Annotated in this window: 60 protein-coding genes, 6 tRNA genes and 2 rRNA genes (1 of these 68 cut by a window edge); 5 read left to right on the top strand and 63 right to left on the bottom strand. The window is 51.1% G+C overall.

The genetic code is table 11. The features are described 5' to 3' along the window. The 4 genes from proB to rplU all read right to left on the bottom strand — a co-directional run. On the bottom strand, nt 1-1,033 hold the 5' portion of the coding sequence (gene proB / locus AZF00_RS02345) for a glutamate 5-kinase (protein WP_062382949.1). The gene continues 95 nt to the left of window position 1, outside the view; only the first 1,033 of its 1,128 coding nucleotides appear in the window; it begins with the start codon at nt 1,031-1,033; its stop codon lies beyond the left edge, outside the window. Between the two features lie 11 nt (nt 1,034-1,044). Then, nucleotides 1,045-2,247, bottom strand: coding sequence for an Obg family GTPase CgtA (gene cgtA, locus AZF00_RS02340; RefSeq protein WP_062382946.1), 1,203 nt, complete (start codon nt 2,245-2,247; stop codon nt 1,045-1,047). A gap of 98 nt (nt 2,248-2,345) precedes the next feature. Further along, complete coding sequence (gene rpmA / locus AZF00_RS02335; protein WP_008248239.1) at nt 2,346-2,603, bottom strand: 50S ribosomal protein L27; 258 nt, start codon at nt 2,601-2,603, stop codon at nt 2,346-2,348. A gap of 17 nt (nt 2,604-2,620) precedes the next feature. Then, a complete protein-coding gene (rplU, locus tag AZF00_RS02330; RefSeq protein WP_008248242.1) occupies nt 2,621-2,932 on the bottom strand; it encodes a 50S ribosomal protein L21 in 312 nt (103 codons plus the stop codon). Nucleotides 2,933-3,218: 286 nt separating this feature from the next. On the opposite strand from rplU, the gene AZF00_RS02325 reads away from it, so the two are divergent. Continuing rightward, the gene (locus AZF00_RS02325; protein ID WP_062384810.1) at nt 3,219-4,178 is read left to right on the top strand and encodes a polyprenyl synthetase family protein; all 960 of its coding nucleotides are present in this window, start codon (nt 3,219-3,221) and stop codon (nt 4,176-4,178) included. Nucleotides 4,179-4,300: 122 nt separating this feature from the next. Next, nucleotides 4,301-5,956, top strand: coding sequence for a glucose-6-phosphate isomerase (gene pgi, locus AZF00_RS02320; RefSeq protein ID WP_197465706.1), 1,656 nt, complete (start codon nt 4,301-4,303; stop codon nt 5,954-5,956). A 75-nt stretch (nt 5,957-6,031) separates the two neighbouring features. On the opposite strand, the gene AZF00_RS02315 is transcribed toward pgi, so the two are convergent. Both AZF00_RS02315 and galU read right to left on the bottom strand, forming a co-directional pair. Next, nucleotides 6,032-7,381: a phosphohexomutase domain-containing protein gene (locus AZF00_RS02315; RefSeq protein ID WP_062382942.1), complete on the bottom strand. Its 1,350-nt coding sequence runs from the start codon at nt 7,379-7,381 to the stop codon at nt 6,032-6,034. Beyond that, a complete protein-coding gene (galU, locus tag AZF00_RS02310; RefSeq protein ID WP_062382940.1) occupies nt 7,378-8,214 on the bottom strand; it encodes a UTP--glucose-1-phosphate uridylyltransferase GalU in 837 nt (278 codons plus the stop codon). Before galU ends, AZF00_RS02315 begins: the two co-directional genes overlap by 4 nt. Nucleotides 8,215-8,441: 227 nt before the next feature. On the opposite strand from galU, the gene fabA reads away from it, so the two are divergent. Then, the gene (fabA, locus tag AZF00_RS02305) at nt 8,442-8,963 is read left to right on the top strand and encodes a bifunctional 3-hydroxydecanoyl-ACP dehydratase/trans-2-decenoyl-ACP isomerase (protein WP_008248255.1); all 522 of its coding nucleotides are present in this window, start codon (nt 8,442-8,444) and stop codon (nt 8,961-8,963) included. Between the two features lie 50 nt (nt 8,964-9,013). Continuing rightward, nucleotides 9,014-10,237, top strand: a complete 1,224-nt coding sequence (gene fabB, locus AZF00_RS02300) for a beta-ketoacyl-ACP synthase I (protein ID WP_008248257.1) — start codon at nt 9,014-9,016, stop codon at nt 10,235-10,237. 72 nt (nt 10,238-10,309) lie between these two features. On the opposite strand, the gene AZF00_RS02295 is transcribed toward fabB, so the two are convergent. From AZF00_RS02295 to AZF00_RS02275, 5 genes are all read right to left on the bottom strand, one after another. Continuing rightward, entirely contained in the window at nt 10,310-11,509 is a 1,200-nt protein-coding gene (locus AZF00_RS02295; RefSeq protein WP_062382938.1) for a molybdopterin molybdotransferase MoeA, read from the bottom strand. A 2-nt stretch (nt 11,510-11,511) separates the two neighbouring features. After that, nucleotides 11,512-12,039: a molybdenum cofactor biosynthesis protein B gene (gene moaB, locus AZF00_RS02290; protein ID WP_062382935.1), complete on the bottom strand. Its 528-nt coding sequence runs from the start codon at nt 12,037-12,039 to the stop codon at nt 11,512-11,514. Then, nucleotides 12,036-12,893 carry a sugar nucleotide-binding protein gene (locus tag AZF00_RS02285; protein WP_062382932.1) on the bottom strand — a complete coding sequence of 286 codons (858 nt, stop codon included), beginning with the start codon at nt 12,891-12,893 and terminating at the stop codon, nt 12,036-12,038. The genes moaB and AZF00_RS02285 overlap by 4 nt, the downstream gene beginning before the upstream one ends. A gap of 229 nt (nt 12,894-13,122) precedes the next feature. Then, a complete protein-coding gene (ssb, locus tag AZF00_RS02280; RefSeq protein ID WP_062382930.1) occupies nt 13,123-13,662 on the bottom strand; it encodes a single-stranded DNA-binding protein in 540 nt (179 codons plus the stop codon). Between the two features lie 83 nt (nt 13,663-13,745). Next, entirely contained in the window at nt 13,746-15,110 is a 1,365-nt protein-coding gene (locus AZF00_RS02275; RefSeq protein WP_231856181.1) for an MFS transporter, read from the bottom strand. 151 nt (nt 15,111-15,261) lie between these two features. Here AZF00_RS02275 and uvrA point away from each other — a divergent pair, with 151 nt between their 5' ends. Further along, a complete protein-coding gene (uvrA, locus tag AZF00_RS02270; RefSeq protein ID WP_062382923.1) occupies nt 15,262-18,108 on the top strand; it encodes an excinuclease ABC subunit UvrA in 2,847 nt (948 codons plus the stop codon). A 101-nt stretch (nt 18,109-18,209) separates the two neighbouring features. On the opposite strand, the gene rplQ is transcribed toward uvrA, so the two are convergent. From rplQ to AZF00_RS02020, 52 genes are all read right to left on the bottom strand, one after another. After that, a complete protein-coding gene (rplQ, locus tag AZF00_RS02265) occupies nt 18,210-18,593 on the bottom strand; it encodes a 50S ribosomal protein L17 (RefSeq protein ID WP_008248288.1) in 384 nt (127 codons plus the stop codon). 64 nt (nt 18,594-18,657) lie between these two features. Continuing rightward, nucleotides 18,658-19,659, bottom strand: coding sequence for a DNA-directed RNA polymerase subunit alpha (locus AZF00_RS02260; protein WP_008248297.1), 1,002 nt, complete (start codon nt 19,657-19,659; stop codon nt 18,658-18,660). Nucleotides 19,660-19,692: 33 nt separating this feature from the next. Next, nucleotides 19,693-20,313 (bottom strand): 30S ribosomal protein S4, encoded by a 621-nt coding sequence (rpsD, locus tag AZF00_RS02255; protein ID WP_008248299.1) that lies wholly within the window; start codon nt 20,311-20,313, stop codon nt 19,693-19,695. Nucleotides 20,314-20,336: 23 nt separating this feature from the next. Beyond that, nucleotides 20,337-20,732, bottom strand: coding sequence for a 30S ribosomal protein S11 (rpsK, locus tag AZF00_RS02250; RefSeq protein ID WP_008248301.1), 396 nt, complete (start codon nt 20,730-20,732; stop codon nt 20,337-20,339). 72 nt (nt 20,733-20,804) lie between these two features. Next, on the bottom strand, nt 20,805-21,161 hold the full coding sequence (gene rpsM / locus AZF00_RS02245) for a 30S ribosomal protein S13 (protein ID WP_008248303.1): 357 nt from the start codon (nt 21,159-21,161) through the stop codon (nt 20,805-20,807). A 125-nt stretch (nt 21,162-21,286) separates the two neighbouring features. Then, a complete protein-coding gene (gene rpmJ, locus AZF00_RS19045; RefSeq protein ID WP_008248307.1) occupies nt 21,287-21,403 on the bottom strand; it encodes a 50S ribosomal protein L36 in 117 nt (38 codons plus the stop codon). Between the two features lie 36 nt (nt 21,404-21,439). After that, on the bottom strand, nt 21,440-22,768 hold the full coding sequence (gene secY, locus AZF00_RS02240; RefSeq protein WP_008248313.1) for a preprotein translocase subunit SecY: 1,329 nt from the start codon (nt 22,766-22,768) through the stop codon (nt 21,440-21,442). Nucleotides 22,769-22,780: 12 nt separating this feature from the next. Further along, entirely contained in the window at nt 22,781-23,215 is a 435-nt protein-coding gene (gene rplO / locus AZF00_RS02235) for a 50S ribosomal protein L15 (RefSeq protein WP_008248315.1), read from the bottom strand. Between the two features lie 12 nt (nt 23,216-23,227). Continuing rightward, entirely contained in the window at nt 23,228-23,404 is a 177-nt protein-coding gene (gene rpmD / locus AZF00_RS19040) for a 50S ribosomal protein L30 (RefSeq protein WP_008248318.1), read from the bottom strand. Between the two features lie 19 nt (nt 23,405-23,423). After that, nucleotides 23,424-23,936 carry a 30S ribosomal protein S5 gene (gene rpsE / locus AZF00_RS02230; protein WP_008248319.1) on the bottom strand — a complete coding sequence of 171 codons (513 nt, stop codon included), beginning with the start codon at nt 23,934-23,936 and terminating at the stop codon, nt 23,424-23,426. 11 nt (nt 23,937-23,947) lie between these two features. Then, complete coding sequence (gene rplR, locus AZF00_RS02225; protein WP_008248320.1) at nt 23,948-24,298, bottom strand: 50S ribosomal protein L18; 351 nt, start codon at nt 24,296-24,298, stop codon at nt 23,948-23,950. A 10-nt stretch (nt 24,299-24,308) separates the two neighbouring features. Further along, on the bottom strand, nt 24,309-24,842 hold the full coding sequence (gene rplF / locus AZF00_RS02220; RefSeq protein ID WP_008248321.1) for a 50S ribosomal protein L6: 534 nt from the start codon (nt 24,840-24,842) through the stop codon (nt 24,309-24,311). Between the two features lie 25 nt (nt 24,843-24,867). Continuing rightward, the gene (gene rpsH, locus AZF00_RS02215; RefSeq protein WP_008248322.1) at nt 24,868-25,263 is read right to left on the bottom strand and encodes a 30S ribosomal protein S8; all 396 of its coding nucleotides are present in this window, start codon (nt 25,261-25,263) and stop codon (nt 24,868-24,870) included. Nucleotides 25,264-25,318: 55 nt separating this feature from the next. Beyond that, nucleotides 25,319-25,624 carry a 30S ribosomal protein S14 gene (gene rpsN, locus AZF00_RS02210; protein WP_008248324.1) on the bottom strand — a complete coding sequence of 102 codons (306 nt, stop codon included), beginning with the start codon at nt 25,622-25,624 and terminating at the stop codon, nt 25,319-25,321. A gap of 14 nt (nt 25,625-25,638) precedes the next feature. After that, the gene (gene rplE, locus AZF00_RS02205) at nt 25,639-26,178 is read right to left on the bottom strand and encodes a 50S ribosomal protein L5 (RefSeq protein ID WP_008248334.1); all 540 of its coding nucleotides are present in this window, start codon (nt 26,176-26,178) and stop codon (nt 25,639-25,641) included. A 13-nt stretch (nt 26,179-26,191) separates the two neighbouring features. After that, on the bottom strand, nt 26,192-26,509 hold the full coding sequence (rplX, locus tag AZF00_RS02200) for a 50S ribosomal protein L24 (RefSeq protein WP_008248337.1): 318 nt from the start codon (nt 26,507-26,509) through the stop codon (nt 26,192-26,194). Between the two features lie 33 nt (nt 26,510-26,542). Next, a complete protein-coding gene (gene rplN, locus AZF00_RS02195; RefSeq protein ID WP_008248339.1) occupies nt 26,543-26,911 on the bottom strand; it encodes a 50S ribosomal protein L14 in 369 nt (122 codons plus the stop codon). 59 nt (nt 26,912-26,970) lie between these two features. Further along, nucleotides 26,971-27,237: a 30S ribosomal protein S17 gene (gene rpsQ / locus AZF00_RS02190; RefSeq protein WP_008248341.1), complete on the bottom strand. Its 267-nt coding sequence runs from the start codon at nt 27,235-27,237 to the stop codon at nt 26,971-26,973. 2 nt (nt 27,238-27,239) lie between these two features. After that, complete coding sequence (gene rpmC, locus AZF00_RS02185) at nt 27,240-27,431, bottom strand: 50S ribosomal protein L29 (protein ID WP_008248343.1); 192 nt, start codon at nt 27,429-27,431, stop codon at nt 27,240-27,242. Further along, nucleotides 27,431-27,844 carry a 50S ribosomal protein L16 gene (gene rplP / locus AZF00_RS02180; RefSeq protein WP_008248345.1) on the bottom strand — a complete coding sequence of 138 codons (414 nt, stop codon included), beginning with the start codon at nt 27,842-27,844 and terminating at the stop codon, nt 27,431-27,433. The genes rpmC and rplP overlap by 1 nt, the downstream gene beginning before the upstream one ends. Before the next feature lie 11 nt (nt 27,845-27,855). Then, nucleotides 27,856-28,530, bottom strand: coding sequence for a 30S ribosomal protein S3 (gene rpsC / locus AZF00_RS02175; RefSeq protein WP_008248346.1), 675 nt, complete (start codon nt 28,528-28,530; stop codon nt 27,856-27,858). A gap of 14 nt (nt 28,531-28,544) precedes the next feature. Continuing rightward, nucleotides 28,545-28,883, bottom strand: coding sequence for a 50S ribosomal protein L22 (rplV, locus tag AZF00_RS02170; RefSeq protein WP_008248347.1), 339 nt, complete (start codon nt 28,881-28,883; stop codon nt 28,545-28,547). Nucleotides 28,884-28,908: 25 nt separating this feature from the next. Beyond that, a complete protein-coding gene (gene rpsS, locus AZF00_RS02165) occupies nt 28,909-29,184 on the bottom strand; it encodes a 30S ribosomal protein S19 (protein ID WP_008248348.1) in 276 nt (91 codons plus the stop codon). Between the two features lie 37 nt (nt 29,185-29,221). Then, nucleotides 29,222-30,046: a 50S ribosomal protein L2 gene (gene rplB, locus AZF00_RS02160; protein ID WP_008248355.1), complete on the bottom strand. Its 825-nt coding sequence runs from the start codon at nt 30,044-30,046 to the stop codon at nt 29,222-29,224. A 17-nt stretch (nt 30,047-30,063) separates the two neighbouring features. After that, nucleotides 30,064-30,360 carry a 50S ribosomal protein L23 gene (rplW, locus tag AZF00_RS02155; protein ID WP_008248356.1) on the bottom strand — a complete coding sequence of 99 codons (297 nt, stop codon included), beginning with the start codon at nt 30,358-30,360 and terminating at the stop codon, nt 30,064-30,066. Beyond that, the gene (gene rplD / locus AZF00_RS02150) at nt 30,357-30,974 is read right to left on the bottom strand and encodes a 50S ribosomal protein L4 (protein WP_008248357.1); all 618 of its coding nucleotides are present in this window, start codon (nt 30,972-30,974) and stop codon (nt 30,357-30,359) included. The genes rplW and rplD overlap by 4 nt, the downstream gene beginning before the upstream one ends. A gap of 11 nt (nt 30,975-30,985) precedes the next feature. Further along, nucleotides 30,986-31,630, bottom strand: a complete 645-nt coding sequence (gene rplC / locus AZF00_RS02145; protein WP_008248360.1) for a 50S ribosomal protein L3 — start codon at nt 31,628-31,630, stop codon at nt 30,986-30,988. Nucleotides 31,631-31,750: 120 nt separating this feature from the next. Next, on the bottom strand, nt 31,751-32,062 hold the full coding sequence (gene rpsJ, locus AZF00_RS02140) for a 30S ribosomal protein S10 (RefSeq protein ID WP_008248372.1): 312 nt from the start codon (nt 32,060-32,062) through the stop codon (nt 31,751-31,753). A 233-nt stretch (nt 32,063-32,295) separates the two neighbouring features. Next, on the bottom strand, nt 32,296-33,519 hold the full coding sequence (gene tuf / locus AZF00_RS02135; RefSeq protein ID WP_008248373.1) for an elongation factor Tu: 1,224 nt from the start codon (nt 33,517-33,519) through the stop codon (nt 32,296-32,298). 30 nt (nt 33,520-33,549) lie between these two features. Continuing rightward, the gene (gene fusA / locus AZF00_RS02130) at nt 33,550-35,658 is read right to left on the bottom strand and encodes an elongation factor G (RefSeq protein ID WP_062382920.1); all 2,109 of its coding nucleotides are present in this window, start codon (nt 35,656-35,658) and stop codon (nt 33,550-33,552) included. 33 nt (nt 35,659-35,691) lie between these two features. Further along, nucleotides 35,692-36,162, bottom strand: a complete 471-nt coding sequence (gene rpsG, locus AZF00_RS02125) for a 30S ribosomal protein S7 (RefSeq protein ID WP_008248375.1) — start codon at nt 36,160-36,162, stop codon at nt 35,692-35,694. Nucleotides 36,163-36,272: 110 nt separating this feature from the next. Next, nucleotides 36,273-36,647 (bottom strand): 30S ribosomal protein S12, encoded by a 375-nt coding sequence (rpsL, locus tag AZF00_RS02120; protein ID WP_008248376.1) that lies wholly within the window; start codon nt 36,645-36,647, stop codon nt 36,273-36,275. A 137-nt stretch (nt 36,648-36,784) separates the two neighbouring features. After that, entirely contained in the window at nt 36,785-40,996 is a 4,212-nt protein-coding gene (rpoC, locus tag AZF00_RS02115) for a DNA-directed RNA polymerase subunit beta' (RefSeq protein ID WP_008248377.1), read from the bottom strand. Between the two features lie 80 nt (nt 40,997-41,076). Next, entirely contained in the window at nt 41,077-45,153 is a 4,077-nt protein-coding gene (gene rpoB, locus AZF00_RS02110; RefSeq protein WP_008248380.1) for a DNA-directed RNA polymerase subunit beta, read from the bottom strand. Nucleotides 45,154-45,345: 192 nt separating this feature from the next. Next, nucleotides 45,346-45,723 (bottom strand): 50S ribosomal protein L7/L12, encoded by a 378-nt coding sequence (rplL, locus tag AZF00_RS02105; protein WP_008248383.1) that lies wholly within the window; start codon nt 45,721-45,723, stop codon nt 45,346-45,348. Nucleotides 45,724-45,777: 54 nt separating this feature from the next. Continuing rightward, nucleotides 45,778-46,305, bottom strand: coding sequence for a 50S ribosomal protein L10 (rplJ, locus tag AZF00_RS02100; RefSeq protein ID WP_008248385.1), 528 nt, complete (start codon nt 46,303-46,305; stop codon nt 45,778-45,780). Between the two features lie 286 nt (nt 46,306-46,591). Then, nucleotides 46,592-47,290 (bottom strand): 50S ribosomal protein L1, encoded by a 699-nt coding sequence (rplA, locus tag AZF00_RS02095; protein ID WP_062382918.1) that lies wholly within the window; start codon nt 47,288-47,290, stop codon nt 46,592-46,594. A gap of 2 nt (nt 47,291-47,292) precedes the next feature. Beyond that, nucleotides 47,293-47,724: a 50S ribosomal protein L11 gene (gene rplK, locus AZF00_RS02090; protein WP_008248388.1), complete on the bottom strand. Its 432-nt coding sequence runs from the start codon at nt 47,722-47,724 to the stop codon at nt 47,293-47,295. 134 nt (nt 47,725-47,858) lie between these two features. Beyond that, the gene (gene nusG / locus AZF00_RS02085; RefSeq protein ID WP_008248390.1) at nt 47,859-48,389 is read right to left on the bottom strand and encodes a transcription termination/antitermination protein NusG; all 531 of its coding nucleotides are present in this window, start codon (nt 48,387-48,389) and stop codon (nt 47,859-47,861) included. A gap of 9 nt (nt 48,390-48,398) precedes the next feature. Next, nucleotides 48,399-48,764, bottom strand: coding sequence for a preprotein translocase subunit SecE (gene secE, locus AZF00_RS02080; protein ID WP_008248393.1), 366 nt, complete (start codon nt 48,762-48,764; stop codon nt 48,399-48,401). 71 nt (nt 48,765-48,835) lie between these two features. After that, nucleotides 48,836-48,911, bottom strand: a tRNA-Trp gene (locus tag AZF00_RS02075). 49 nt (nt 48,912-48,960) lie between these two features. Next, complete coding sequence (gene tuf / locus AZF00_RS02070) at nt 48,961-50,184, bottom strand: elongation factor Tu (RefSeq protein ID WP_008248373.1); 1,224 nt, start codon at nt 50,182-50,184, stop codon at nt 48,961-48,963. An 82-nt stretch (nt 50,185-50,266) separates the two neighbouring features. Next, nucleotides 50,267-50,342: transfer RNA gene (locus tag AZF00_RS02065), tRNA-Thr, on the bottom strand. Between the two features lie 32 nt (nt 50,343-50,374). Then, nucleotides 50,375-50,448: transfer RNA gene (locus tag AZF00_RS02060), tRNA-Gly, on the bottom strand. Nucleotides 50,449-50,483: 35 nt separating this feature from the next. Beyond that, a tRNA-Tyr gene (locus AZF00_RS02055) sits at nt 50,484-50,567 on the bottom strand. A gap of 93 nt (nt 50,568-50,660) precedes the next feature. Continuing rightward, nucleotides 50,661-50,736, bottom strand: a tRNA-Thr gene (locus tag AZF00_RS02050). Nucleotides 50,737-50,771: 35 nt separating this feature from the next. Beyond that, nucleotides 50,772-51,452: an SPOR domain-containing protein gene (locus tag AZF00_RS02045; RefSeq protein ID WP_062382916.1), complete on the bottom strand. Its 681-nt coding sequence runs from the start codon at nt 51,450-51,452 to the stop codon at nt 50,772-50,774. Between the two features lie 11 nt (nt 51,453-51,463). Next, nucleotides 51,464-52,213 (bottom strand): type III pantothenate kinase, encoded by a 750-nt coding sequence (locus AZF00_RS02040; protein WP_062382913.1) that lies wholly within the window; start codon nt 52,211-52,213, stop codon nt 51,464-51,466. Nucleotides 52,214-52,215: 2 nt separating this feature from the next. After that, nucleotides 52,216-53,184 carry a bifunctional biotin--[acetyl-CoA-carboxylase] ligase/biotin operon repressor BirA gene (gene birA, locus AZF00_RS02035; protein ID WP_062382911.1) on the bottom strand — a complete coding sequence of 323 codons (969 nt, stop codon included), beginning with the start codon at nt 53,182-53,184 and terminating at the stop codon, nt 52,216-52,218. A gap of 816 nt (nt 53,185-54,000) precedes the next feature. Then, nucleotides 54,001-54,116 (bottom strand): 5S ribosomal RNA (rrf, locus tag AZF00_RS02030). A gap of 171 nt (nt 54,117-54,287) precedes the next feature. After that, nucleotides 54,288-57,187 (bottom strand): 23S ribosomal RNA (locus AZF00_RS02025). Between the two features lie 282 nt (nt 57,188-57,469). Beyond that, nucleotides 57,470-57,545 (bottom strand) — tRNA-Ala (locus tag AZF00_RS02020). Nucleotides 57,546-57,671: the final 126 nt, after the last annotated feature.

Genomic DNA, 57,671 nt, shown 5'->3' with positions numbered 1-57,671 from the left:
TGCGGGCGTCCTCAGTATTGTAATTAACCAAACCCCGCGCAACCTCATTACCCTCAGCATCAACACACATAACAAGGTCGCCACGGGCAAACTGACCGCTCACCGCCACCACCCCCACGGGCAATAAGCTACGACCCTGCTGACGCAATACACGCACCGCGCCATCATCGAGCTGAAGCTTGCCGCGCAACTGCAATTGCCCCGCCAACCACTTCTTCCGCGCCGCAATAGGCCGCTGACCAGACAAGAGCAGCGTACCCAAGTCTTCTCCAGCAAATACTCGATCCAAGACTCGGCCTTCGCGACCACCAACAATCACTGTATTCGCACCCGAGCGCGAAGCAAGGCGCGCCGCCCGCAACTTGGTCAGCATACCGCCGCGACCCAAAACGCCGGCACTACCACCCACCATCACGTCGAGCTTGCCATCAGCCACATCGGCTACTGAAATCAACTCTGCCGCGGGGTTCTTACGAGGATCCTCAGCAAACAAGCCGCGCTGATCCGTTAAGATCACCAAGGTGTCGGCGTCAATTAAATTAGCCACTAACGCAGCAAGGGTATCGTTATCACCAAAGCGAATTTCGTCAGTAACCACGGTATCGTTTTCATTAACCACCGGCACCACACCCAACTCAAGCAGAGTTAGCAGCGTGCCACGGGCATTGAGATAGCGGTCCCGAGCCGAGATATCGTCGTGACCCAACAGGATTTGCGCAGTTTGCAGATTATGGGTGCGAAAGCGCTGCTCATAGGCTTGAACCAAACCCATTTGCCCAACAGCAGCCGCAGCCTGTAATTTATGGAGATCGTCAGGCCGCTCTTTCCAACCTAGACGAGTCATACCCTCAGCCACTGCACCCGAGGACACCAATACCACCTCGCGGCCGTCAGCACGCAGGGCGGCGATCTGCGCCACCCAAGCATCCAAGCCCTCTACACAGAGACCACGACCATCATTGGTGAGCAGGGCCGAGCCGATCTTAACCACGACGCGCTTACAAGCGCGTAAACTTTGCCGCTTATCAGACAAGCTTCTTCACCTCAGGGCCGGTAAACCACTTCAACATCGTGATCGTCATCTTCATCGTCGTCGTAATCATCGGTATCGCCAGCGGCGCGACGCTCCGAGCGGCGCTTATCTGCCAGCGCCTGAATACGCTCCCGCGCTTCAGACTGCATGGCATCCTGAATATCGCGCTCACGCTCAGCAGCCTCACTGTCGGTCGCCAACAACTCCGCCTGCGCCTCAACAAACTGCAGAATATCTTGGCATAGCGACTTGGTGTTCGCGCCCGTTATGGCAGAGACCTTATAAACTGGCCCAGTCCAACCCAAGGCATCAACCACTTCCTGACAACGCGCCTCGCGCTCATCCTCAGGGATCAAATCCAACTTATTCAGCACCAGCCAACGCTCACGATTCGCCAGCGTCGGACTAAAGCGACCCAACTCTTTTGCAATAATCGCCACCGCGTCTTGGGGCAAGGTCTCGTCGTAGGGCGCCATATCCACCAAATGCAACAACAGGCGGGTACGGGTTAAATGCTTGAGAAAGCGAATCCCCAAGCCAGCGCCCTCAGCCGCGCCCTCAACCAGACCAGGAATATCGGCAATAACAAAACTCTGGTGCTGCTGCACCCGCACCACACCCAAGTTCGGCACCAAGGTGGTGAACGGATAGTCGGCAACCTTAGGCTTAGCCGAAGACACTGCGCGAATAAATGTCGACTTACCGGCATTGGGCATACCCAACAAACCGACATCGGCGAGCACTTTTAGCTCCAGGCGCAGGTTGCGAATTTCGCCATCGCTACCCCGTGTAAATTGGCGCGGGGCGCGGTTAGTGCTGGATTTAAAACGGGTATTACCCAGACCGTGAAAACCACCCTGCACGACCTTAAGCTCATCGCCAGCCGAGACCAAGTCGCCCAACACCTCAAGGGTGTCCTCGTCAACAATCGTGGTGCCGACCGGCACATCTAGCACCAAATCTTCAGCGCTGCGACCGCGGCAATTAGCGCCGCGACCACCCTCGCCAGGGCGCGCGGTATAGGATTTTACAAAACGAAAATCGACCAAGGTATTCATAGAGGGATTGGCGCGCAAAATCACGCTGCCGCCATCACCACCGTCGCCGCCATCAGGGCCGCCCCAAGGGATAAATTTTTCCCGCCGAAAACTGAGACAGCCGTTGCCACCGCGACCTGCTTCAACTCGAATTACTGCCTCATCTACAAATTTCATTACCGCGCCAACCAAATAAAATGAATATACCGAAAAACCTATCTACAGAAACAAAAAAGCCCCGTCAATAGACGAGGCCTTCAAGATCACCGCGAGGTTTACGCTGCAACTATACTAATATACTTGCGGCTCTTGGGACCTTTAACCTCAAACTTCACTACACCGTCTGCCTTAGCAAACAGAGTGTGATCAGTACCACAACCAACATTTTCACCGGCGTGGAAACGAGTTCCGCGCTGACGAATAATAATGCTACCTGCACTAACTACCTGACCACCAAAACGTTTTACGCCCAGACGCTTACTCTGCGAGTCGCGTCCGTTACGAGTACTACCACCAGCTTTCTTGTGAGCCATGAGTCTCTCCTAATTCCTTAAGCACTGATACCAGTGATTTTCACTTCGGTGAACCACTGACGGTGACCAGCTTGCTTCATGCTGTGCTTCCGACGGCGAAACTTAACAATTTTCACCTTGGCGTGACGACCTTGCGCAATTACTTCCGCAGTCACTTTACCGCCCTCAACATATGGCGCGCCAATTTTTAGATCGTCACCGGTCTTAACCATCAACACTTTATCGAAGGTCAAACTTTCGCCAGTGGCAACTTCAATTTTTTCTAGCTTGAGGGTTTCGCCCTCAATAACACGGTGCTGCTTACCACCGCTTTCAATCACTGCGTACATGTTTATATCTCCAAGAGCCTGCTTGCAATAGTTTGTTTCGGCCGAGCGTTCGTATCGAGACCAATATCGAAATAGGGCCTAGCTACAACACGCCGGGACAAGTCCAGGCACCGTCACCACCACTTAACCATTAAGGGGCCGCACGGTTTTGCTTCAGGGGCGCGAATTGTACGCAGTTTTAAAAAAATACACAATACCCGCAATCACAAGTGACGCCTAGACCTTGACAGCTAGCGGCTGCGCTCATACGATGCCAGCCGACTCCGCCAGACGACTCCTTGCCACCATGCAACAGATTAGACAGGTCGTGGACAGCGAATTCGTCGCCGTCAATGACTTCATCATCGAACAACTGCATTCTAATGTGCCCCTCGTGGAAAACATCGGCCACTATATCGTCGATGCTGGAGGCAAACGCCTGCGCCCATTACTGAGCTTGCTCAGTGCTGGCGCCATTGGCCAAATTAGCGAAAAGCACCTGCAATTGGCCGCGGTTATTGAGTTTATCCACACCGCCACCCTGCTTCACGATGATGTTGTTGACATCTCCGCCCTGCGCCGCGGCCGCCCAACTGCCAACGCCAATTGGGGCAACGCGCCCAGTGTCCTCGTTGGTGACTTTCTTTATTCCCGCGCCTTTCAAATTTTAGTGCAGATTGGCAGCTTCCCCTTAATGGGCCTACTTTCTGACACAACCAATACCGTCGCGGAAGGCGAAGTACTGCAACTGACCCGCGCGGGTAACCCCGACACCAGTGAAGCCACCTACTTCGAGGTCATTCGCAGTAAAACCGCCGTCTTATTTGGTGCGGCCTGCAGTGGCGCCGCCATTCTCAGCGACAAACCGGAGCAGCAAGATGCGCTGCACGACTACGGCATAAATCTTGGCATCGCCTTTCAACTCATTGACGACATTCTCGACTACGAAGGCGATCCAGCCGAAACCGGCAAAAACGTCGGCGACGATCTCGCCGAAGGCAAGCCGACACTGCCGCTAATTTATTTACTCGAAAATGGCAGCGACAAGCACAAGCAGCTAGTGCGAGACGCCATTAGCCGCAAATCTGCCGAGCAGCTCGAGGCCATTGTCGATGCCGTTAAGCACTGCGGGGCACTCGACTATTGCCATGCCGCAGCCAAGCGCTACACCGACGCGGCACTCGCCGCACTCAATAGCCTGCAGCCCAGCCCCTACCGCACCGCGCTTGAAGAACTGACTGAAATCGCCCTTTCTCGCCGCAGCTAAGTTTCTCACCAAAGCGACGCTCCGGCGGATTACAATCTCCCCAATAAGCCGTTACAATTTCAGTACTTATCGCCGAGATGGAAAAACTGGCGCGCACCGAAACGGATATCCGAGGAGTTATTTTGAGCACAGCTGTAGACCAGGCATCAGCCAAACTAAGTGATCTTGATTTACAGACACAGCTGACCGAACTCGCTCGCAACGCCGCCAACACCCCACTTAAAAACCGATTCAAGCTCGATCCTCTACGCGCCAGCACCTTTAGCGGGCACGTCGGCCCCTTATTTGTCGATTTCGCCAAGCATCACCTGGATACCGGCATTCTCTCCACCTTGTGCACACTCGCCCACCAACGCGGCGTGCCACAACAACTCGATGCCTTACGCGCTGGCGCCAAGCTCAATAACACCGAGGATCGCTCGGCAAACTACCCGTGCCTGCGGCGCTGGGCCAGCAGTGACACAAGCGCGGCGCATGACCCCGCGATTGACGCCATGTATCGCAAAATGGAAGCACTGGTCACCGCAATCCACGCGGGCACTCACCGCAGCAGCACCGGACAAACCTTTACCGATGTTGTCAATATTGGCATTGGCGGCTCAGACTTCGGCCCGCGCTTAGTATGCGACGCCCTAAGCAACCAGCACCCCAACACCTTGCGGCCCCACTTCGCCGCCAATATCGACCCTAGCGTGATGACCGAGATACTGGCTCGCGTACCCGCCGAAACCACCTTATTCATTGTCGCCTCAAAATCCTTCGGCACCCAAGAGTCCCGTTGTAATGCTCAGACCGCACGAGCCTGGCTACAATCCGCGCTCGGCACCCGCGACGTCGACGCCCACTTTATGGCAGTAAGCTCTAAGCCCGAAGCCGCCAAGGCGTTTGGCATTAGCGAAGAATTAATCATTCCCGTTCCCGAGTGGGTTGGTGGCCGATTTTCGGTATGGTCAGGCTTTGGCCTCGCCATTGCCTTATGCGCTGGCATGGACAGCTTCCGCGCCCTACTCAAAGGTGGCTACGCGGTAGATCAGCACGTTGCCAGCCAGCCCCTAGAAAGCAATATCCCACTCATCTTAGGCATGCTAGATGTATGGTACCGCAACGCCTGGGGCATGACGTCACACGCGGTACTGCCCTATGAGCATCATCTAAAATTGCTGCCTATTTATTTGCAGCAATTATTTATGGAGAGCGCGGGAAAATCCGTCAAGGCAGATGGCAGCCCAACCGCTGGCGCAACCGGCGGCGTTATCTGGGGCACCGAGGGCACCAATGGCCAGCACTCCTTTCATCAACTCCTCCATCAAGGCAGCGACGCGATTCCCTGTGATTTTATTGCCAGCCTAAGCTCGCACAACCCGATTGGCGAGCAACATCAAGCATTAATCGCCAACTGCTTCAGTCAGAGCCTAGTGTTAATGCAAGGCCAAGCCGCCGCCGACATCGAAAAAGATTTAATCGCCAGTGGCATGGATGCCAGCGCCGCCCGGCAGCTCGCACAGCACAAAGCCATGCCCGGCAACCGCCCTAGCACCACTATTTTAATGAACAAGCTTGACGCCGAAAGCCTCGGCGCGCTCATCGCCCTCTATGAATACCGCCTATTTGCCACAAGTTTTATGTGGGGCATTAACCCTTTCGATCAATGGGGAGTTGAGCTGGGGAAACAGATAAGCCAAACGCTTATGGCTAGCTTAAGTGGTGACGATACGGCCACTCTAGATTCGTCGACTAGCCAACTCATTGCCCTTTTTCGACAAGCTCAAGACGCGTAAATTTTAAGCAAGTAGCAGATGCAATAAAGGCGCCGGGAGGCGCCTTTATTGCATACTCAATCATCAAGAATTGATTTACAGCATTGCCAATAACTCAGCGGTTTTCGCTTCCATTAATGGTATGTCACCATCACTCTCAACGTTGAGGCGCACCACCGGTTCGGTATTGGACATCCGCACATTAAAACGCCAGCCGTCAAAGCTCATACTTAAGCCGTCGGTAAAATCTACTGCCGCCGCCAAAGGAGTGTAATGCGCCTGAATCGCCGCAATCACCGCTTTAGCGTCGGCTACTTCGCGATTTATTTCTCCGCTGCAAGGGAATAAAGCGACTCGCTGTTCAACCAATGACGACAAGCTCGCGGACTTCACCGACATCAGCTGCGTTACCAACAACCAGGGAATCATGCCGCTGTCACAAAAAGCGAAGTCGCGAAAATAGTGGTGGGCACTCATCTCGCCACCGTATACCGCGTTCTCGATGCGCATCCGCTCTTTGATAAATGCATGGCCGGTCTTGCACTGCACAGCGCTACCGCCAGCCTCCTCAACAATGGCAATGGTATTCCAGGTTAAGCGTGGATCGTGGACGATTTTTTCGCCGGGATTTTTCAGCAAAAATGCCTCGGCCAATAAGCCAACCACGTAATATCCCTCGATAAAATCACCGGTTTCATCGAAGAAAAAACAGCGGTCAAAATCGCCATCCCATGCCACACCCAAATCAGCGCCATGCTCTTTTATTGCATCAATACTGGGCTGACGGTTTTCAATCAATAGTGGATTAGGCACCCCGTTTGGGAAGTTGCCGTCAGCCTCATGATGAACCCGAATAAATTCAAAGGGGAGATACGCTTCCAGCAAATCAACAACGCGACCAGCCCCGCCATTGCCAGCATTAACCACAATTTTTAGCGGCTTTAACGATTCGACATCAACATAGCTCAGTAGATGTTCAACATAGGCGGACGACGTATCTAAGGCCTGAAGGCTGCCGCGTGTTGCGACTGGCGCAAACTCGTTTTTCTCGGCCAGCGCTTTAATGTCGAAAAGACCAGTGTCTCCACTGATGGGCTTGGAGCCTTCACGCACAAACTTCATGCCGTTATAGTCTTTAGGGTTATGGCTTGCAGTAACGGCAATACCACCATCCATTTCGGCATGGGAGGTGGCGAAATAAATTTCTTCCGTTCCGCACAAACCAATATCGTAAACATCCACACCCGCGTCGCGCAGGCCTTCGGTCAGGGCACCTTTAATCGACTCACTGCTTAAGCGAATATCATGACCAACCACAACTTTCTTCGGCTGTATCACCTCGGCAAAAGCGCGGCCAATTCGATAGGCAATATCTTCGTTTAGCTGATCGGGAATACGACCGCGCACGTCATAAGCTTTAAAGCACGTTATCTCACTACTGCTCACGACGAGGCCTCGCTATAAACATTCTCGTAAACGTAGTTGGTCGCCTCAATAAAGCCCGGCACGCTACCACAGTCAAAACGCTTGCCGCGGAACTTATAAGCGAGTACACAGCCATTTTGCGCCTGTGTCATTAGCGCATCAGTCAACTGAACTTCGCCGTTTTTACCTGGCGGAGTGTTACGCAAAATATCGAAAATATCCGGCGTTAAAATATAGCGACCAATAACCGCCATATTGGTTGGTGCGTCTTCTGGCTTGGGCTTTTCTACCATGGAACTAACGCGGTACAAGCCATCGCCCATTTCCTCACCCGCAATGACCCCATATTTTTCAATCTCTTCCATTGGCACTTCTTGAATCGCAACAATGCTGCAGCGAAACTGCTTATACAGCGCCACCATTTGCGCCATAACGCCATCATCTTCTTGGTTGAGGCATAAATCATCTGACAAAATCACGCCAAAAGCCTCATCACCAATCAAGCATTCGCCGGTCAAAATTGCGTGACCCAGACCTTTCATTTCGCGCTGACGGGTCATCATAAACGTGCCTTCATTAAGCACATTGCGAATACAGTCGAGATAGCGCTCCTTGCTCGTTCCCGCTATTTGGTTTTCTAACTCGTAACTAATATCAAAATGATCCGCAATTGCGCGCTTCCCGCGACCGGTGACCAGGGCGATTTCTTTTAAACCCGCCTGAATCGCCTCCTCTACGCCATACTGCACGAGAGGCTTGTTGACGATGGGCAGCATTTCCTTGGGCATGGATTTGGTTGCGGGAAGAAAGCGCGTGCCGTAACCGGCGACGGGGAATAGACATTTTCGAATCATAATATTTCCTGAAGTACTGTCGGGAGCCATCCCGAATCCTTTTAACGAATGTTAACGCTGCGGTATTCTCCCAACAGCTGCGACGCTTGGCAAGCACCGCTCTTTTATCGCCTTTGTATGACAACTCAATGACAGCAAGCATCACGCCAATGTTGACATTTTAATGTGCCAGCCAAAACCTTCGTGCTAAGATAAGCGCTACATTTTCAAACTGAAACTATGGCCTCATGTCTCTAATCCATCAAAATAGCTTTACCAAAGAAGAACTCATCGACTGCGGACACGGCAAATTATTTGGTCCCGGTAATCCCAAGCTCCCCGTAGATAATATGCTAATGGTAGACCGGATTACCCACATTAGCACGGAAGGCGGCAGCTACGACAAAGGCGTGTTAGTGGCCGAACTCGATATCAATCCAGACCTCTGGTTCTTTGACTGCCACTTTAAAGGCGACCCTGTAATGCCCGGCTGCTTGGGCCTTGACGCAATGTGGCAGCTGGTTGGTTTTTACCTTGGTTGGCGCGGCAATAGCGGCAAAGGCCGTGCACTCGGCGCGGGCGAAGTAAAATTCACCGGCCAAATACTGCCCGACTCCAAGCTTGTCACCTACACCCTGAACTATAAGCGCCTTATTGAACGCAAGCTTATATTAGGCATAGCCGATGGCGAAGTCGCAGTTGACGGCAAGGTAATCTACACCGCAAAAGATTTGCGCGTTGGCCTATTTAAAGACGACGCCAGTTTCTAATATTTCCTGAAAACCCAATTAATACTACAGATAAGATAATGAGGTATCCGATGAAACGTGTTGTCGTAACCGGTATGGGGATTGTTTCCAGCATCGGCAATGATTTGGCAGAAGTACTCACATCATTGCAAGAGGGTAAGTCGGGAATCGCGTTCAACGAAGAGTACAAGGAAAAAGGATTTCGCAGCCAAGTTTCTGGCTCCATCAAAAACCTCGACCTTAAAGAACGCATTGACCGCAAGCAGCTGCGCTTTATGGGCGATGCCGCCGCCTACGCCTATATCGCCATGCAGGAAGCGGTTACTGACTCCGGCCTAACAGAAGATCAGGTTAGCAATGTCCGCACCGGCATTATTGCTGGCTCTGGCGGCGCGTCTTCCGCCAACCTCATTGAGTCTGCCGACACGCTGCGCGAGCGCGGTGTAAAACGCATTGGGCCCTACCGCGTTACCCAAACCATGGGCAGCACGGTTTCGGCTTGCCTGGCCACACCATTTAAAATCAAAGGTGTTAACTACTCAATTTCCTCGGCTTGCGCGACCAGTGCCCACTGCATTGGCAATGCCATGGAGCTGATCCAGCTCGGCAAACAAGATGTGGTTTTTGCTGGTGGCGGCGAAGAAGAACACTGGTCTTTAAGCTGCTTGTTTGACGCCATGGGCGCACTATCAACCAAATATAACGACACTCCTGAGAAAGCATCTCGCCCCTACGACGCCAATCGCGACGGTTTTGTTATTGCCGGCGGCGCAGGTATGATCGTGCTTGAAGAGTTAGAGCACGCCAAGGCTCGCGGCGCGAAGATATACGGCGAGATCGTCGGCTACGGCGCTACTTCTGACGGCTACGACATGGTCGCACCAAGCGGTGAAGGCGCGGCACGCTGCATGGCCCAAGCGCTCCAGGGCGTTGATGGCGATGTTGACTACATCAACTCTCACGGCACATCGACGCCAGCGGGTGACATGCAGGAATTGAAGGCGGTTAAACAGGCCTATGAAGGCAAAACCATTCCAACAATAGGCTCCACCAAATCCCTAGCTGGCCATTCATTAGGCGCAACCGGCGTGCAAGAAGCCATTTTCTCACTACTGATGATGAAGCATAATTTTATTGCTGCATCAGCCAATATTGAGACGGTTGACGACGAAGCAGCTGGCGTGCCGATCGCACTGACCCGTCAGGACAACGTCACGCTGAATACGGTTATGTCGAATAGCTTTGGCTTTGGCGGCACCAACGCCAGCTTGGTATTTCAGCGCTATCAGGCGTAAAACTGCCTAGTGATGCTTGCAGCGCAATGCGCTGCAAGTATCTCCTCACCGGCATGCATCAGCATTATTCTCTTAGCAAATATCCCGCAAAAAAATCACGTCAACACGGTCACCACGCCCCAAGGTTTTACCAATAGGGATAATCGCCAGGGCATTGCACCACGATACCGATGACAGCGCCCCAGAGCTTTGCTGCGAATGAATTTCAACCTCCATACCCGCTTCGCCCGGTGTCACTCTAGCGCGCAAATATTCTTGTCTAGACCCTGCTCGCGGCCAGTCAAATAGAGCCTGTGCCGACCACTGCGGCGGCTGCAATTGGGTCGCACCCTGCATTTTTAGCAGATAGGGCCGCACCAGCAGGCAGAAAGTCACGAAGCCCGACACCGGATTACCCGGTAGACCAAAAAATGGCACATCAGCTACTCGACCATAGGCTAGCGGCTTGCCCGGTTTAATCGCCAGCTTCCATAAGCTCAAAGACCCTAAAGCCTCAACCTGGCTTTTGACGTGATCCTCTTCACCAACTGACACGCCACCACTGGAAATCACCACATCAGCGGTTGCCGCTGCCCGTACCAAGGCATCTCTGGTCGCCTCCGGCGTATCGGCAACAATTCCAAGATCAACCACCTCAGCACCAAGCGACGCAATCAGCGCGGCTAACATTGGCCGATTAGAATTATAAATTTGCCCGGCGGCAAGCACCTCACCAGGCTCGCGCAACTCATCACCGGTGGACATTAAGGCTACTCGCAGCCGACGCCCGACCCGAACAGATGCAATTCCCAGCGAGGCCAACAAACCAAGATCCGCAGCCAATAATCGATGCCCTTTAAGCAGTATTCGCTGCCCAGCGGCAATATCTTGGCCTCGGGGTCGAATATGCTGCCCTAAGCGTGGCACGGTATTCACTTGAAGCATATCGCCAACAAGCTCGCAGTCTTCCTGCGCGACAACTGTATCAGCGCCCGCAGGAATTGACGCCCCAGTGAATATTCGCGCAGCCGTGCCCGCTTGCAGAGCGCAGGGATTGGCACCTGCCGGTATCCGCTGGCTGATTCGCAGCGATGCGCCCGCGCCTAGGTCGCTCAGACGCAGTGCATAGCCATCCATGGCACTATTATCCAACGGCGGCACATCAATTTGCGCACAAACATCAGCAGCTAGGATGGCGCCCTGCGCCTGTGCTAAATTTCGCGACTCAGCGCCCCACAATGGCACATCCGCCAACAATTGGTGCAGTGCCTCAGCCACAGAGCGCAAGGCCATGATTAAAGACCTCCGTCCTTACGGGTCTTTAACACCCCAACAAAATTACAGGGGCTATGACGGCTATCAAGCTGCTCACAAATAATGGATTGCCACGCCGTTTTACAGGCACCCGTCGATCCCGGCATACAAAAAATAACCGTATTATTCGCCAGCCCTGCAATAGCGCGCGACTGGATGGTTGACGAACCTATCTCTTGCAGAGAGACCGAGCGAAAAACCTCACCAAACCCCTCTATAACCTTGTCGAATAGCACTGCCACTGCCTCGGGCGTTGAATCGCGACCAGAGAAGCCCGTCCCTCCGGTGAGCAATACCGCTTCAATGCTTGGGTTTGCAATCCAGGCTGACACCGTTGCGCGGATCTGATAGACGTCATCTTTAACTATTTGCTTATCAATTAAATGGTGACCCGCAGCACCGAGGGCAGCGACTAAATATTGCCCCGAACTGTCCGTACTCTCGTCGCGGGTATCTGAAATCGTCAGCACCGCCATCCCCAACGGGATCAAATCTGCACTAGCACTCATTTCGACGTCTCCTCACAAACGGTTTTTATCATGCGCGGCAAATACGCCCGCCACGGCAAGCGCTTAATACCAAAATCTTGCAAGATGCGCTCGCAGCTTAGCTCTGGCACCTCAGGACACCATGTTGCGCCCTCTTCGTCGACCTCTAAACCCGCCATTGGCGCAACAAATTGCGACGCAAAAGCACACACCACTTCTGCAAACTCATAGGCACTGGCTCCGCCGCTACTGCAATAGTGATACACGCCACCACATACCGCCCCACAACTAATTTGGTCAACCAGGCCCGACACTACCCGCGCTAAATCAGCAACCGGCGTCGGATAGGAAACCTGCGCATCGTTTAAGCGCAGCGTTTCGCCATCGCGCATAGTTAGCAAACAATCACGGAGAAAATTGCCCTCTTGTACCGCAATCAACGGTCCGGTGCGCAACACCAAGCCAGACGCTTCGCTGGCAACCAGCGCGCATTCCACCGTCGCGAACTGCTCCCCAGCGATGCACTTGGCATCTGGTTTATCGGCCTCATAAAATGTGATGCCCTCATCACCACGCGCACCAAATACCCTGCCATCACTCAGCAACAAATACGGAACAGCTAATACTCGACAGCGCGACAAAAATGCCTGCCGCAGATCGAGCAAGCGTTGATGTTCAGCATTAGCAAATGCCACATTACGCTGCAAAAAGCTCAGCGCATCAGCATCAATCACCAGCGCACCGCGCAGCAATTCATCACCGAGTCCGGCCACCTCATCAAAAGACACATTGATACTCGCACGCCCCCGCGCTGCAAACTGACTAAGCAGTGCAGTAACCAAGGCGCCCGGTCGAGAAATCACAATTACATTCACAGAAAAATCACAGAATTCAGCAGTTAAAGCAGGCGTCTAAACCCGCGGGAATGGCAAAGATGACAGGATTCAGAATGCCAGAAAAGTCATCAACATTACTCAATGCGCCATTGATGCGCAAGAAATTATCAGCCTAACACCACACTTACAACCGCTCTTTAGCTCACAAAAAAGCCCCAATACGTGGGGCTTTTTTGTGGATACTTTACATAAACCTCTATTGTATATCCTAGAACGGGATATCATCATCAAAGTCGTCAAAGCCTGCTGGCGGGTTTTGCGCTGGCGCTGCTGCTGGTGCACGATTTTGCTGCGGAGGCGGCGCACGACGCGGCGCGGGCGCTGCAGCTTGGGCCTGAGGCGCTTGCTGCTGACCATAGCCGCCATCATCGTAATTGCTAGCGCCACCAGAAGCACCACCGCCGGCGCCACCGCGACCATCGAGCATCTGCATTTCTGCTGCAACTATTTCAGTGGTGTACTGATCCACCCCTTCTTTATTCTGCCATTTGCGAGTACGCAGCGACCCTTCCACATAAACTTTGGAGCCTTTTTTCAAATACTCACCAGCGATTTCGGCGAGGCGATTGAAAAACACGACTCGGTGCCACTCGGTGCGCTCCTGAGGTTGGCCGCTCTGCTTGTCTTTCCACGTTTCGCTTGTTGCGATGGTGACATTGGTCACGGCGCCGCCAGAAGGCATGTAACGGGTTTCGGGATCTTGGCCCAGATTTCCGACCAAAATAACTTTATTTATACCACGCGCCATGCGTTCTCTCCTGTTTTTCTATGGATGCGAACCAACGCCCGCAACAGATACTGCACTATACCGGATTCCGCCGAAAGCGGCCATTAGCTACCCAGCTGCAGACCTTCAGGCAAGTTGGCCAAATCAAAATCACTGCCTACCTGCAAATAAGCAATACGCTCGCCTTCCAGCACCGTAATATCCAAGGCGCCGGGTAAGGCAAGAACCTCACGGCGTATATCCGCTACATCCCATGCCCCAAACTGCCAGCTTAAAACGATACTCTCAGATTTGAGGGGAACCGACATTCCCCAAGCAGCAATCAACCACGCTCCGGCGAGTATCGCGGCCCCGGCAAAAACCGCACTCGCACCCCAGCGACCAAATAAACCGCCGCCAATCGCGCCGCCGCAGAACGCGCCAAAAAACTGAAAGGTTGAATACACCCCCATGGCGGTGCCTTTGCCTCCGGCGTAAACAGTTTTGCTTACTAGCGAGGGCAACGACGCCTCCATTAAATTAAATGCCACAAAAAATAAGGTAATGATAATAAGCAAAGGGGTAAAAAGCTGTCCCCAACACGCTGCGGCAAGCAAGGCTAAAACAATAGTGGCAATACCAAGTAAAAACACCTCCCGCATTTTATTTTTGGTTTCGGCAATAATAATGAAAGGCACCATGGCAACAAAGGCCACCACCATCATCGGCAAATACACTTGCCAGTGAGCATCACGGGACAAGCCCTGCTCCTCCAAAATTCCCGGCACGGCGATGAATATCGCCATTAAAATAGCGTGCAGACTAAATATCCCGAGATTGAGGCGCATTAGGTTGCGATCGTTAAGGCAACGCGCCAGCATTCCGCTCAGCGACTGACTGTCAGCATCCACGCGCTGAGCATCAGGGTTCGGTACAAGAAATAAGGTAATGAAAATACCCAAACCGGCAAGGACTGAGGTGCATAAAAACAGGCCTGAAACACCAAGCCATGAAGCCATTAACGGCCCTATCACCATAGCAGCCGCGAAGGACACGCCAATGCTCATACCAATCACCGCCATGGCTTTTGTTCGATGCTGCTCCCTAGTAAGATCAGCGAGCAACGCGGTCAAGGTACTTGCTATAGCGCCAGTGCCCTGTAATAAACGGCCGACAATAACACCAAAAATAGTATCGGCTCCGGCAGCCACCACACCACCAGCAATGAACAATAATAAGCCGCTAATGATGACCGGTTTGCGACCGATACGGTCCGACAACATGCCGAGCGGCACCTGGAGAGCAGCCTGCCCCAGACCGTAAATACCCAAGGCCAAGCCAACCAGTACCGGCGTGCTATAGTCATATTCAGCCGCGTACAAACTTAATACCGGCAGCAGCATAAACAAGCCAAGCATGCGAAAGGCATACAGGCTTGCTAAGGATACAATCGCGCGCAGTTCAGTTGCACTCATCGAATGATGATTCAAGGGCGAGGAAATCCTACAAAATTAAGGGGTTTGGCCGCCATTCTAACAGCTATGCTGCCGCCAAAAAACCATACATATTAGCAACGAGCTTGTTTTGCGCCGCATGGTGTCGACGTCGTATAATGTCCGGTTTATTAGGCCGGGAAAATATATGGATCGGATTATCGTCCGCGGTGCCCGCACCCACAATCTAAAGAATATCGATCTTGATATACCCCGCGACAAACTTGTCGTGATTACCGGGCTGTCCGGTTCCGGCAAGTCATCGCTCGCCTTTGACACGCTCTACGCCGAAGGTCAGCGCCGCTACGTTGAGTCCTTGTCGACTTACGCACGACAGTTTTTGTCAATGATGGAAAAGCCCGATGTTGACCACATTGAAGGCCTGTCACCGGCCATCTCGATTGAGCAAAAATCGACGTCCCATAATCCACGCTCAACCGTCGGCACCATCACCGAAATTTATGATTATTTGCGCCTGCTCTTTGCCCGCGCTGGCGAACCCCGCTGCCCTGACCATAATGTGGCACTTTCAGCGCAAACCGTCAGCCAGATGGTCGACACAGTATTAGCGTTACCCGAGGGCAGCAAGCTGATGATGTTGGCGCCGATTGTGCAAAATCGCAAAGGCGAACATATTCACACCTTTGAAAAATTGCGCAGCCAGGGTTTTGTACGCGCACGCATCAATGGCTTAGTCACCGATTTAGACGATTTACCCACGCTGGACAAAAACAAAAAGCACACCATCGAAGTGGTGGTAGACCGCTTTAAAGTACGCGAGGACCTCACCCAACGCCTAGCCGAATCTTTTGAAACCGCACTAGAGCTCACCGACGGTATCGCCAGCATTGCCGACATGGACAATGGCAAAGCAGCTGAATTAACGTTCTCGTCAAAGTTCGCCTGCCCCCACTGCGGCTACAGCCTATCCGAACTCGAGCCCCGACTCTTCTCCTTTAATAGCCCGCTAGGTGCCTGCAGCAGTTGCGATGGTTTAGGCGTTAAGCAATTTTTTGACTCTTCCCGCATAGTGCAACACCCTGATGTCAGCCTTTCCACCGGCGCGATTCGTGGCTGGGATCGGCGTAGTGTTTACTACTTCCATATGCTTACCTCACTTGCCGAGCATTATGGATTTGACATAGACGCGCCCTTTGAAGAACTGAGCGATGAGCACCGCCAAAAAATCCTGTTCGGCAGTGGCACAGAAGAAATCAGCTTCACTTACATCAATGACCGCGGCGACAACTTCCAGCGCAAGCACCCCTTCGAGGGGGTGATCCCCAATATGGATCGCCGCTACAAAGAAACCGAATCGCAAACCGTTCGCGAAGAATTGAGCAAATTTTTAAACTCCCAATCCTGCCCAGACTGCGCGGGCACGCGGTTACGCAAAGAAGCGCGAAATGTTTTTATTCTCGACAATACTCTGCCCGAAATTACCGCCATGCCGGTTGGCGCCGCGCGGGAATATTTTACCGAGCTCGAGCTCAGTGGTCGTCGCGGCCAGATAGCCGAAAAAATTCTGAAAGAAATTAACGATCGCCTGCGTTTTTTGGTCGACGTTGGTCTTAACTACCTTACGCTAGACCGCAGCGCCGACACCTTGTCTGGCGGCGAAGCTCAGCGCATTCGCCTAGCTAGCCAGATTGGCGCGGGCCTCGTCGGCGTTATGTATATTCTCGACGAACCCTCGATCGGCCTCCATCAGCGCGACAATGAACGACTTTTAAAGACCCTCCGTCACCTTCGCGATATTGGCAATACCGTCATTGTGGTTGAGCACGACGAAGACGCCATTCGCACCGCCGATCACATTATCGATATCGGCCCTGGCGCCGGAGTACACGGCGGCCGCGTCATTGCGGAAGGCAAAATAGAAGATATTTTAAATAGCCCTGAATCCCTCACCGGGCAATATTTATCCGGTAAGCGTGCAATCGCGATCCCAAAAATTCGCCATCCCGTTAATCCAGATCAATGCCTGCGGATAGAAGGCGCAACCGGCAATAACTTACGGGATGTCGACCTGACTATCCCGCTAGGGCTAATGACCTGTGTCACTGGTGTTTCTGGCTCGGGCAAATCCACACTTATCAATCACACACTCTACCCGGTGGCGGCGACAGTGCTCAACGGCGCGACAACCTTAACGCCTGCACCCCATCGCGCCGTGACAGGCCTAGATCAAGTCGATAAATGCATCGACATTGACCAGAGCCCGATTGGTCGTACACCTCGCTCGAACCCGGCAACCTATACCGGCATATTTACGCCAATTCGGGAACTCTTTGCCGGCACCCAAGAAGCGCGCTCGCGGGGCTATAAAGTTGGCCGCTTTAGTTTTAACGTAAAGGGCGGACGCTGTGAAGCCTGTCAGGGCGACGGCGTCACTAAGGTAGAAATGCATTTCTTACCCGACATTTATGTCGCCTGTGAAGTTTGCCGCAGCCAGCGCTACAACAGAGAAACCCTGGAGATCGTCTACAAAGGCAAGAATATCCACGAAGTATTGGATATGACCGTAGAAGACGCCAACACCTTTTTTGAAAACGTACCGTCGATCAGCAAAAAGCTGCAAACCCTGATGGACGTTGGCTTAAGCTATATTCGTTTGGGTCAAGCCGCCACCACGCTATCTGGCGGCGAAGCGCAGCGCGTGAAACTCGCCAAGGAATTGTCTAAGCGCGATACCGGCAAGACCTTATATATCCTTGATGAACCCACCACCGGACTGCATTTTGAGGACATTCAATTACTGCTTACGGTATTACATCGCTTGCGAGACCACGGCAATACCGTCGTCGTTATCGAACATAATCTCGACGTGATCAAGACTGCAGACTGGATCGTGGACCTCGGCCCTGAAGGCGGCAGCGGTGGCGGCATGATTATCGCCGAAGGCACCCCAGAAGAGATCGCTACCATGAGCCAGTCCCACACAGGACATTTTCTTGCGGACGTTCTCAAGCTCGCCAAGCAGCGCAGCGCCTAATAGCGACGGGGTCGGTCTTTGACTGACCCAGCACACCAAAAGCCAATTTTAAGACAAAAAAAAGCCGACTTAAAAAGTCGGCTTTTTTGCTACGTCGAGACTTACTCGTCGTCAGCTTCTTCTGCTACTGGACGGTCAACCAATTCTACATAAGCCATTGGCGCCTTATCACCAGCGCGAAGACCGCACTTCATGATACGGATATAACCGCCCGGACGGCCTTCGTAACGAGGACCTAGGTCAGTAAACAACTTACCAACAGCAGCATTACAACGCAGTCTGGCGAAAGCCAAACGACGGTTAGCAACACTGTCTACCTTTGAAAGGGTAATCAAAGGCTCTGCATAACCGCGCAGTTCCTTTGCCTTTGGCAAGGTGGTTTTAATCATTTCGTGCTCTACCAACGACGCCGTCATATTGCGGAACATCGCTTTACGATGTGAGCTATTACGGTTTAATTGACGGCCACTATGACGATGACGCATGGCTTTTTCCTTTAATAAACGTTGCTATCTCAGCAAAAAATATTCGAGAGTTGCTTGCTTAAAATTAAGCGAGTACTCGGTCGTCGTTTCTAAGACTTGCTGGCGGCCAGTTGTCTAGGCGCAAACCCAAAGACAAACCACGCGATGCCAATACGTCTTTAATTTCGGTCAGCGACTTCTTACCAAGGTTTGGCGTCTTCAGAAGTTCAACTTCTGTGCGCTGCACCAAATCACCGATGTAGTAGATATTTTCTGCTTTCAGGCAGTTGGCAGAGCGCACTGTCAGCTCTAAATCATCTACCGGACGCAGCAGAATAGGATCTACTTCGTTCTCTTCACGTGATGGCTCGTTCTCACCTTCGCTTTCAAGGTCAACGAATACTGCCAGCTGCTGCTGAAGTATGGTTGCCGCGCGGCGAATCGCCTCTTCGGGATCAATCGTACCGTTGGTCTCTAAATCAAGAACCAATTTATCTAAGTCAGTACGCTGCTCAACACGAGCACTCTCAACCACATAACTTACGCGACTGATTGGGCTGTAGCTGGCATCCAATTGAAGACGACCGATTGAGCGGGTTTCTTCTTCGCCATTATCACGAGCGTCGGCCGGCACGTAACCGCGACCCCGAGCGATCGTCAGACGCATATTAATCTCGCCGTCGTCGTTCAGGTTAGCAATAACGTGATCGGTGTTAACAATTTCGATTTCGTGATCAGTCTGGATATCACCTGCAGTAACAACACCCGGGCCTTTTTTGTTCAAGCTCAAAATTGCTTGATCTTTGCCGTGCATGATTACTGCAACTTCTTTCAGGTTAAGCAGGATTTCAATAACATCTTCCTGCACACCTTCCATTGCACTGTACTCATGCAATACACCGTCAATCTCAACTTCGGTGATTGCACAGCCCGGCATAGAAGACAGCAAAATACGGCGCAAGGCATTACCCAGGGTATGACCAAATCCCCGCTCAAGCGGTTCTAAGGTCACTTTCGCGCGAGTCTGGCCAAATTCTTCAACTTGGATGACACGCGGGGTTAAAAATTCATTGACAGCACTTTGCATAATTCACCTGTAGTGATTTGTCCGGAGGTTAACTTACTTCGAGTAAAGCTCAACGATCAATTGTTCGTTGATCTCTGAAGACAAGTCGCTACGATCTGGCACGCTCTTAAAAACACCTTCCATCTTAGTGGCGTTAATGTCGATCCATGCGCAGTCACCGCGCTGTGCGGCCAGAGTAATCGCAGACTGAATCCGCAATTGCGCCTTAGCTTTCTCGCGAACACTTACTACATCACCAGCTTGAACTTGGTAAGACGGTACGTTTACCGTTTTGCCATTAACCAGTACTGACTTGTGCGATACCAACTGACGAGATTCGGCACGAGTAGAACCAAAACCAATGCGGTATACCACGTTGTCTAAGCGGCTTTCTAAAAGTTGCAGCAGGTTCTCACCAGTTGCGCCTTTACGACGAGCAGCTTTTGCATAATAAGCGCGGAATTGCTTTTCAAGAACACCGTACATACGACGTACTTTTTGCTTTTCACGCAACTGAACACCGTAGTCAGATAGACGACCACGACGTGCACCGTGCATACCGGGTGCAGTTTCTGCTTTACACTTTGAATCCAGCGGACGTACGCCACTCTTCAGGAACAGGTCGGTGCCTTCCCGTCTGGATAATTTACAGCTTGGGCCCAAATATCTAGCCATTTTCTGTATTCCTCAACTGTTAATTAAACGCGACGTTTCTTGGGAGGACGGCAACCATTGTGCGGAATAGGCGTCACGTCGGTGATGTTAGTAATCTTGTAACCGCAATTGTTCAGCGCGCGGACCGCAGATTCGCGACCTGGACCGGGGCCTTTAACTTGCACATCAAGATTTTTTAAACCGTAATCTTTCGCAGCGTTACCAGCGCGCTCTGCAGCGACCTGGGCAGCGAAAGGTGTACTTTTACGAGAGCCGCGGAAACCACTGCCGCCGGCCGTAGCCCAGCTCAATGCATTACCCTGACGATCAGTAATAGTAACAATCGTATTGTTAAATGACGCATGTATATGTGCGACACCATCCACGACGGTCTTTTTGACCTTTTTCCGTGGAGCTTGTTGCTTGCCTGGTTTGGCCATGTTCTATTTCCATCTCTAATATCAACACTACACAAGTGGTGTAGCTACACTAAAGGAATCACTGCCTTTAAATTACTTACGGATCGGCTTACGTGGACCTTTACGCGTACGCGCATTAGTCTTAGTACGCTGACCGCGAAGCGGCAGGCCTTTACGATGACGCAGACCGCGGTAGCAGCCCAAATCCAGCAGACGCTTAATGCTCATAGATACAGCGCGACGCAAGTCGCCCTCTACTGACATTTTGGCAATCTCGCCGCGAAGCGCATCTAGTTGCTCTTCAGATAAATCGCCGATCTTTGCATCTTCAGCGATAGTAGTTTTGGCACACAGTGCTTTAGCAGTAGTGCGGCCAATGCCAAATATATAGGTCAACGAAATAACAGCATGCTTGTTATCTGGTATGTTGACACCTGCTATACGAGCCATTCAGGTTACTCCAATTAAGCCTAATTCTTCCAACGCCTAGCAATGACCGGTAACAGGAAACCACCGCACGAAAGGCGCAGTAGTCTACCCGTACTGAGGTTGTAAATCAACCCCAACCGTATTACTTAGCCCTGCCGCTGCTTATGACGAGGTTCGACGCTACAAATAACGCGAACAACACCCTTGCGGCGAACAATTTTACAGTTTCGACAGATCGTCTTTACTGATGCGCGTACTTTCATTGTGACACTCCAAACTAGCAATCAGGTTGGTGCGCCTTAGCGCACACCACCGCCGTAATTTTTCAAATTGGCCTTTTTCAAGACCGAGTCATACTGATGAGACATAAGGTGCGATTGAACCTGCGCCATGAAATCCATCACTACCACCACTACGATCAGCAATGATGTACCACCGAGATAAAACGGCACATTCCACATCACTACCAAGAACTGCGGTAACAAACACACGCCAGCAATATACATCGAGCCGAACATGGTCAATCGGGTTAATACACCATCGATGTAGTTAGCCGTTTGCTTACCAGGACGAATCCCGGGTAAAAATGCGCCTGAGCGTTTTAAGTTATCTGCGACTTCATCAGGGTTAAACATCAACGCCGTATAAAAGAAGCAGAAAAACACGATCAAAGCCGTAAACATAATAATATTCAGGGGCTGGCCGGGTCCGATTGCCAGAGCGAGCTCTTGCAACCATTCCATGCCTTCACCGCTCTGACCGACCCACTGCGCAATAGACGCAGGGAACAATAGAATAGAGCTAGCGAAAATCGCCGGTATAACACCCGCCATATTCACTTTCATCGGCAAGTGGCTAGACTGCGCCTGATACATCTTATTACCGCGCTGCTGCTTGGCGTAATTCACCGTAATACGGCGTTGACCGCGCTCGATGAAGACCACCAAATACACCACCGCTACCGCCAGCACTAACACCGCCAACAGCACTAATACATTGAGCTCACCCTGACGCGCCTGCTCCAGAGATTGCCCGACCGCCGAGGGCAAGCCCGCGACGATGCCTGCGAAGATCAACATGGAGATGCCGTTACCAACACCGCGCTCGGTTAACTGCTCACCAAGCCACATCATGAAAATCGCACCTGTTACCAGTGACACCACGGCAACAAAGTAAAAACTGAAATCTGCACTGTAAGCCAAGCCCTGATTAGCCAAACCTACCGTCATACCAACCGCTTGAAGCAGCGCAAGTACAACCGTTAAGTAGCGGGTATACTGACTGATCTGCCGACGGCCTGACTCGCCTTCTTTCTTCAGCGCTTCGAGCTGAGGACTCACCGCCGACATCAGCTGCATAATGATCGATGCAGAGATGTACGGCATGATACCCAACGCCAATATACTCATACGCTCCAAGGCACCGCCCGAGAACATATTAAACAAACCAAGTACCGTGCCCTGATTCTGATTAAACAGCGCGGCGAGTTGATCCGGGTTAATGCCCGGTACCGGAATGTGAGTACCGATGCGATAAACAATTATCGCTAGCAGTAGAAAACGAAGGCGAGCCATCAGCTCGCCTACTCCGGATTGACTTCCAGCTGATAATGGACTGGATTTCGCCATGGGGATCTCGCCTTATTCCTCGACTTTGCCGCCCGCTTTTTCAATAGCTTCGCGCGCGCCTTTTGTTACTGCCAAACCTTTTACAGTAACTGCCTTGTTCAGATCACCGGACAGAAAGATCTTTGCACGCTCAATATTGCGACCGACTAAGTCAGCACGCTTCAAGGCATCAAGATCAATCACGCCATCACCAGCTGCTGCGAGCTCAGCGGTGCGAATTTGTGCAGTCACGCGTGACAGGCGCGAAGTAAAACCATACTTCGGCAGACGCTTTTGCAAAGGCATCTGACCGCCTTCGAAACCAGGACGTACACTACCGCCTGAACGCGACTTTAAACCTTTGTGACCACGACCTGCGGTTTTACCCAAGCCACTACCGATACCACGACCTACCCGTTTACTATCTTTAACTCGACCGGGAGCCGGGCTCAGCGTGTTTAAACGCATATCGCTCATCACTTATCCCTCAACACGTACTAAATAGTTGACCTTATTGATCATACCGCGCACTGATGGAGTGTCTTCCACTTCAACAGTGTGGCGAATACGACGCAAGCCAAGACCAGCGACGCAGGCCTTGTGCGACTTTAGCCGTCCTGTAACAGAACGAACTAGTGTGACTTTAATCTTGCTCATTGCAAATCCTGCCTATTTCTTAGCCCAAGATCTCTTCAACAGTCTTGCCGCGTTTAGTTGCGACCTCTTCTGGTGAAGAAACGCTTACCAATGCCTTAACAGTTGCACGAACCACGTTTACCGGGTTTGTCGAACCGTAGCACTTGGCCAGTACGTTATGAATGCCGGCAATTTCAAGCACCGAGCGCATTGCACCACCGGCAATAACACCAGTACCTTCAGATGCAGGCTGCATGTAAACCTTGGAGGCACCGTGACGGCCTTTGACAGCGTATTGGATGGTATCACCCTTTACGTCTACCTGGACCATATTACGGCGGGCAGCTTCCATCGCCTTTTGGATAGCGACCGGCACTTCACGCGCCTTGCCGCGGCCAAAGCCGACTTTACCATTGCCATCACCAACTACAGTTAGAGCAGTGAAGCTGAAAATACGGCCACCCTTGACCACCTTGGCAACACGGTTTACCTGCACTAATTTCTCTTGCAAGCCTTCAGTGTTCGCTTTGTCTTTCTGATCGTTATACGCCATCGCCTAAAACCTTAGAATTCCAAACCACCTTCACGGGCAGCATCTGCCAGCGCCTTGACACGGCCGTGGAATTTAAATCCACTGCGGTCAAAGGCGACCTTTGTCACGCCTGCGGCTTTCGCGCGGTCGGCGATCAACTTGCCCACACTAGCGGCTGCAGCAACATTACCAGTCGCACCAGCACGCAACTCTTTATCTAGTGTAGAGGCACTCGCCAACACGACATCACCTGTAGCAGCTATAAGCTGAGCATACATATGACGCGGTGTGCGGTGAATGCTAAGACGTACGGCGCGGAGCTCACGCATTTTAAAGCGAGCACGGCGGGCACGACGTAATCTTGATACTTTCTTATCGCTCATAACCTAGCCTTTACTTTTTCTTCGCTTCTTTACGACGGACGTTTTCGTCTGCGTAGCGAACACCCTTACCTTTATAAGGCTCTGGTGGACGGAACGCGCGGATCTCGGCCGCTACCTTACCCAGTATTTGCTTGTCAGTACCACTCAAGACAATCTCTGTCTGAGTCGGGGTATCGACTGTTACGCCTTCTGGTAACGCATAATCAATGGGGTGAGAAAAACCCAACACCAAATTAATGCTATTACCAGTGGCCTTAGCACGGTAACCAACGCCGTTTAGGATCAACTTACGCTGAAATCCTTCGCTAACACCAACACACATATTGTTAGTCAATGAACGAGTAGTACCCGCCATCGCCCAACCGTTTTTCGCGCCTTCACGCGCTGAGAATACTAAACGCCCGTCTTCTTGCTTCACTTCAACAGACTGGTGCAAAGGCAGCACTAAGCTACCCTTTTTACCTTTGACTGCGATGCTGCTGGCGTCGAGCTTGACTTCAACCCCTGCGGGGATAGTCACTGGACTTTTCGCTACTCTTGACATGTTAAGAACTCTTTAAACTGTCGCGTTAGAAAACAGTGCAAAGCACTTCGCCGCCCACACCGGCCGCTCGCGCTGCACGATCAGTCATCACACCATTACTGGTAGATACAATCGCGATGCCCAAACCGGCACGCACTGATGGCAATTCGTCTTTACCAGCGTAAGCGCGCAGACCTGGACGGCTTACCCGATGAATCTCAGCGATTACCGGCTTACCCTGATAGTACTTCAACTCAACTGTCAGCTGCGCTTTGCCACCATCGGCTTCAACGCGCGAACTAGCGATATAACCTTCGTCTTCCAGTACCTTTGCAACCGATACCTTAAGTTTTGAAGAAGGCATCTGAACAGCAGTTTTACCTGCCATCTGAGCGTTGCGGATACGTGTAAGCATATCCGCTAAAGGATCTTGCATGCTCATGTTTTGCTCCCATTAAACGCCGCGGCCATAGCCAGCGACAGCAAAATTCCCACTATTACCAGCTAGCCTTAACTAAGCCGGGGACATCACCGCGCATAGCGGCTTGACGAAGCTGGTTACGGCAAAGACCGAACTTGCGGTATACACCGTGCGGACGACCCGTGATCTGACAACGACGACGCTGACGTGATGGACTTGCATCACGCGGAAGCTTTTGCAGCTTAACCTGCGCATCCCACTTTTCTTCATCGCTAGAATTTACGCTGGCGAAAATCGCTTTAAGCTCAGCGCGCTTTGCAGCGAATTTTTCGACAGTTTGGGCACGTTTCAATTCGCGCGCTTTCATTGACTGCTTTGCCATGTCCCCTGAACCCCTTAACCTTTAAACGGAAAGTTAAACGCCTTTAAAAGCGCGCGACCTTCGTCGTCATTACGAGCAGTAGTCGTGATCGTAATATCCATACCGCGTAGTGTATCAATTTTATCGTAATCAATTTCCGGAAAAATAATCTGTTCCGTTACGCCCATCGCGAAGTTACCGCGACCGTCGAATGATTTCGGGCTGATACCGCGGAAGTCACGTACGCGAGGAATAGCGATACTGACTAGGCGATCCAGAAATTCATACATGTTTTCGCCGCGCAGAGTTACTTTGCAGCCAATTGGCCAACCATCACGGATTTTAAAACCTGCGATTGATTTGCGCGCCTTGGTCACCACTGGCTTCTGACCTGCAATCTTTGTCAGATCGGACAGTGCTGCCTCAAGAACCTTTTTGTCTCCAGCCGCTTCACCTACACCCATGTTCAGGGTGATCTTGGTAATGCGCGGAACTTCCATAGGGTTAGCCAAAGCCAGCTCTTCAATCAGCTTTGCCTTTAACTCAGTTTGGTAAAGTTCACCTAATCGTGCCATTTTTCAATAACCCCTACGCGTTGATCGCTTCGCCGCTTGATTTAAAAATACGGGTCTTGCTGCCGTCTTCGGCCACCTTAAAGCCCACGCGATCCGCCTGCTTGGTAGACGGGTTATAAATAGCAACATTAGAAACCTGGATCGCCGCTTCTTTCTCAACGATACCACCGGCCACTCCCAATTGCGGGTTTGGACGCTGGTGTTTCTTCATCATATTGATGCCGGAGACCAGTAACTTGTTGTCGGCCAAAACTTTCTGGACAACACCGCGCTTACCTTTGTCTTTCCCGGTTAAGACGATAACTTCGTCTTCACGCTTAATCTTACGCATAACCTGACCTCAGCCTTCTCTCCACACCTGGAACTACAGTACTTCCGGTGCCAAAGAGATTATCTTCATGAACTTCTCGCCACGCAATTCACGCGTTACTGGCCCAAAAATACGGGTACCAATAGGTGCGTTGTTATTGTTTAGCAACACTGCAGCGTTATCGTCAAACTTGATCAGCGAACCGTCTGGACGACGAACACCTTTCTTAGTACGAACTACAACAGCTGTCATTACCTGACCTTTTTTCACTTTGCCACGAGGGATAGCCTCTTTGACTGTGACTTTGATCAGATCACCGACTCGTGCATAGCGACGATGAGAGCCGCCAAGCACCTTGATGCACATAACGCGACGTGCGCCACTGTTATCTGCAACTTCCAAATAGCTTTCTGTTTGAATCATTTCTTACTCCAAACCAGTCAACAGTGCATCAAGCGATTGCACACAGGCCGCCGGCCAAATTAAACCTGGGTAGCCGTTACATCTACGCTCAACAAAGCCCAAGTTTTTAACTTGGACACTGGACGCGTTTCGCAAACTGTCACTACATCACCAATTTTGCACTCATTATTTTCATCATGAGCGTGAACTTTAGATGAGCGCGTTATGTACTTACCGTACATCGGGTGCTTTACCCGACGCTCAATCAGTACTGTGATGGTTTTATCCATCTTGTCACTGACCACTTTACCGGTGGCTGTACGAGCACTTTTTGCTACTTCTGACATTTTTAGTTACCTGCCTTTTCCTGGAGCACAGTTTTAACGCGTGCGATTTCCTGACGAGTTTTCTTCAGCAAATGCGTTTGCGCTAACTGGCCGGTACTCTTTTGCATGCGAAGCTTGAACTGATCTTCAAGCAGCTGCAACAGTTGGGCATTAAGATCTTCAACTGATTTATCGCGTAACTCTAAAGCATTCATCACATCACCACCCGTCTAACAAATGCGGTCGGCACAGGAATCTTTGCTGACGCCAAGGCGAATGCTTCACGCGCTAATTCTTCAGACACGCCTTCCACTTCGTACAAGACCTTGCCCGGCTGAATCTGTGCGACCCAGTATTCAACATTACCCTTACCTTTACCCTGACGAACTTCCAGAGGCTTTTCGGTAATTGGCTTATCTGGGAAAACACGAATCCAGATTTTTCCACCACGCTTGATGTGACGCGTCATTGCTCGACGTGCCGCTTCAATCTGGCGTGCTGTAATACGGCCGCGACCGACTGCTTTAAGGCCAAACTCGCCAAAGCTGACCCGGCTACCGCGTTCTGCCAGACCACGGTTGCGTCCTTTGTGTTGCTTGCGAAACTTTGTGCGCTTCGGCTGTAACATTTGCGTAACCCTTACTCTGAACCTTTCTTAGCCTTAGCTTCGACCGCTTCTTTTCTGGTTCCCAGGATTTCTCCCTTAAAGATCCAGACTTTGACACCAATGATGCCGTAGGTCGTAGCCGCTTCGTGTGTCGCGTAGTCAATATCAGCACGGAGTGTGTGCAAGGGCACACGGCCTTCGCGATACCACTCAGTACGAGCAATTTCTGCACCACCGACACGCCCACTAACTTGTACCTTAATGCCTTCTGCACCTTGGCGCATCGCATTCTGTACCACACGCTTCATAGCGCGACGGAACATAACACGGCGTTCAAGCTGCTGAGCGACGTTCATGGCTACCAACTTCGCTTCCATATCCGGCTTGCGGATCTCTTCGATGTTGATATGAACTGGCACACCCATCTTCACTGACAGCTCTTTACGAAGCTTGTCGACATCCTCACCCTTTTTACCGATAACGATACCGGGGCGCGCTGTGTGAATCGTGATGCGTGCAGTTTGCGCCGGACGCTCAATAACAATACGGCTTACTGAAGCGTGAGAGAGCTTTTTCTCAAGCAACTCACGTACTTCCAAATCCATTACTAGGTGCGCGGCGTAGTTTTTGCCACTCGCGTACCAAACGGAATTATGTTCTTTTACGATTCCCAGCCGGATGCCGGTCGGGTGTACTTTCTGACCCATGTGGTCTCTCCTACCTAGCCTTCGCCGTCTGCGACTTTAATCGTGATGTGACAAGATCTTTTCAGAATACGGTCCGCACGACCCTTTGCCCGAGGACGAAGACGTTTCATCGTCGTACCTTCATCTACAAAGATTGTCGAAACTTTCAATTCGTCAACATCTGCGCCTTCATTGTGCTCAGCATTGGCGATTGCGGAGTTGAGCACTTTCTTAATAATGCTCGCCGCTTTCTTGGAGCTGAACGTCAGCAGATCTAGCGACTCTTCTACACCCTTTCCGCGAATTTGGTCAGCAACCAAACGCGCCTTTTGGGCAGAGATTCGTGCGCCTTTTAAACGTGCTGCTACTTCCATCTTAAAAGCCTCTCCCGGCCCAAGCTTAACGCTTGGCCTTTTTATCGGCCACGTGACCCTTATAGGTCCTAGTCGCGGCAAATTCACCCAATTTGTGACCAACCATGTCTTCGGAAATAATAACCGGGACATGCTGACGACCGTTATGAACAGCGATTGTCAGAGCCACCATTTCAGGCAGAATCATGGAGCGACGCGACCACGTTTTAATGGGGCGACGATCGTTTTTTTCTACCGCTACTTCAACCTTCTTCAACAAATGAAGATCGACAAACGGACCTTTCTTTAATGAACGTGGCACAAGCTAATCCTCTTTACTCTAATTGACGTCTGATCGATTATTTATCGCGACGACGTACAATTAGTTTGTCTGTACGCTTATTTTTACGGGTCTTATACCCTTTGGTCGGCATACCCCAAGGAGATACAGGGTGACGACCACCAGAAGTACGACCTTCACCACCACCATGTGGGTGATCTACCGGGTTCATCGCCACACCGCGAACGGTAGGACGAACACCACGCCAACGCGAGGCACCGGCCTTACCCAACTTACGCAAGCTGTGCTCGCTGTTGGATACTTCACCCAATGTTGCTTTGCACTCTGATAATATCTTGCGCGTTTCACCACTACGCAGACGAATCGTCGCGTACTGACCTTCACGAGCAACCAACTGAGCAGAAGTACCGGCACTGCGCGCGATCTGCGCACCTTTACCAGGCTTCATCTCAACACAGTGAACTGTGCTTCCCAGAGGGATGTTGCGAATAGGCAGAGTATTACCAGCCTTAATTGGCGACGCCTCACCAGAGATAATTTGATCTCCAGCCGAAACACCTTTTGGCGCAATAATGTAACGACGCTCACCGTCGGCATACATCACAAGAGCAATGAATGCGGTGCGGTTAGGATCATACTCTAAACGCTCGACGCGTGCAGGAATACCGTCCTTATTACGCTTAAAATCTACCAAGCGATAATGCTGCTTATGACCACCACCAACGTGACGAGTGGTGATACGACCGTTATTATTACGGCCGCCATTGCGCGACTGACTCTCAAGCAGTGGCTTGTGCGGTGCACCTTTGTGTAGATCCGGGTTTACAACCCGAACAACAAAGCGACGGCCGGGAGAAGTCGGTTTACTTTTTACAATTGCCATTTGACTAAACTCCAGACTTATTCAGCGACCGCAAAGTCAATGTCTTGACCCTGCGCAAGGCTTACATACGCTTTCTTCCAGCTTGACTTTTTGCTCAAACCAAAACGATTACGCTTAACCTTACCTTTTACGTTCACTGTACGAACATCCAACACACTGACTTTAAAAAGCATTTCTACCGCTTTCTTAATTTCCAGTTTGTTAGCATTCGGCAGCACCCGAAAAACTACCTGATTATTAAGCTCTGTGCTCGCTGCACTTTTTTCAGAAACGTGCGGGCCGAGCAGTACCTTATAGATGCGCTCTTTATTCATCCCAACAGCTCCTCAAACTTTTTCAATGCAGCAACAGTGATAACCACTTTGTCGTAGCCAATCAGGCTTACTGGGTCAACACCACTTACATCGCGAACATCAACATTGTGCAGATTGCGCGCAGCAAGATACAAATTGCCGTTCACTTCTTCTGTCACAACCAAGGCACCTTCAAGACCGTACTCACCAAGCGACTTAACCAGCAGCTTCGTTTTAGGTGACTCAAGTGCAAATTCTTCAACCACAACCAAGCGCTCCTGACGAGCCAACTCAGACAGAATCGTGCAAAGCGCGGCACGATACATTTTACGGTTTACTTTTTGAGTATGATCCTGTGGACGCGCAGCAAATGTCACGCCGCCCCCACGCCAAATTGGCGAACGGATTGTACCAGCACGTGCACGGCCAGTACCTTTTTGACGCCAAGGCTTCTTACCGCCACCACGAACATCAGAACGTGTCTTTTGAGCACGAGTACCCTGACGCGCACCGGCCATATAAGCCACTACTACTTGGTGCACCAGATCTTCGTTAAACTCGCGTGCAAAGGTGACATCAGATACCTGAACTGTCCCCGCTGCCCCGTTACCGGGTTTCGCAATACTTAATTCCATTGCATCGCCCCCTAGGATTTTTTAGCTTTTACAGCAGGACGTACGAATACATCACCACCTGGAGCACCTGGAACCGCACCCTTGACCAAAATCAAGTTGCGTTCAGCGTCCACACGAACAACCTCAAGAGTCTGAACCGTTACGCGCTCAGCACCCATATGACCCGACATCTTCTTGCCCTTAAAAACTCGACCAGGCGTTTGACACTGACCAATTGAGCCGTTAGAACGGTGAGACAAAGAGTTACCATGAGTTGCGTCTTGCATGGCAAAGTTCCAGCGCTTTATACCGCCCTGAAAACCCTTACCTTTAGACTGACCAGTGACATCAACCTTTTGGCCCGCTTCGAATGCAGTAACAGTTAGCTCAACACCAACTTCAGGGGCTTCTTCGCCCTGCTCCAAACGAAACTCCCACAAACCACGACCAGCCTCAACTCCGGCTTTTGCAAAGTGACCTGCTTCTGCTTTAGGGATACGCGATGCTTTGCGAGCGCCAGTAGTAATCTGGATTGCCCGATAGCCATCGACATCATCTGCCTTGACACGAGTAACGCGATTAGGATCAACCTCAATCACGGTTACCGGAATAGAAATACCGTCTTCTGTAAAAACGCGCGTCATGCCGCTTTTACGACCGACCAAACCTATAGTCATTGCTCCAACCTCTCAGTGTACGGGGCTAACACCCTCTATGGCCGCGCTTTAACACGCGTTACACAACCCAGGGCCAGCCCCCGAGCGGGTCTGAAAAAAATATTCAGTGTTTACTTGTTTTTAGCCGAGGCTAATTTGAACTTCTACACCAGCCGCCAAATCTAACTTCATCAGCGCGTCTACAGTTTTTTCTGTAGGCTCTACGATGTCCAACATGCGCTTATGGGTGCGGATCTCATACTGATCACGCGCATCCTTGTTTACATGTGGAGAGACCAGGATTGTAAAACGCTCTTTGCGCGTTGGCAGAGGAATTGGACCTCTAACCTGAGCACCAGTACGTTTTGCAGTGTCCACAATCTCTTGCGTAGACGCATCAATGAGGCGGTGATCAAAAGCTTTTAAACGAATTCTTATCCGTTGGTTCTGCACCTGATCAAACTCCCATCCCGAATAAATCCGGACCCTCGCCATTTGTCGCCGAGGTAACCCGAAAAAAGGAAGCGGAATGTTAAAGATATACCCAGACATTGTCAACACAATATCCAATCATTTCTCTACGCAAACCACAACTAATTACAAAGCCGGCAAAATTACCGGTGAACAACTAAGAAAGGGAGGCAAAACCTCCCTTTCCCAAACAAATACCGCCTTAGCGGTAATGCTTATTCTACGATTTTAGCAACAACGCCGGCGCCTACAGTACGGCCACCTTCACGAATTGCAAAACGCAGACCTTCTTCCATCGCGATTGGCGCAATCAAAGTTACGTCCATCTTCACGTTGTCGCCAGGCATAACCATTTCAGTACCTTCCGGCAGCTCACAAGCACCAGTCACGTCCGTGGTACGGAAGTAGAACTGAGGACGGTAGCCTTTAAAGAACGGCGTGTGACGGCCACCCTCTTCTTTGGACAGTACGTATACTTCACCTTCGAAACGAGTGTGAGGCGTGATTGAACCGGGCTTAGCCAGTACTTGACCACGCTCTACGTCGTCGCGCTTAGTACCACGCAACAACACACCTACGTTCTCACCAGCGCGACCTTCATCAAGCAGCTTGCGGAACATTTCAACACCAGTACATACAGTCTTGGTGGTGTCGTGAATACCAATGATCGCTATCTCATCACCGGTGCGCAGAATGCCACGCTCGATACGGCCAGTTACCACTGTACCGCGACCAGAGATAGAGAATACGTCTTCAATCGGCATCAGGAACGGCAGGTCAACTGCACGCTCAGGCTGTGGAATATAAGAATCCAAGGCCTCGATCAATTTCTTAACGGCAGTGGTGCCCAGTTCGTTATCGTCCTGGCCATTCAATGCCATCAGTGCAGAACCCGCAATAATCGGGGTATCGTCACCGGGGAATTCGTACAGATCAAGCAGCTCACGCAGCTCCATCTCAACCAACTCCAGCATTTCATTGTATTCTTCACTGCCCACGCCGCCGCAATCTTCAGCCAGCAGGTCAGCTTTGTTCAGGAATACTACGATATAAGGTACGCCAACCTGACGTGACAGCAGGATGTGCTCGCGCGTCTGAGGCATTGGGCCGTCAGTGGCGCCACATACCAGGATCGCGCCATCCATCTGCGCAGCACCGGTGATCATGTTTTTTACATAATCGGCGTGACCTGGGCAGTCAACGTGCGCGTAGTGACGAGTAGATGAATCATACTCGACGTGAGAGGTCGCAATGGTGATACCACGTGCACGCTCTTCAGGTGCATTGTCGATACCATCAAACGCCACTGCCTTACCGCCATACACTTCCGCACATACACGGGTCAGTGCTGCAGTCAGCGTGGTTTTACCATGGTCAACGTGACCGATGGTGCCCACGTTCAAGTGGGGCTTATTACGTTCAAACTTTTCCTTAGCCACAATATATTCCTCGCATAAAGGTTTTAAAAATTAAGCTCTGTTTTTAGCCATGATTTCTTCGGTAACGTTACGCGGCGCTTCAAAATACTTTTCGAATTCCATCGTAAATGTCGCCCGCCCCTGGGTCGCACTGCGCAAATCGGTTGCATAACCGAACATCTCTGCCAGTGGTACCTCGGCATTAATAACCTTGCCAGACAGACATTCATCCATGCCCAAGATTATGCCGCGACGACGGTTTAGATCGCCAACGACGTCACCCATGTTTGCCTCAGGGGTAACAATCTCTACTTTCATAATGGGTTCAAGCAAGACCGCACCGCCCTCTTGAGCGAGCCGTTTTGTCGCCATAGAGGCGGCAACCTTAAACGCCATTTCATTAGAGTCTACGTCATGGTATGAGCCATCAAATGCGGTCGCCTTAAGCCCCAACAAGGGATATCCAGCTAACACGCCATTTTGCATTTGCTCAGCAATACCTTTTTCAATTGCAGGGATGTACTCCTTAGGAACCACACCACCAACAATCTCGCTGACAAATTCAAGTCCTTCGGCATTTGAATCTTCACCTGGCTCAAAACGAATCCAGACGTGACCAAACTGACCACGACCACCAGACTGACGTACAAACTTACCCTCAATCTCACAGGTATTGCGAATCGCCTCGCGGTAGGCTACTTGCGGCTTACCAATATTCGCCTCAACACTAAACTCGCGACGCATACGGTCGACAAGGATATCGAGGTGCAACTCACCCATACCAGAGATAATACACTGACCGGTTTCTTCGTCAGTTTTGACCCGGAAAGACGGATCTTCCTGGGCCAACTTACCCAAGGCAATACCCATTTTTTCCTGATCCGCCTGAGACCGCGGTTCCACTGCCACCGATATTACCGGCTCAGGAAACTCCATGCGCTCCAGCACAATGACATTATTCGGATCACACAGCGTGTCTCCGGTCGTCACGTCCTTCAAGCCGATGGCCGCAGCAATATCACCCGCCCAGACTTCTTTAATCTCTTGACGGTCGTTTGCGTGCATCTGCACCATACGACCGACACGCTCTTTCTTACCCTTTACCGAATTAACGATGGCAGTTCCGCTTTCCAACTTTCCAGAATAAACCCGAAAGAAAGTCAGGGTGCCCACAAAGGGATCAGTCGCGATTTTAAATGCCAATGCCGAAAAAGGCGCATTATCATCTGCTTCGCGGGTAGCGAGCGTTTCGTTCTTATCGTCGAGCGTACCTTCAATGGCCTTAACTTCGGTCGGCGAAGGCATATACTCAACGACGGCATCAAGCATTGCCTGAACACCTTTATTTTTAAAGGCCGAACCACCAAACACCGGAATGATTTCGTTAGCCAAGGTACGCTTGCGAATACCGGCCTTGATCTCTTCCTCGCTTAGCTCACCACCTTCAAGATATTTTTCCATCATCTCGTCTGTCGCTTCAGCAGCAGCCTCGATCATGTACTCGCGCATTTTTTCACACGCAGACAACATCTCAGCAGGAATCTCTTCATAGTCGAAGGTCATACCCTGATCAGCTTCATTCCAGATAATGGCTTTCATTTTGATGAGATCAACGACGCCGCGAAACTCTTCTTCGCTACCGATCGTCATCTGCATTGGCACTGCGACCGCACCCAAGCGGGTACGCAACTGCTCAACAACCCGAGTAAAATTAGCGCCCATTCGGTCCATTTTGTTCACAAAGACCAAACGCGGCACTTCATACTTATTAGCTTGGCGCCAAACAGTTTCGGTTTGAGGTTGCACACCAGACGAACCGCACAAAACCACCACAGCACCATCGAGCACCCGTAGCGACCGCTCAACTTCTATGGTGAAGTCAACGTGCCCCGGGGTATCGATGATATTGATGCGATGCTGCTCAAACTGCTGCTGCATGCCAGACCAAAAACAGGTGGTCGCAGCAGAGGTGATTGTAATACCACGCTCCTGCTCCTGAGCCATCCAATCCATCGTCGCAGCGCCATCATGAACTTCGCCGATCTTGTGCGACATACCGGTATAGAACAACACCCGCTCTGTCGTCGTCGTCTTGCCCGCGTCAACGTGGGCACAGATACCAATATTGCGATATCTTGAGATAGGCGTTTTACGTGCCACTATGCTTCCCCATTTAAACTCTGGTGTAACTTCTTAGAAGCGGTAATGGGAGAACGCTTTGTTAGCTTCAGCCATGCGATGCACGTCTTCACGCTTCTTAACTGCAGAGCCCTTGCCCTGCGATGCATCGATAATCTCACCAGCCAAACGCTGACGCATAGATTTCTCGCCACGGCCACGAGAGTAGTCAACCAACCAACGCATTGCCAAAGCAGTACGACGGCTAGGACGAACCTCTACAGGCACCTGATACGTAGCACCACCAACACGGCGAGACTTAACCTCGACCATAGGTGCGATATTTTCTAGGGCAGTGTCGAAAGCCTCTAGTGGGTCAGTATTCAGGCGCTCTTTAACCAAGTCCAAAGCTCCATATACGATGCGCTCTGCAACTGATTTTTTACCACTGACCATTACATGGTTCATAAACTTGGCCAGGGTCAGGTTGCCAAATTTTGGATCTGGCAGTATTTCTCGCTTAGCGGCGACGCGTCTTCTTGGCATATCTCTATCTTCCTTTGTCTTCAGGTAAATCCAAACACCGGGCCGCCCTTACAGCGATGAGACGATGGTTTGGCCTTACTTAAGGTCTGTTTAAGTAGCGTTAAATCGAATTACGACTTAGGACGCTTAGTACCGTATTTAGAACGAGCTTGCTTACGGTTGTTAACACCGGATGTATCTAGGCTGCCGCGAACAGTGTGGTAACGCACACCTGGCAAATCCTTTACACGGCCGCCGCGGATCAGCACTACGCTGTGCTCCTGCAGGTTGTGGCCTTCACCACCGATGTAAGATGAAACTTCAAAGCCGTTAGTCAAACGCACACGACATACTTTACGCAGTGCCGAGTTAGGCTTTTTCGGGGTAGTGGTGTAAACACGAGTACATACGCCGCGACGCTGTGGACATGCCTGCAATGCAGGAACGTCACTTTTAGCCGCTTTACGCTTTCTCGGCTGACGAACCAACTGGTTGATCGTTGCCATTCATAAACTCCAAAAAACTAAAGACCAGGGCACCAATGCACTGGCCGACCAACTGCCGAAACCACCGGCAGCTTATAAAAAAAGTGGAGCGCGAATTCTAAAGACGCACTCCACTCCCGTCAAGTAGTCAAATTTACTCAGCCGTTATCGCTGAGCGCCTCTGACAGCGCCGCTTCAACATCTTGTGCTGACACGGTTTTACTCAGTTCTTCTTTCTTGATCTTGCGATCGCGGTGATATGCCAAGCCCGTTCCCGCAGGAATCAAGCGGCCTACAACCACGTTTTCTTTCAAGCCGCGCAGATGATCGCGCTTGCCGGTAACCGCCGCTTCGGTCAGAACCCGCGTCGTTTCCTGGAAGGAAGCCGCCGAAATAAAGGATTCTGTTGCTAGCGAGGCCTTGGTAATACCCAACAATTCACGCTCATAGCTTGCACAAATCTTGTCGGTGTTGTGAAGAATTTCATTCTCCTCTACCACGCGCACATATTCAGCCTGCTCACCTTTAATAAACGATGAGTCGCCGGAGGTCAGAATATTGACCTTGCGGAGCATCTGACGAACGATAACTTCGATGTGCTTATCGTTGATCTTTACACCCTGCAGACGGTAAACGTCCTGAATTTCGTTGACGATATACTTCGCCAATTCCTCAACGCCTTTCAGGCGCAGAATATCGTGGGGGCTCAATGGACCTTCCGATACAATTTCGCCCTTCTCAACCTGCTCACCTTCGAACACGGTCAAAGTACGCCATTTAGGAATGAGCACTTCGTAGTAATCAGAGCCATCAGCCAACGGCTTGCCGTCGGCAGGTGTAATAATCAAGCGGCGCTTGCCTTTGGTTTCTTTACCAAAGCTCACAGTACCGGAGATCTCCGCCAAAATTGCGGGCTCTTTCGGCTTACGCGCTTCGAACAAGTCAGCAACCCGTGGCAAACCACCGGTAATGTCTCGTGTTTTCGAGCTTTCTTGTGGAATACGAGCAACAACATCACCGACTTTCACGGTAGCGCCATTTTCCAAGGATACAATTGCATTCTCAGTCAGGAAGTAGTGAGCTGGTACGTTTGTACCTGCCAAGCACAGCTCGTCGCCATTGGGGTCAACCAAGGTCACTGCTGGGCGCATATCTTTACCCGCAGCTGGACGCTCGCCCTGATCCATAACCGAAATACTGGTCAAACCGGTCAATTCATCAGTTTGACGCTTAACGGTAATACCTTCTTCCATACCGGACATCTTAACGATACCCGCTACTTCAGTGATAATTGGGTGAGTGTGCGGATCCCAGGTTGCAACGATATCGCCCGCTGCCACTTCGGCGCGGTCGGCAACCTTAATCAAGGCACCGTAAGGCAGCTTATAACGCTCGCGCTCACGACCGCTCTTGTCGGTAATAGCCAGCTCACCAGAACGGCTTACCGCCACTAGGAAGCCATCTTCACGCTCAACGTATTTCAGATTGTGCAAACGGGCCTTACCGTCTTGTTTAACCTGAATATTGTCGACCGCAGTTGCCCGCGATGCCGCACCACCGATGTGGAAGGTACGCATGGTAAGCTGAGTACCGGGCTCACCGATAGACTGAGCAGCAATAACACCCACCGCCTCACCACGGTTAACCAAGTGGCCTCGCGCCAGATCGCGACCGTAACAAGCAGAGCAAACGCCGTGACGAGTTTCGCAGGTAATTGGCGACCGCACATCGATCTCGTCGATACCCATCTCTTCCAGTGCGATAACGCCTTTCTCGTCGAGCATCACGCCCGCTTCAACAGCTATTTCATCGGTGCCAGGAATAAATACATCGCGAACAACCAGACGACCCAGTACGCGGTCACCCAAGGTCTCGATGATGTCACCACCTTCGATAACGGGGGTCATGGTCAGACCTTCAGTAGCGCCGCAATCGTCTTCGGTAATAACCAAATCCTGAGCAACGTCAACCAGACGCCGAGTCAAGTAACCAGAGTTAGCCGTCTTCAATGCCGTATCGGCCAAACCTTTACGCGCACCGTGAGTCGAGATGAAGTACTGAAGTACGCTCAAACCTTCACGGAAGTTTGCGGTGATCGGCGTCTCGATGATCGAGCCGTCTGGCTTAGCCATCAGACCACGCATACCAGCTAGCTGACGAATCTGGGCTGGCGAACCACGCGCACCGGAGTCAGCGTAGATATAAACCGAGTTGAAAGAGTCTTGCATCTCTTCCTCACCCTTGCGGTTTATAACTGGCTCTTTAGACAGACCTTCCATCATCGCCTTGGAAACCATGTCGTTCGCACGGGACCAAATGTCGATAACTTTGTTGTATTTCTCACCCTGGGTTACCAGACCAGAAGCATATTGCTTCTCGATCTCAACCACTTCAGCATCAGCGGCCGCAACAATACGCGCCTTAGCTTCTGGGATTTCAAAATCGTTAACACCAATCGATGAACCGGAGCGAGTAGAGTACTCAAAACCGGTGTACATCAGTTGGTCGCCAAGGATTACGGTAGCTTTCAAGCCAACGCGACGGTAGCACTCGTTAAGAATACGAGAGATCGCCTTCTTGGTCATGGCATGGTTAACCATGTCGAAGGGCAGACCTTCAGGCACAATCCGCCACAACAGCACACGGCCAATGGTGGTATCAACGATGGAGCGTGTTTCAGTACGCTCGCCGTTCTCACCAAAACTCACCTCTGTCAGGCGGCACTTAATACGCGCCTGCAAATGCGCCAAACCGGTAACATACGCGCGATGCACTTCTTCTGGGTTAGCGAACACAGTGCCTTCACCAGCGCCATTTACACGGTCGCGGGTCATCCAGTACAGACCCAATACCACGTCCTGAGAAGGCACGATGATCGGCTCGCCGTTAGCGGGCGATAGGATGTTGTTGGTGGACATCATCAGCGCGCGAGATTCCAGCTGCGCTTCAATTGTCAGCGGTACGTGTACCGCCATTTGGTCACCGTCAAAGTCAGCGTTATAGGCCGCACACACCAAGGGGTGCAACTGAATTGCCTTACCTTCGATCAGCACCGGCTCAAACGCCTGAATACCCAAGCGGTGTAGGGTTGGTGCGCGGTTCAGCAGTACTGGATGCTCGCGAATAACGTCAGCGAGAATATCCCATACTTCTGGCGGCTCACGCTCAACCATTTTCTTAGCGGCTTTAATGGTAGTTGCTAAACCACGTGCTTCGAGCTTGCCGAAGATGAATGGCTTAAACAATTCAAGTGCCATTTTCTTAGGCAGACCGCACTGATGCAGACGCAAGGTAGGTCCAACCACGATAACCGAACGACCAGAGTAGTCGACTCGCTTACCCAAAAGGTTTTGACGGAAACGACCCTGCTTACCTTTGATCATGTCTGCCAAAGATTTCAACGGACGCTTGTTCGAGCCAGTGATGGCACGACCGCGACGACCGTTATCCAGCAGCGCATCAACTGATTCTTGCAGCATACGCTTTTCGTTACGCACAATGATGTCAGGTGCATTCAGATCAAGCAGACGCTTTAAACGGTTGTTACGGTTGATCACCCGGCGATACAAATCGTTAAGATCCGAGGTCGCAAAACGGCCACCATCCAGCGGTACCAAAGGACGCAAATCCGGCGGCAAAACTGGCAGAACCTTCATGACCATCCACTCTGGCTTGTTGCCAGACTCGGCCAAGGCTTCAATCAGCTTCAGACGCTTAGACAGCTTTTTAATCTTGGTTTCAGAGTTGGTCGCGGGAATTTCTTCGCGCAGACGCTCAATCTCAACCGGTAGGTCAAGCTCCATCAGCAGATGCATGATGGCTTCGGCGCCCATCTTGGCCACGAAGTCGTCACCAAACTCTTCCATTGCCTCAAAGAATTGCTCGTCGCTTAGCAACTGGCCTTTCTCGAGGGTAGTCATGCCTGGGTCAGTAACTACGTAAGATTCGAAGTACAAAATACGTTCGATATCACGCAGGGTCATGTCCAATAGCAAACCGATCCGGCTTGGCAGTGACTTCAAAAACCATATGTGAGCAACTGGGCTAGCCAGCTCTATGTGACCCATGCGCTCGCGACGCACTTTAGCCAGTGCAACTTCAACGCCACACTTCTCACAGATTACGCCGCGATGCTTCAGGCGCTTGTATTTACCGCACAGACATTCGTAGTCTTTTACGGGTCCAAAAATTTTGGCACAAAACAAGCCGTCACGCTCAGGCTTGAAAGTACGGTAGTTAATGGTTTCTGGCTTTTTTACTTCGCCAAAAGACCAAGAACGAATTAGCTCCGGTGACGCCAAACCGATACGAATAGAGTCAAACTCATCGTTCGGTTGTCCCTGTTTTAATAGACTTAATAAATCTTTCAAGGCCGTTCCTCCGCAAGGGTATTCAACAGGTGCCCGCTACAAAGCTGTAGCGGCACCCCTTGCCATCTCGTTGTTGATACTTATTCCGTGTCCAGCTCGATATTAATACCGAGTGAGCGGATCTCTTTGACCAATACATTGAAAGACTCGGGCATACCCGGCTCCATGCTCTGATCACCATCAACAATATTTTTGTACATCTTGGTACGACCGTTTACGTCGTCCGACTTCACCGTTAGCATTTCCTGCAGGGTATAGGCGGCACCGTAAGCTTCTAGTGCCCACACTTCCATCTCCCCGAAGCGCTGCCCACCGAACTGAGCTTTACCACCCAATGGCTGCTGGGTAACCAAGCTGTACGAACCAGTAGAACGCGCATGCATCTTGTCATCAACCAAGTGGTTCAACTTGAGCATGTACATATAGCCGACAGTAACCGGGCGATCGAATTCCAGACCGGTACGACCGTCACACAGCTTCAACTGACCGCTGTCTGGCAGACCTGCTAAGCGTAGCAGACTTTTAATTTCTGCCTCGTTAGCACCGTCGAATACCTGAGTTGCCATTGGCACACCGCCACGGAGGTTCTTGGCAAGATCCATAATCGCTTCATCGCTGAAGCTGTCGAGATCTTCGTGACGACCTGCGCCATCGTTGTAGATTTCGCCCAGGAACTTACGAACATCGGCAATTTGACGCTGTTCACGAATCATTGCGTCAATCTTGCTACCCAAACCTTTCGCCGCGAGGCCAAGGTGAGTCTCAAGAACCTGACCTACGTTCATCCGCGACGGTACACCCAGTGGGTTCAAGACGATATCGACCGGCTCGCCGTTTTCGTCAAAAGGCATGTCTTCAACAGGCATAATGACCGAGATAACACCCTTGTTACCGTGACGACCAGCCATTTTATCACCTGGCTGAATGCGACGTTTGATAGCCAAGTAAACCTTAACTATTTTCAGTACGCCCGGCGCCAAATCGTCGCCAGTCGTCAGCTTGCGGCGTTTATCTTCAAAACGCTCTTCCAAAGTTTTGCGATGCGCAACCAGCTGCTTGTCGGCGTCTTCCAGTGCGGCATTCAAGGTCTCGTCAGCCAGACGCAACTTGAACCAATCGTCAGTCTTAATCTCAGCCAAGCCAGCAGCGGTCAGGACATCGCCCTTCTTCATGCCGGGACCACTTAGGATCGCCTGACCATCTAAGGCCGTAGACAAACGCGCAAAGGTCGCTTCTTCGACAATGCGGTACTCTTCGTTCAGATCCTTACGGAACTGGTCGAGCTGCATTTTTTCAATTTCCAGTGCGCGCTTGTCTTTTTCAAGACCGTCGCGGGTGAAAACCTGAACGTCGATAACAGTACCCTTGGTGCTAGTAGGCACACGCAGGGAAGTATCTTTAACGTCGGAGGCTTTCTCACCAAAAATAGCACGTAGTAATTTTTCTTCTGGCGTTAACTGGGTTTCGCCTTTAGGCGTAACCTTACCAACCAGAATATCGCCGGGACCGACTTCAGCACCGATATACACGATACCGGACTCGTCGAGACTCGCCAGCGCGCCTTCGCCAACATTGGGAATATCTGCAGAGATTTCCTCTGAACCCAATTTGGTGTCGCGGGCAATACAGGTCAATTCTTGAATATGAATGGTAGTGAAGCGATCTTCTTTCACCACGCGCTCAGAGACAAGGATCGAATCCTCGAAGTTGTAACCGTTCCAAGGCATAAACGCGATACGCATGTTCTGACCTAGTGCCAGCTCACCCATATCAACAGACGGGCCATCGGCCAGAATGTCGCCACGCACAACGTCGTGACCTTCACTTACAATTGGACGCTGATTAATACAGGTGTTCTGGTTAGAACGGGTGTATTTAGTCAGGTTGTAAATATCTACCGGTGGCTGACCAGGCTGCACTTCGTCGTTGTTAACACGAACAACGATACGTGAAGAGTCAACGCTATCAATTACACCGCCGCGGCGAGCAACCACACACACACCGGAGTCAGACGCCACATAGCGTTCAAAACCAGTACCGACTAAAGGCTTATCGGCCTTGAGCGTCGGCACAGCCTGGCGCTGCATGTTCGAACCCATCAAGGCGCGGTTAGCATCATCGTGCTCTAAGAACGGAATCAAAGACGCCGCTACCGAAACAACCTGCTTGGGCGAAACGTCCATGTAGGTTACTTTTTCCGGTGGCATTACCGTAAATTCGTTCATGTGACGAACCGCAACCATTTCGTCGGTCAGCTCGCCTTTTTCGTTCATGACCGCTGAGGCCTGAGCGATAACTTCCTCAGCTTCATTGATTGCCGACAAATACTCGATGTCGTCGCTTACTTTACCGTCTTTAACTTTGCGGTAAGGGCTTTCAAGGAAACCATACTCATTGGTACGCGCATAGGTCGCCAATGAGTTAATCAGACCAATGTTTGGTCCTTCTGGCGTTTCAATAGGGCATACCCGGCCGTAGTGCGTCGGGTGAACGTCGCGGACTTCAAAGCCAGCGCGCTCGCGGGTCAGACCGCCGGGCCCAAGCGCAGAAACACGACGCTTGTGGGTGATTTCTGACAGCGGGTTGTTTTGGTCCATAAACTGCGACAGCTGTGACGAGCCAAAGAACTCTTTTACAGCAGCGGCAACCGGCTTGGCATTGATCAAGTCCTGAGGCATCAGGCCTTCACTTTCCGCCATAGACAGACGCTCTTTAACAGCGCGTTCTACCCGTACCAGACCAACACGGAATTGGTTCTCAGCCATTTCCCCAACAGAGCGAATACGACGGTTACCGAGGTGATCGATATCGTCGACAATGCCCTTACCGTTACGAATGCCAACCAGCATTTTCATAACAGCGATGATGTCGCTTTGGTCCAAGGTGCCTGCACCCAAAATCTCTTCGCGACCGACGCGGCGGTTAAACTTCATCCGACCAACAGTAGACAGGTCATAACGCTCTGGCGAGAAGAATAAGTTTTGGAACAAATTCTCTGCAGACTCTTTGGTTGGCGGCTCGCCAGGACGCATCATGCGGTAGATTTCGACCAACGCCTCTAACTGGGTATTGGTTGGGTCAGCGCGCAAGGTATCGCTGACATACGGTCCGCAATCCAGCTCGTTGGTGTAGAGCGTGTCGATTTCTTTGACATCAGCTTCTTCAAGCGCAGTAAGAATTTCCGCAGTAATCAAGGTATTACAAGGGAAGAGCACTTCGCCGGTCTTTTTGTCGACAATATCTTTGGCCAGCGCGCGGCCGACCAAGTACTCAACAGGTACTTCTAACTCTTTCAAGCCTGACTTTTCAATCTGGCGAATATGGCGGGCAGTAATACGGCGGCCAGTCTCAACGATAACTTCGCCGTTCTTAGCAGCAATATCAAAAGTCGCTACTTCACCCCGTAGACGCTCAGCGATCAACTCAATAGTAAAGCCGCCTTTTTTGGCAACCTTAAAGGTGTTAACGTCGTAGAAGAGTTCAAGAATCTCTTCTGCCGTCATACCCAATGAGCGCAACAGAATCGTGGCCGGCAATTTACGACGGCGATCGATACGCACAAACACCATGTCTTTCGGGTCAAACTCGAAATCCAACCAAGAGCCACGGTAGGGAATGATCCGCGCTGAGTACAGCAGCTTGCCCGACGAGTGGGTTTTGCCACGGTCGTGATCGAAGAACACACCAGGTGAGCGGTGCAACTGAGAAACGATAACCCGCTCAGTACCATTGATAACAAAAGTACCGTTTTCAGTCATTAATGGGATTTCGCCCATATAGACTTCTTGTTCTTTAATATCTTTGATGCTTTTGTTGGCCGATTCGCGATCATAGATGATCAAACGAACTTTGACTCGCAGCGGCACAGAATACGTTACGCCGCGCAGCTGGCACTCATTTACATCGAAGGCCGGCACGCCAAGTACGTAATCGACATACTCCAGCGCTGCATTGCCGGAGTAACTCACTATCGGGAATATTGATTTAAATGCGGCGTGCAAACCATACTCGCCGCGCTCACCGGCAGGGACACCCTGCTGGGTGAACTTCTTGTAAGAATCCAGCTGAATCGCAAGGAGATAGGGCACGTCCATGACGTGCGGCATCTTGCCAAAATCCTTACGGATACGTTTTTTCTCAGTGTACGAGTAAGCCATCAGTACTCCCCAGCATCATTTCTTGACCCCGTCGCGACCGGCGACGGCATCGTTAGTACGGCAGTTTTTCACCTGCCGCTAGCCAGCTCCCAAAGGAAACCGACTGTAATATCTCAAATAACAGCAAAAGGCCGGCGGGATTAACCCACCAGCCTCGCTTGAGATTGACCTGCAAGCAGGCCAACAAGCAACTTACTTAAGCTCGACGCTAGCGCCAGCTTCTTCAAGCTCTTTCTTCGCAGTCTCTGCATCAGCCTTAGAAGCAGCTTCTTTAATAGTAGAAGGCGCGCCGTCTACTAATTCTTTAGCTTCTTTCAGACCCAGACCAGTGATAGTGCGGACTGCTTTGATAACGTTAACTTTCTTCTCGCCAACAGCGGTCAGAACTACGTCAAATTCAGTCTGCTCTTCAGCGGCAGCGCCAGCTTCAGCAGCGGCAGCTGGTGCAGCGGCAACAGCCGCAGCAGCAGAAACGCCAAACTTCTCTTCCATCGCTTCGATCAGACCAACTACGTCCATTACGCTCATTTCAGCGATTGCATTCAAAATATCGTCTTGTGACAGAGCCATGTGAAACTCCCTACTGTGTCAATTACTTAAAGAAAAACCATTAATACGCTGCGCTTACGCAGCTTCTTTCTGCTCGCGAACTGCAGCTAGAGTACGAACCAATTTTCCGGGTACTTCGTTCAGTGTACGTACCAGTTTCGTAGCCGGTGCTTGCATAACGCTCATCAACATAGATAGCGCCTGGTCGCGGGTCGGCAATTTCGCCAGTACATCTAACTGATCTGGGCCCATCAATTGGCCACTGACTGCCAGTGCTTTTACTTCAAATTTAGCATTTGCTTTCGCAAAATCTTTGAAGATACGCGCCGCCGCACCGGGATCTTCCATCGAGAAAGCTAACAGAGAAGGACCTTTAAAGGCCGACTCTGCGCACTCGAATTCAGTTCCCTTCAACGCTAGTTTCGCAAGGGTGTTACGCACTACACGCACACTTACTTGTGATTCCCGCGCCAATTTGCGGAGCTCAGTCATTTGGCCTACAGAACACCCACGGGCGTCAGCAATAACCAATGACAATGCACTCGCAGCAGTCTCGTTAACATCAGCTACTATCGCTTTCTTGTCGTCGAGTCTTAATGCCACTTGGATAACTCCTGGATTTGTCAGTTATTTACCGTAGACTCAAAACACGAGGTTTCAAGTCATTTGCTGGAGAACAAATCCACTCCACCATCTGCGTAGGCCAATGCCGGTAAACGTTGACGAATCAACACATCGATTAAGGGGTAAGTCTAAATAACCCAAACCCCGCCTACGGTCTTTGATGGTCTCTGTCTTTTGACACAGTAGGTCAGCTGTCAAAGACCACAAAGCCTATAAAACGGCCTCCAAAAAGGCCGCTTCATTCAGGACGACTAGCGCCCTAAAATTATTTTGCCGACAAGCTCGCCATATCGATTGCGATACCGGGGCCCATCGTTGAAGAAAGAGTCACTTTCTTCATGTAAACACCTTTAGCTGAGGACGGCTTGGCTTTACGCAAGTCACCCAACAAAGCCTCAAGATTGTCTTTAAGAATATTAGCGTCGAAGCTAATGCTGCCAATTGCGCCGTGGATGATACCGTTTTTATCTGTACGGTAGCGAACCTGACCAGCCTTAGCATTTTTAACTGCAGTTTCAACATCTGCAGTTACAGTGCCAGTCTTAGGGTTAGGCATCAGACCACGAGGACCAAGCACCTGACCGAGCTGACCAACAACGCGCATTGCATCTGGAGACGCAACCACAACATCAAAGTCCATCATGCCGCCTTTAACTTGGGCTGCAAGATCGTCCATGCCAACAAAATCTGCACCAGCTGCTTTGGCTTTCTCAGCGTTCTCACCCTGAGCGAACACCGCTACACGTACAGTCTTACCTGTGCCGTGAGGCAGAGTCGTTGCACCGCGAACCGCTTGATCAGATTTACGCGCATCAACACCAAGATTGATTGCAACATCAATTGCCTCAGGGAATTTAATTACCGACACTTCTTTAAGCAGCGCTACTGCTTCTTCAAAGCTGTACTGCTTACCAGCTACCACTTTCTCGCGGATAGCTTTTTGACGCTTAGTGAGCTTAGCCATGATTACAGACCCTCAACTTCAATACCGGCGGCACGGGCACTGCCCGCGATAGTGCGCACTGCTGCATCCATATCAGACGCAGTCAAATCGGCCATTTTAATAGTGGCGATTTCTTCAAGCTGGGCGCGAGTCACTTTACCGACTTTCTTGGAGTTAGGTGTACCTGAACCACTTGCAACACCCGCAGCCTTCTTCAATAAGAAAGAAGCCGGTGGAGTCTTAGTCACAAAGGTAAAGCTGCGATCTGAATAAACTGTGATCACAACAGGGATTGGCATGCCAGCTTCAAGGCTCTGAGTTTGAGCGTTGAAAGCTTTACAAAATTCCATGATGTTAACGCCGTGCTGACCCAGTGCGGGACCAACTGGCGGACTTGGGTTGGCCTTACCGGCGGCAACCTGAAGCTTAATATAAGCTTGTACTTTCTTAGCCATAACTTCCTCCTAGTGGGTACAAACGCCTTGCGATTAAAAAATCTGCAATCAGCTCCCCGGTTTAAACTGCTCGACTATCAATCCCGACTAGCCAGCAACATTTCATTTGCTGCACGTAAGCTGCGCAACAATATTTACGCCTTTTCCACCTGCGCAAAGTCCAGCTCAACCGGCGTTGACCGGCCAAAGATAAGAACAGCGACATGCAGACGGTTTTTCTCGTAATTCACTTCTTCAACAACACCGTTAAAGTCATTAAACGGCCCGTCGATAACCCGTACCATTTCACCCGGTTCAAACAAGGTTTTAGGTTTGGGCTTATCACCGCTCTCGACACGCTGCAATATCGCTTGCGCTTCTTTTTCAGTAATAGGCGCAGGCTTGTCGGCCTTACCACCAATAAAGCCCATTACTCGCGGCGTTTCTTTAACTAAATGCCAAGTATCGTCGCCGAGTTCCATTTGAATCAGCACGTAACCCGGGAAAAACTTGCGCTCACTTTTGCGTTTCTGACCACCACGCATCTCTATGACTTCTTCGGTCGGAACCAAAACCTCGCCAAAACGGTCAGCAAAACCTGACAGCTCAATGCGCTCTTTTAATGCCAGAGCAACTTTCTTTTCATACCCAGAATAGGCGTGTACAACATACCAGCGCTTTGTCATGCCCTACCTCTAGCCGATAACCATGGATGCCAACCAACCCAACAGAGTGTCTAAGCCCCACAGAATCAATGCCGCAACTACTACAAACGCCACAACAATCAGCGTGGTTTGGGTGCTTTCCTGACGCGATGGCCAGACGACCTTGCGAATCTCGGTGCGCGCGCCTTTAAGCAATTCAAAAAAGGCCTCGCCCTTAACTGTACCGTAAGCGATATACCCCGCAATCAGCGCCAACACCAACAAGGCGATAACACGATAAAGCAGAGACTCACTAGAGAAATATATATTGCCGCCAACACCACCGGCCACTAACAGAGCTACAAGACTCCATTTCAGACCGTCGAATCGACCAGCGTCTTCCGCCTTAGCACTCATTGTTAAAACATTTCCCTTTTTCGCTAAGCGCAAAACACCACTACGCATACGCGAAGCGGTGTCAACGTAAATGGCAGGCCAGGAGGGACTCGAACCCCCAACAGCCGGTTTTGGAGACCGGTGCTCTACCAATTGAACTACTGGCCTACAAGTGCCGGGCTAAATCACCCGGACTTTCAACCCAATCTTACCGGGCTTATTCTACGATTTTAGCAACAACGCCGGCGCCAACAGTACGGCCACCTTCACGAATTGCAAAACGCAGACCTTCTTCCATCGCGATTGGCGCAATCAAAGTCACGTCCATCTTCACGTTGTCGCCAGGCATAACCATTTCAGTACCTTCCGGCAGCTCACAAGCACCAGTCACGTCCGTGGTACGGAAGTAGAACTGAGGACGGTAGCCTTTAAAGAACGGCGTGTGACGGCCACCCTCTTCTTTGGACAGTACGTATACTTCACCTTCGAAACGAGTGTGAGGCGTGATTGAACCGGGCTTAGCCAGTACTTGACCACGCTCTACGTCGTCGCGCTTAGTACCACGCAACAACACACCTACGTTCTCACCAGCGCGACCTTCGTCAAGCAGCTTGCGGAACATTTCAACACCAGTACATACAGTCTTGGTGGTGTCGTGAATACCAATGATCGCAATCTCATCACCGGTGCGCAGAATGCCACGCTCGATACGGCCAGTTACCACTGTACCGCGACCAGAGATAGAGAATACGTCTTCAATCGGCATCAGGAACGGCAGGTCAACTGCACGCTCAGGCTGTGGAATATAAGAATCCAAGGCCTCGATCAATTTCTTAACGGCAGTGGTGCCCAGTTCGTTATCGTCCTGGCCATTCAATGCCATCAGTGCAGAACCCGCAATAATCGGGGTATCGTCACCGGGGAATTCGTACAGATCAAGCAGCTCACGCAGCTCCATCTCAACCAATTCCAGCATTTCATTGTATTCTTCACTGCCCACGCCGCCGCAATCTTCAGCCAGCAGGTCAGCTTTGTTCAGGAATACCACGATGTAAGGTACGCCAACCTGACGTGACAGCAGGATGTGCTCGCGCGTCTGAGGCATTGGGCCGTCAGTGGCGCCACATACCAGGATCGCGCCATCCATCTGCGCAGCACCGGTGATCATGTTTTTTACATAATCGGCGTGACCTGGGCAGTCAACGTGCGCGTAGTGACGAGTAGATGAATCATACTCGACGTGAGAGGTCGCAATGGTGATACCACGTGCACGCTCTTCAGGTGCATTGTCGATACCATCAAACGCCACTGCCTTACCGCCATACACTTCCGCACATACACGGGTCAGTGCTGCAGTCAGCGTGGTTTTACCATGGTCAACGTGACCGATGGTGCCCACGTTCAAGTGGGGCTTATTACGTTCAAACTTTTCCTTTGCCATTGCGACAGTCTCCTAGCGGACCTTTCGTCTAGTCACTACAAAAAGACAAAAGCCGACCAATCAGCTTTTGCCGCCAAATTAATGGAGCTCATAAGCGGATTCGAACCGCTGACCTCTTCCTTACCAAGGAAGTGCTCTACCGACTGAGCTATATGAGCACCGCAACTCACACCCTTACACCTGCCCATACTGGAGCGGGTAGCGGGAATCGAACCCGCACCATCAGCTTGGAAGGCTGAGGTTCTACCATTGAACCATACCCGCTGAAATCATTGTTTTCTGGCAAGTCTAGCAATTAATGGTGGAGGGGGGTGGATTCGAACCACCGAAGCTCGCGCGTCAGATTTACAGTCTGATCCCTTTAGCCACTCGGGAACCCCTCCCCAAGAAAATGGAATAATTTGTTTTAGTTCAAATATCTATCGCCCAAAACTAATGGCCGAATGATCAATACTTACCCCGCAACAAAAAATATGTGGAGCTGGCGAGAGGAGTCGAACCCCCGACCGGCTGATTACAAGTCAGCTGCTCTACCAACTGAGCTACGCCAGCAAACTACCACGTCGCTTCCAAACGAGGGGCGCATTCTAGTCGAACTGTTTATAAGACGCAATCAAATTACAGTCTTTTTCACCTAGCTTTTTATTATTATCCTGCAGCTTAGCCATTACAGACTCAGTGCGACCATACTCATCACCACCGCGCTCACCGCGGAACACCAGCCAATAACGGTTCGCCAGCTTTGCAATCCGACGAATTTTTGCTTCGTAATTTTTTTTGCTCAAGCCCTTAGCATGCGTGGCTGCGCGCTCAGCATCAGTAAAGACCCCCAGTGAAATGGCATCTTTTAACTCCCCCTTACGAATCACAAAGTTGTCAATCCGCTTCGCCCTAAGCTCACCACCCATTTTGGTCGCCACCGCTAAGGATGAATACGGCCCAAGGTAGACCCAGTAGTCCGCACCGCGCTCATACTCCTCAAGATACACCCGCAAACCAGGTAAACCCGCCCGATCCGACTCGAAATCGGCCTCACCCGAATACGGCCCCAAAACCAGACACACCTCTTCTGACGAGCTTGGCGCTGGGACAAGATCGCGCGGAGGCTGCTCTACCGCCTCTCCGCCCCGCTCTGCCAACAACTCAATATTTCCATTACTCGAAGCTAAATCCAAACGTTCAGACAACACATCAAAGCCCCGCTCGGATTTATGCGCGAGGTAGAACACTCCGTTGAGCATAACAATCAACACAAAAAACCAGCGCACTCAACTCTCCCTCAGCATGACGCCAACACTGGCGCAAGCCCATCTAACACCAGCTCTTCGCAATACCGCCAATGGCGAGCATAATTGCCAGCCAGCGCGATCAACCCCTGAGCATCCCCACCAGTTACAAACACCTCTGAAGGCCCTTGATCAGCCTCTGCCAGCTCGATCGAAGCCTGAACCGCGCCATACTGAGCCAACCACTTTCCATGATGAACGCAACTCTCTGTGTCCTTGCCGGGCGCCAGACTTTGCTTATCTGCGCCATCAAATCGAACTCGCCCGGTGTGCTCCGCTAAAGCGCGAGCCGACATCGCGACACCGGGGATAATATACCCCCCTCGATGCATGCCGCCGCCGTCAACAACATCAATGGTCAGGGCTGTGCCGGCATCCACAACCACACACGCGCGTCGACAAACCCCAAAGGCGGCAACCATCGCCAACCAGCGATCAACACCCATCCGAGAAGTATCGGCATAACTGTTGCGCACGCCACTACAAAAAGACTGACTAACGGCCACCTTAAACGGCAAGCCTGAAGTAGCAAGCAGATGCATCAAGGGCTCATCACGCTCGACAGAACCCACTGAAGCAACCTTAATATCAGTCACATTCTCCAGAGAGAGCTCATCAAACAGCAAGCGCAGTGCATCCGGGGAGCTCGCAACACGCCCACCCTGTAGGCGCCCAGCCTCGCTCATAAGCCGCCATTTCAACGCACTATTACCCACATCCAACTCTAGACTTACCAACCCCACTCTCAAGCGCCTCGCAAGCTAACTTCACCACCTCGAAAAACCCGCTCACCAGCGTCGGTCTCAAGCACCAAACCACCACTGGCATCAACCCCGCGCGCGACACCTTGAATTACGTTATCACCCAGCTGAACCTGTACCGGCTTACCCGCGAAGACATCAAATTTTCCCCACTCATCGCGAAGATAGGTAAAACCGTCACGCGTGAATTCGGCCTGCACCTTCAGGAGCTCGGCAATAAGCGTCGCAGCAAGCTCATTACGTGGGACACTGCCAACAATCATCTGAAGGTCAGTCCAAGGCTGCGTGATCGCATCCGTATCACAGCCCGTCAAATTAACATTCAATCCAACACCAACAATTACCTGACACAAACCAGAAGGATCGCCTTGCATTTCGAGCAAGATACCCGCTAGCTTCTTATTATCGTGCAAGACGTCATTAGGCCACTTTAAACCAGCCCCATCCACACCCAAACGCCCCAAGGCTCGCACCACCGCCAAACCAACCGACAGGCTTAAGCCCTCTAACGCCGCTGCGCCAGACTGAAACTCCCACACCATAGAAAGGTATATATTACGACCAAAGGGGCTGCGCCAGGCCTGCCCGCGACGCCCTCGACCAGCGGACTGCTGCTCAGCAAAACAACAATAATTTGCGCTTCGCCCAGTACGAATAGCTTCAGCAGCGGCGTCATTCGTCGACCCAATAATCGGGAAAATATCAAGCTCACCCAAAGCTGACGCGGCCGATTCAGGTAAAAATGAGCGAATCTTGTCGGCCTCCAGCAAATCTAAACCGCCGACTAGTCGGTATCCCCGACCTTTTATAGACTCTATCGGAAGCTCAAGTGCTTCAAGCTTGTGTAATTGCTTCCACACCGCGGCGCGACTAACTCCCAACTGTGCGCCCAACTCCTCCCCAGAGTGATATTCACCATCTGCCAAAATCGTCAACAATATTGAATTATCCACACTAAAAACCCGCTACTTATATCGCCTCGGATCATAGCAGACAACCAAGAACGAGCCCAAGGATAGCTATTAGCGTGACAAAAAGGGCGCCCGACACGACTGACACAGATCCACCTGGCAGCCCCGCGCAAGGGCCACGACTCGATTAATCAAGTAACACCGCATAACGACGAACTAATTAACACGTTGACGGCAATTCGCGCATATTTAGCAAGTAATGGCGACACCTTCTCTACAACTTTTTAATGCGAGTTCCATCACGCACCTGACGCAACCCTGACCGGCATCAAACGAACCAACACCGAAAACCGTCAACCCTGAATACTAAAAAACGCTAACTGACCACACTGCCGAGACTATTATGAAGGCGTGTGAGGCGCTTGACAGTGAACGCACAGTGCTCGGGAGATGCGTGACGGGAGACGGTAAACGCTAAAAACATAAAGCCCCAACAGGGTTTCCTGCTGGGGCTTTTTTGTGGGTGTTGCAGAAGGCGGCAAACCCTAGTTTTGGTTGTGGTTTTATCTTTTGTCTTCCGTCTCCCGTCTAGCGTGGAGCTGTCTGGGGGTCCTGCGGGTTATAAAAAAAACTAAAAAACCAGTGTTGCAGCACTTAATAAAGTTTGGCGCGTAGTGATGACCTACTTTGTGTTGCGAGCAGTGCTCGCAATCCCTTCGGGACGCCTATCGGCGCACCAAGCTCGCACCGATGGTGCAGAGCTTGTCGCATGAGCCCGATATTTAGTGAGAGAGGCTCCTCGCGTCCTAAATAAAAAACCCCGTCCAGCATAAGCTGAACGGGGTGTTTTATTTAGAAGCCTGGCGATGACCTACTCTCGCATGGGGAAACCCCAAACTACCATCGGCGATGACACGTTTCACTTCTGAGTTCGGGATGGGATCAGGTGGTACCATGTCTCTATGGTCGCCAGGCAAACTGGCTTGGTTAAATGAGGTGTCTTACGTACTTTCGTACTGCGTCATTCAATCCAAATAAGGTGGTAAATAAGCTGATATAAACAAGTTTTCTCATGTGTGTAGCTCTCACTACACGCAACAATCCGCTGCAGTTTCTTCATTGTGACAACAAGACCACTTAATTATATGGTCAAGCCTCACGAGCAATTAGTACAGGTTAGCTCAATGCCTCGCAGCACTTACACACCCTGCCTATCAACGTCCTGGTCTTGAACGGCTCTTTAGGGGGCTCAAGGCCCCAGGGAGATCTAATCTTGGAAGAGGCTTCGCGCTTAGATGCTTTCAGCGCTTATCCCGTCCGAACGTAGCTACCGGGCAATGCATCTGGCGATACAACCCGAACACCAGAGGTTCGTCCACTTCGGTCCTCTCGTACTAGAAGCAGCTTTCCTCAAATCTCCAACGCCCACGGCAGATAGGGACCGAACTGTCTCACGACGTTCTGAACCCAGCTCGCGTACCACTTTAAATGGCGAACAGCCATACCCTTGGGACCGGCTTCAGCCCCAGGATGTGATGAGCCGACATCGAGGTGCCAAACACCGCCGTCGATGTGAACTCTTGGGCGGTATCAGCCTGTTATCCCCGGAGTACCTTTTATCCGTTGAGCGATGGCCCTTCCATACAGAACCACCGGATCACTATGACCTACTTTCGTACCTGCTCGACTTGTCAGTCTCGCAGTCAAGCGCGCTTATGCCATTACACTAACCGCATGATTTCCGACCATGCTTAGCGCACCTTCGTGCTCCTCCGTTACTCTTTGGGAGGAGACCGCCCCAGTCAAACTACCCACCACACAATGTCCTCGAACCAGATAATGGTCCAGAGTTAGAACCCCAACAGTACCAGGCTGGTATTTCAAGATTGGCTCCACCTAAGCTAGCGCCTAAGTTTCAAAGCCTCCCAGCTATCCTACACAAGTAATATCAGAGTCCACTGTGAAGCTATAGTAAAGGTTCACGGGGTCTTTCCGTCTAGCCGCGGGTATACGGCATCTTAACCGCAAATTCAATTTCACTGAGTCTCGGGTGGAGACAGCGTGGCCATCATTACGCCATTCGTGCAGGTCGGAACTTACCCGACAAGGAATTTCGCTACCTTAGGACCGTTATAGTTACGGCCGCCGTTTACCGGGGCTTCGATCAAGAGCTTCGCTTGCGCTAACCCCATCAATTAACCTTCCGGCACCGGGCAGGCGTCACACCGTATACGTCCACTTTCGTGTTTGCACAGTGCTATGTTTTTGATAAACAGTTGCAGCCACCTGGTCACTTCGACTCCCCTCAGCTTACGGAGCAAGTCCGATCACCAAAGGGAGCGTACCTTCTCCCGAAGTTACGGTACCATTTTGCCTAGTTCCTTCACCCGAGTTCTCTCAAGCGCCTTGGTATTCTCTACCTGACCACCTGTGTCGGTTTGGGGTACGGTTTGTTATAACCTGAAGCTTAGAAGCTTTTCTTGGAAGCATGGCATCAACGACTTCGTCCAAAAGAGGACTCGTATTCGCTTCTCAGCCTTAGGGAACCGGATTTGCCTAATCCCCCAGCCTACGAGCTTAAACGCGGACAACCATCGCCGCGATCGCCTAGCCTACTCCGTCCCTCCATCGCAGTTATAACAAGTACGGGAATATTAACCCGTTTTCCATCGACTACGCATTTCTGCCTCGCCTTAGGGGCCGACTAACCCTGTCCTGATTAACATGGGACAGGAAACCTTGGTCTTCCGGCGGGGGAGTTTTTCACTCCCCTTGTCGTTACTCATGTCAGCATTCGCACTTCTGATACCTCCAGCAAACCTCTCGATTCACCTTCGCAGGCTTACAGAACGCTCCTCTACCATGCGTGCAAGCACGCATCCGCAGCTTCGGTTACACATTTAGCCCCGTTATATCTTCCGCGCAGGCCGACTCGACTAGTGAGCTATTACGCTTTCTTTAAAGGGTGGCTGCTTCTAAGCCAACCTCCTAGCTGTCTAAGCCTTCCCACATCGTTTCCCACTTAATGTGTATTAGGGACCTTAGCTGGCGGTCTGGGTTGTTTCCCTCTTGACAACGGACGTTAGCACCCGCTGTCTGTCTGCCGTGATTGAACTCCTAGGTATTCGGAGTTTGCATGGGGTTGGTAAGTCGGGATGACCCCCTAGCCCAAACAGTGCTCTACCCCCTAGGGTTAGACACGACGCTCTACCTAAATAGATTTCGAGGAGAACCAGCTATCTCCGAGCTTGATTAGCCTTTCACTCCGATCCACAACTCATCCCCAAATTTTTCAACATTTGTGGGTTCGGTCCTCCAATGCCTGTTACGGCATCTTCAACCTGGCCATGGATAGATCGCCCGGTTTCGGGTCTAATGCCAGCAACTAATTCGCCCTATTAAGACTCGGTTTCCCTACGGCTCCCCTATACGGTTAACCTTGCTACTGACATTAAGTCGCTGACCCATTATACAAAAGGTACGCAGTCACAGAACAAGTCTGCTCCTACTGCTTGTACGCATACGGTTTCAGGATCTATTTCACTCCCCTCACAGGGGTTCTTTTCGCCTTTCCCTCACGGTACTGGTTCACTATCGGTCAATTGGTAGTATTTAGCCTTGGAGGATGGTCCCCCCATCTTCAGTCAAGATAACACGTGTCCCGACCTACTTATCGCAAGCTTAGTACCACAGATGTGTTTTCGTGTACGGGGCTATCACCCTGTATCGCCAGACTTTCCAGACTGTTCCACTAACACTTCTGCTATCACTTGCAGGCTGTTCCCCTTTCGCTCGCCGCTACTAAGAGAATCTCGTTTGATTTCTTTTCCTCAGGGTACTTAGATGTTTCAGTTCCCCTGGTTCGCCTCCTAAGACCTATGTATTCAGTCAAAGGATACCTAACTTATGTTAGGTGGGTTTCCCCATTCAGACATCTCTGGATCAAAGGTTGGTTGCCACCTCCCCAGAGCATTTCGCAGGCTCCAACGTCTTTCATCGCCTCCAATTGCCAAGGCATCCACCGTATGCGCTTAGTCGCTTGACCATATAATCAAATAGACTCGCTATCGATCAATCAAGAAACTGCATTACGCGATTATCATCCGACTTGAATGACAACCGTTTTATTTCGCCGGATTGTTACAACACTTGAGAAAACTAGTGTTTATATATATTTCAGCTTATTTACCTTGTTAAAGAACATCTGATTGTAAAAATCAGAAACAAAAACTCTTTGCAGCATCTAAAACAAAGCCTGCAAAAGCTTTTCTTTCTAACTTCTTCGCGATAATCTGCTACCAATTCAAACAGCCTTTGCCGTTCAAAATGGTGGAGCTATGCGGGATCGAACCGCAGACCTCCTGCGTGCAAGGCAGGCGCTCTCCCAGCTGAGCTATAGCCCCAGTGCTTGATCTTTTGTCACCAGCCTGCGTTGCTTTCGTCTTTCAGTCAGTCATGTACTCCTCGTACACTCCTTCCTTCTTTCCTCAAGCGCCTTGTCTGGCACCAAAATCTCTGCGCCCTATTTT

The sequence above is a fragment of the Zhongshania aliphaticivorans genome (assembly GCF_001586255.1).
GTDB lineage: Bacteria > Pseudomonadota > Gammaproteobacteria > Pseudomonadales > Spongiibacteraceae > Spongiibacter > Spongiibacter aliphaticivorans.
This window is presented reverse-complemented; position numbering and strand designations above follow the sequence as displayed.

What these genes read in the sequence shown, in the direction of transcription:
- rpmC (WP_008248343.1), bottom strand. Translation starts at nt 27,431, where the DNA reads ATGAATGCTTTAGAGTTACGCGATAAATCAGTTGAAGATCTTAATGCC.
- ssb (WP_062382930.1), bottom strand. Translation starts at nt 13,662, where the DNA reads ATGGCGCGTGGTATAAATAAAGTTATTTTGGTCGGAAATCTGGGCCAA.
- rpsG (WP_008248375.1), bottom strand. Translation starts at nt 36,162, where the DNA reads ATGCCAAGAAGACGCGTCGCCGCTAAGCGAGAAATACTGCCAGATCCA.
- rplE (WP_008248334.1), bottom strand. Translation starts at nt 26,178, where the DNA reads ATGGCACGATTAGGTGAACTTTACCAAACTGAGTTAAAGGCAAAGCTG.
- secY (WP_008248313.1), bottom strand. Translation starts at nt 22,768, where the DNA reads ATGGCGAAATCCAGTCCATTATCAGCTGGAAGTCAATCCGGAGTAGGC.
- rpsC (WP_008248346.1), bottom strand. Translation starts at nt 28,530, where the DNA reads ATGGGTCAGAAAGTACACCCGACCGGCATCCGGCTGGGAATCGTAAAA.
- rplV (WP_008248347.1), bottom strand. Translation starts at nt 28,883, where the DNA reads ATGGAAGTAGCAGCACGTTTAAAAGGCGCACGAATCTCTGCCCAAAAG.
- rplC (WP_008248360.1), bottom strand. Translation starts at nt 31,630, where the DNA reads ATGACTATAGGTTTGGTCGGTCGTAAAAGCGGCATGACGCGCGTTTTT.
- rplR (WP_008248320.1), bottom strand. Translation starts at nt 24,298, where the DNA reads ATGAGCGATAAGAAAGTATCAAGATTACGTCGTGCCCGCCGTGCTCGC.
- rplN (WP_008248339.1), bottom strand. Translation starts at nt 26,911, where the DNA reads ATGATTCAAACAGAAAGCTATTTGGAAGTTGCAGATAACAGTGGCGCA.
- rplK (WP_008248388.1), bottom strand. Translation starts at nt 47,724, where the DNA reads ATGGCTAAGAAAGTACAAGCTTATATTAAGCTTCAGGTTGCCGCCGGT.
- rpoB (WP_008248380.1), bottom strand. Translation starts at nt 45,153, where the DNA reads ATGGCTTACTCGTACACTGAGAAAAAACGTATCCGTAAGGATTTTGGC.
- galU (WP_062382940.1), bottom strand. Translation starts at nt 8,214, where the DNA reads ATGATTCGAAAATGTCTATTCCCCGTCGCCGGTTACGGCACGCGCTTT.
- rplW (WP_008248356.1), bottom strand. Translation starts at nt 30,360, where the DNA reads ATGAATAAAGAGCGCATCTATAAGGTACTGCTCGGCCCGCACGTTTCT.
- rplU (WP_008248242.1), bottom strand. Translation starts at nt 2,932, where the DNA reads ATGTACGCAGTGATTGAAAGCGGTGGTAAGCAGCACCGTGTTATTGAG.
- rpsQ (WP_008248341.1), bottom strand. Translation starts at nt 27,237, where the DNA reads ATGTCAGAAGTAGCAAAAAGTGCTCGTACAGCCACCGGTAAAGTGGTC.
- cgtA (WP_062382946.1), bottom strand. Translation starts at nt 2,247, where the DNA reads ATGAAATTTGTAGATGAGGCAGTAATTCGAGTTGAAGCAGGTCGCGGT.
- rpsM (WP_008248303.1), bottom strand. Translation starts at nt 21,161, where the DNA reads ATGGCTCGTATAGCAGGTGTCAACATACCAGATAACAAGCATGCTGTT.
- rplP (WP_008248345.1), bottom strand. Translation starts at nt 27,844, where the DNA reads ATGTTACAGCCGAAGCGCACAAAGTTTCGCAAGCAACACAAAGGACGC.
- rplD (WP_008248357.1), bottom strand. Translation starts at nt 30,974, where the DNA reads ATGGAATTAAGTATTGCGAAACCCGGTAACGGGGCAGCGGGGACAGTT.
- rpsD (WP_008248299.1), bottom strand. Translation starts at nt 20,313, where the DNA reads ATGGCTAGATATTTGGGCCCAAGCTGTAAATTATCCAGACGGGAAGGC.
- rplQ (WP_008248288.1), bottom strand. Translation starts at nt 18,593, where the DNA reads ATGCGTCATCGTCATAGTGGCCGTCAATTAAACCGTAATAGCTCACAT.
- fabB (WP_008248257.1), top strand. Translation starts at nt 9,014, where the DNA reads ATGAAACGTGTTGTCGTAACCGGTATGGGGATTGTTTCCAGCATCGGC.
- secE (WP_008248393.1), bottom strand. Translation starts at nt 48,764, where the DNA reads ATGAGTGCTAAGGCGGAAGACGCTGGTCGATTCGACGGTCTGAAATGG.
- rpmJ (WP_008248307.1), bottom strand. Translation starts at nt 21,403, where the DNA reads ATGAAAGTACGCGCATCAGTAAAGACGATCTGTCGAAACTGTAAAATT.
- rplX (WP_008248337.1), bottom strand. Translation starts at nt 26,509, where the DNA reads ATGCGTAAGATTAAGCGTGAAGACGAAGTTATCGTCTTAACCGGGAAA.
- rplO (WP_008248315.1), bottom strand. Translation starts at nt 23,215, where the DNA reads ATGCGTTTAAACACGCTGAGCCCGGCTCCCGGTCGAGTTAAAGATAGT.
- rpsE (WP_008248319.1), bottom strand. Translation starts at nt 23,936, where the DNA reads ATGGCGTATAACGATCAGAAAGACAAAGCGAACACTGAAGGCTTGCAA.
- rpsH (WP_008248322.1), bottom strand. Translation starts at nt 25,263, where the DNA reads ATGAGCATGCAAGATCCTTTAGCGGATATGCTTACACGTATCCGCAAC.
- rpmD (WP_008248318.1), bottom strand. Translation starts at nt 23,404, where the DNA reads ATGAGCAAGATTAAAGTCACACTAGTTCGTTCTGTTACAGGACGGCTA.
- rpsK (WP_008248301.1), bottom strand. Translation starts at nt 20,732, where the DNA reads ATGGCCAAACCAGGCAAGCAACAAGCTCCACGGAAAAAGGTCAAAAAG.
- rpsL (WP_008248376.1), bottom strand. Translation starts at nt 36,647, where the DNA reads ATGGCAACGATCAACCAGTTGGTTCGTCAGCCGAGAAAGCGTAAAGCG.
- uvrA (WP_062382923.1), top strand. Translation starts at nt 15,262, where the DNA reads ATGGATCGGATTATCGTCCGCGGTGCCCGCACCCACAATCTAAAGAAT.
- rplB (WP_008248355.1), bottom strand. Translation starts at nt 30,046, where the DNA reads ATGGCAATTGTAAAAAGTAAACCGACTTCTCCCGGCCGTCGCTTTGTT.
- rplL (WP_008248383.1), bottom strand. Translation starts at nt 45,723, where the DNA reads ATGGCTCTGTCACAAGACGATATTTTGAATGCAATCGCTGAAATGAGC.
- AZF00_RS02295 (WP_062382938.1), bottom strand. Translation starts at nt 11,509, where the DNA reads ATGGCCTTGCGCTCTGTGGCTGAGGCACTGCACCAATTGTTGGCGGAT.
- rpmA (WP_008248239.1), bottom strand. Translation starts at nt 2,603, where the DNA reads ATGGCTCACAAGAAAGCTGGTGGTAGTACTCGTAACGGACGCGACTCG.
- fabA (WP_008248255.1), top strand. Translation starts at nt 8,442, where the DNA reads ATGTCTCTAATCCATCAAAATAGCTTTACCAAAGAAGAACTCATCGAC.
- moaB (WP_062382935.1), bottom strand. Translation starts at nt 12,039, where the DNA reads ATGAGTGCTAGTGCAGATTTGATCCCGTTGGGGATGGCGGTGCTGACG.
- AZF00_RS02260 (WP_008248297.1), bottom strand. Translation starts at nt 19,659, where the DNA reads ATGCAAAGTGCTGTCAATGAATTTTTAACCCCGCGTGTCATCCAAGTT.
- nusG (WP_008248390.1), bottom strand. Translation starts at nt 48,389, where the DNA reads ATGACAAAGCGCTGGTATGTTGTACACGCCTATTCTGGGTATGAAAAG.
- AZF00_RS02325 (WP_062384810.1), top strand. Translation starts at nt 3,219, where the DNA reads ATGCAACAGATTAGACAGGTCGTGGACAGCGAATTCGTCGCCGTCAAT.
- rplF (WP_008248321.1), bottom strand. Translation starts at nt 24,842, where the DNA reads ATGTCAAGAGTAGCGAAAAGTCCAGTGACTATCCCCGCAGGGGTTGAA.
- tuf (WP_008248373.1), bottom strand. Translation starts at nt 50,184, where the DNA reads ATGGCAAAGGAAAAGTTTGAACGTAATAAGCCCCACTTGAACGTGGGC.
- rplA (WP_062382918.1), bottom strand. Translation starts at nt 47,290, where the DNA reads ATGGCTAAGCTCACTAAGCGTCAAAAAGCTATCCGCGAGAAAGTGGTA.
- rpsN (WP_008248324.1), bottom strand. Translation starts at nt 25,624, where the DNA reads ATGGCAAAGCAGTCAATGAAAGCGCGCGAATTGAAACGTGCCCAAACT.